This window comes from Halochromatium roseum, assembly GCF_016653315.1.
GTDB classification, from domain to species: domain Bacteria; phylum Pseudomonadota; class Gammaproteobacteria; order Chromatiales; family Chromatiaceae; genus Lamprobacter; species Lamprobacter roseus.
Map to the genome: position 1 here is coordinate 57,672 of NZ_NHSH01000065.1, position 56,871 is coordinate 114,542.

Sequence of the window (56,871 nt, forward strand, 5' to 3'; positions counted from 1 at the left end):
GATTCCCGGCCCGGCGGCTCGGTCGGTCGACGGAAAACCTAAAGGCTTCGGCTTGGACGAGCGGAAATAGACGGCGGCTGATGGTCCGCTCCAGATCCGTTCTCCGAGCAGCGGATTCTGCGGATAGAAGAAGCTCAGCAGCGCAACATCCAAGAGATCCGAATCATTGAACGGCGACAGGGTCAGCAGGGTATCCGGTGAAGCGGTCTCGTTACGACGAATATCGTAGGCCAAGGCTTGCAGGCGTCGACCGTCTACGTTCAGACTGTCCGTAACAACCTGTAGATGCCAATCGCGCGACCATACCTGGACATCCCAACCGTGATCGCGGACGGCACAGAGAGCCGCGATCTTGAATCCTTCCCCGAAATATCCGGCATGCTCACCCTCACCGTCTCGCTTGGTCGAGGCGCCGATAGGAACCAGCCAGTCATAGCTGAAGCCGACATCCGTCGCGCTCAAACTCAGCTGCGCCCCTTCGATGCGATGGCTGAAGCGGTTGGTCCATTCATCACGCGGCACACTGTCGAAAAAGTTCTGCAGCAAGTCGCGCAGCACCTTGTACTTCGACCAGCGCACGGGATAGTCGAAAATCAGATTCAGTGGTAGGCGAGTCGCTGGTCCCATCAGGGCGGTCTTGGTCACCGCTGCACCTCAGGTGCCCGTTCAAGTGTTGAATGAATGTCGATAGGCCAGGCCTTGCGCAACTGGTAACGGGTATTGCGACCACCGCCGGGCAGTGGCTCGATCACGCCCATCTTGACCAACGCGGACAGGTCACGATAAGCCGTAGCCCTGGAGCATTTGCAAATTGCCTCGTATTTTCGGGTGCTGATGCCGCCCTCGAATCCCTTGGTACCCTCAGCGAAGACCCGACTGACCATCCTGGATTGGCGCGTATTGAGTTGGCCGGCATAGCGCTCCCAGAATCTGGCCTTGCCCAACACAAAATCGATCTCTTCCCTGGCAACCTCCTGCGCCTGATTGACTGCGTCGATAAAGAACGCAATCCAGGGGTTCAAGTCGAGCGATCCTCTGGAAATCTGCTGAAGCGCCTCGTAATACTGCCGCCGATTACGCTCGATCGCGGTCGCCAAACAGGCGAGTGTCGGGTAGCCAAGTGACTGTGACAATGCGTGATCCGCAATTGCTCGCCCCACTCGGCCGTTGCCATCATCGAAGGGATGAATCAGCTCGAACCAGGCATGCGCAATCGCCGCGCGTACAGGACCGGAGATCACCTCGGCAGGCTTCGCCGTCAACGGATTGGTTCGGTTGTACCAATCCAGCAACAGCGCCATCTCCTGGTAGACAGTCGCCGCTGGCGGCGCTTCATAATCGATGCGCTCTCTGCCATAAACACCGCTGACAATCCGCATCGGCTCGGGCGCATTGCGATACAGACCGCGCATCACCAGGCTCAACGGCTGATGCACCACCACCATCGACTGCCAGCGCCCTAGCAGGGCATCATCCAGCGGTTCTGCCCAATGTTTGCGAACGTCCACCATCAGTGCCGCCGCCCCTGCCGCCTTCTCGTCCTGATGCCGGGGCGCCACCGAGTCCTGAGCGATCAGTTGCAGGAGCGAGGCCCGGACCGAGTCCCGATCCAGCGACTCGCCCTCGATCGCACTGGTCTTGATCGCCTCAGACAGCATCAGGCCAATCACCGCATCCGCTTGCAGGTCTGCGGGCAGCGCCTCAATGCGACCCATCAGACGCTCGGATTTCAGATGAAACGTCTCCACCTGCGGCCGAAATGCCTCCGTGTCGTAACGGAAACTCGGCCAATCTTGATGCTGCCAGGTCCACATGAAGCGAATATAGGCCAGATTCGCTTCAGAAAGAAGACGTCGCTGAAGCGATGACAAGGCGGCAAGACCGCAATCGGGTAAGATCGGAGCCCATCATGCCATACACCAACCGTTGGGTTCTGCTGCCAGTGCTCGGCCTGCTGGCGGCCTTGACCCCGTTCGCGATCGACATGTATCTGCCGAGCATCCCGTCCATCGCGCGGGATCTGGATGCCAGTATCGAGCTGGCGCAGCTCAGCGTCACTGTCTATCTGGCGGTGTTTGCCGCGGCACAGCTGCTGCTCGGGCCACTCTCGGATGTGCATGGTCGCCGCCGCACCATCGGTCTCGGGCTGATCCTATTCATGCTTGGAGATATCGCCTGCGCACTGGCACCGAGTATGTCCCTGATGCTGGTGGCGCGGGCCGTTCAGGCAGTGGGCGGGGCCGCGGTGGCGGTGACCATTCCGGCCTTGGTGCGTGATCTGTTCGAGCGCGATGACTATGCGCGCGTGATGGGAATGATCATGCTGGTGATGGGATTTGCGCCCTTGCTGGCGCCGAGTCTGGGCGGGCTGATCATCTGGTACGCAAGCTGGCACTGGGTCTTCGTGGCCTTGCTGCTGATTAGCCTGATCGCGACGCTGTTGTTCTTTCGCGTGGTGCCGGAGACACTGCTGATCGAGCACCGACATCGCCTGCACTTGGGCGACATCGTCGGCAACTATCGCTTGCTGCTGCGTCACCGCACCGCGCTTGGCTACCTGATGACCGGCTCGGCCAGCTTCAGCGGCATGATGATCTTCATCGTCGCCTCGCCTTTCGTCTACATCGAGCTGCACGGCGTCTCTGCGTCGGCCTTCGGTCCGCTCTTCGGCATCAATGTCTTGGCCGCCATGCTGTTGGCGTCGGTGAATACCACACTGGTGAGACGCCTGGGGTCGGAGTGGCTGCTCCGCGTCGGCCTCGCGTTGCAGGCGACAGCGGCGGTCGCGTTGTTGCTCCTCAGCTTGATGACGCCGCAGCCAGACCTCTGGCTGATTGCGACGGTCTCTTGCGTCTATCTCGGCATGAACGGTTTGATCTTCGGCAACGCCATGGCTGGCTTCATGGCCTTCTTCCCGGCCATGGCCGGCACGGCATCAGCGTTCGCCGGCGCGCTGCGCTTCGGCTTAGGCGCCCTAGCGGGCTCGATCGTGAGCCTGCTGCATGATGGCAGCGCGATGCCAATGCTCGCCGGGATGAGTCTCTGCGGTCTACTCGCACTCGGCATCTATCTCTTGGCCTGCTGGCAACAAACTGCTGGGGAGCATGCCGCGTTGGAGTAGAGTCTTCTTGCCACGTCACAACATCACGCGACCTCATGTCGAGGCCGTACCCGGAGTAGGCGGAGATCAGCGCCCGCTGCGGCACAGCGATCAGCGTCCACTCCAGCGCGGCGCTGACCCCGCTAGCCCCGGCCGAAACGCCCGAGCAGATCAGTCGCGCCGTTCATAACCTTCAGCAGCGGTCCGATGCGGCCTTCGAGCTCGACGCTATCGAGGAAGTTCTTCACGTAGAGACCCAGCTCGGTGCTACCACCAAGCCGCAAACGACGGTTGAAGAATAGGGTGTCCGGGTCTTCTCGACGGGTCGCAAGCAGCAGGAAGTCGTAGACCTTGCCATCGATGCTCAGATCGGTCGCCGCTCCAGGCGGCGCGGCCTTGATGCGCGTCCCAGCCAGGGTCAAACGGAATTCTAGCCGCGCATCGTCAACGCCGATGCGCATGACATGACTCTCCAGAAAATCGAGTTCCCCGTCGCGCAGTTCGGGCTCAAAGAGGCGGTTCAAGACCTGCACCAGCGCGGCCGTGCGCAGCGTATTCGGGACTAGCCCGACCGGCAACGTCAGCAGGCGCGGGATGGTCGGTGACTTGATCAAGCGACCTTCCTCAACGGGGCGGCGGAGAGGCCGGCGATCAGATCGCGATATTCAGTCCGCAAACGCTGCCATTCCATCACAAACCAAGGCGTCACCCGCTCCGGCTCCTCTGCAACCAGGCGGTCGGTCTCGGCACAAGGAATCCAACGCCAGTCGGCAATCTCGCTCGGATTGACATTAACCGCTATAGGCGCTTCGACCTTACCAACATAGACCGAGCACAGCTCATGCTCCGCGCCCAGCGCGCCAAATTCAGCCTGGTACTGGAACTTATAAAGGAAGCGCAGCTCGGCATCGATCGCCAACTCCTCGCGCAAACGCCGATGAGTCGCCTGCTCCAGATTTTCACCGCGCCGTGGATGGCTGCAGCAACTGTTGGACCAGAACAGAGGCCACAAGGGCTTCTCGCCACTGCGCTGTTGCAGCAGCACCTGATCGTCATCTGTGAACAGGAAGATCGAGAAAGCGCGGTGCAAGAGCCCGTCGCCTAAATGAGCCTTGATCTTCGTCGCGTGACCGATTTCATGATCATCATCATCGACGAGGATCAGCGGCTCATCATCAAACGAGACGGTTTCGTGTTTAAACAAATTCGCTCTCCATTCGCTCTTCAAGTCTGCAAGGCTCGAGCTTCGGCCACTCAATACCGGCAACGGTTCCCGCCACGAGCCCCACCGATATGGTCAATCACTCAATGCTGGCACAAAGCCAACAGAGTGACAAGGCAACCTGACAATGGTCGAGTCAACTTTTATTGACGCCAGGCAGCGCCGACCAGCATACCGACCACGACTAGTCCCGATCCGTCACAAACGGCTGGTCGCGACTGGCCAAGTCTGGCGGCGGCGGAAAGGCCGCGTTAACCGCGTCAGGCAGCTCGCCACGCCCAGCCTGATACAGGCCTCCAGACTCCAGCATCAGCAGCCCCATCACGGTCAGCAGCAGCGGCACCACACCGATGCGAGCCCAGATTGCACCGCGCATATCTTGAGACTCGAGCTTATGCCGTTCCATCTCTTGCAGGGCCGGAGGGAGATCCGCAATCCGGCGTTCCAGATCTGACCGATCATTGCCGCCAACAAACGCCAGACTCACCACTGCCGCGCTGACCAGGTAGGCGATCAGCAGGATGCGGTAGCGGCCCGCGGCCAAGCGCCAATGCGCGGCGACGAACCAGGCGGCTGAGTGCCTTGCCCGGCCCGCGCGTACCCATGTCAATAGCATCACTAACATTGAGAGCGTCAGCGGCACCGCAACAAAGGCCCACTTGTAACGGGCGATCACCGAGTAAGACTCCGCCATCGAGCCTGCCAGCAACGCCACACCGGCCAGCAGATTGAACAAGAGCAGGTTGATCATCGCCAGCTCATGCGCGGCCTTCGCCTTGCGGCGCTGCAGATCGTCGACGGCGTAGAACATGGGAATTCCTCGAGTCCTGCAGTTTGACTAGTGTGCAGCATGATTGTGCGCATCGCCGACCGCGCTGACAACCCACCAACACCCGTCGCTGAAATCAACACAGGCCCACCACCGGCAGCCAGTAAGCGAGTGCGGATGGTTATACTGCCGGCAAGAAACAACCGCCATGCAGACCCCGGTGCATTGGAGAACCCCCATGACTGAAGGCATCCTGATTGGTAAAGGCGCAGAGGCTGCGGTGCACATCTGGCCGCGGATGGCAAATCGCCACGGGCTGGTCGCCGGCGCAACCGGAACCGGCAAGACCGTCACCTTACAACGCCTCGCGGAGCAATTCAGCCGGCGCGGGGTACCGGTCTTCCTGGCCGATGTGAAAGGGGATTTGGCTGGGATCAGCCAGCCCGGCGGAGACAACGCCAAGGTCGCCGAGCGCGTCAGCGAACTCCAGCTCGACGAGGTCGAATTCGCTTACCGACCCTGTCCTGTCACGCTTTGGGACCTCTACGGTGAACAGGGCCATCCGGTGCGCACCACCATCAGCGAGATGGGGCCGCTCTTGCTGGCGCGGCTGCTGAGCCTGAACGATGTCCAAGAAGGCGTGCTCAACATCTGCTTCCGCGTCGCCGACGACAACGGACTGCTACTGTTGGACATGAAGGATCTGCGCGCGATGCTGAACTATGTCGCCGAGAATGCGGCCTCGCTGCGCACCAGCTTCGGCAACGTCTCGGCCGCCTCGGTCGGCGCCATCCAGCGCCGGTTGCTACAGCTTGAGGATCAGGGCGGCAACCTGCTGTTCGGTGAGCCAGCGCTCGACCTCGCCGACCTGATGCAGACCGACATCAACGGCCAGGGCATCATCAATGTACTGGCGGCCGACAAGCTGATCCACAACCGCACCCTCTACGCCACCTTCCTGCTATGGCTGCTCTCAGAGTTGTTCGAGCAACTGCCCGAGGTCGGTGATCCAGACCAACCGAAGCTGGTGTTCTTCTTCGACGAGGCACATCTGCTCTTCGACGACGCCCCCAAGGTGCTCACCGACAAGGTCGAGCAGGTGGTGCGGCTGATCCGTTCTAAAGGTGTCGGCGTCTACTTCGTGACCCAGAGCCCGATGGACGTGCCCGATGACGTGCTCGGGCAGCTCGGCAATCGGGTGCAACATGCGCTGCGCGCGTTCACCCCACGCGATCAGAAGGCGGTGCGCGCCGCCGCCCAAACCTTCCGTACCAACCCAGGGCTGGACACCGAGACCGCTATCACCGCGCTCGGCGTCGGCGAGGCGTTGGCCTCGACGCTTGATCTGGAGGGCATCCCGAGCATCGTCGAGCGGGTCAAGGTCGCCCCGCCCGGTAGCCAGCTCGGCCCCATCAGTGAGGCTCAACGCCGTGCGCTGATCGAGAACTCACTGGTCGCCGGCGTCTACGAGAAGAGCCTTGACCGCGAATCGGCCTACGAGACACTGAAGCTAATGGCAGAGCAGGCCGCCGTGGCTGCGGAGTCGGTCCCGGTCACACCTGCCCAGCAACGCGCCCGAACCCCGAGCCGCGGCAACCACCAGACCGCGGTCGAGGCCTTTGCTAGCAGCGCCATGCGCTCACTCGGCACCCAGATCGGACGCCAGATCGTGCGCGGCGTCATGGGCTCGCTGTTTGGGGGCACCCGGCGGCGCTGAGGGTGATCCAATGAGGACTGAAGGTCTCGAAAGACCATCCAAGCGCGGTCACATGCGCCGCGAGATTGGGCTCCTCAGCCTGACCTTCATCGGCGTCAGCGGGGTGCTTGGCTCTGGCTGGCTCTTCGCGCCACTACTGGCCAGCCAGCTCGCTGGTCCAGCCGCCCTTTTGGCCTGGCTGCTTGGCGGGTTGGCCATCGGCCTGTTGGCAATGACCTTCGCCGAGATCGCCGCGATGCTGCCGGTTGCCGGAGGCATCGCGCGGCTACCACAGTTTAGCCACGGCAATGTGGTCAGTATGACCATGGGCTGGAGCGCTTGGGTTGGCTACAACACCACCGCACCGATTGAGGTCGAAGCGATGCTCCGCTACCTTGCGCCACATCTTCCCTGGCTCTATCAGAGCCCAACGCCCGGGCATCTGAGCCTGCTCGGCATGGCCACGGCCACTGCCATGCTGCTCCTGTTTACTCTCATCAACGTCTTTGGCGTGCGCTTCTTTGCGCGCATCAACGCGTCGATCACCTGGCTGAAGCTGGCGATACCGGTGATCGTCGCGCTGGTGCTCATCCTGGATCGCTTTGAGGTATCCAATCTGCAAGCTGGCGGTGGCTTCTTCGCCATGGGCGCCGAGGGCATTCTCGCCTCCATTGCCAGCGGCGGCATCATCTTTGCGTTCATCGGTTTCAGGCACACCATCGACCTCGCTGGCGAGGCCAAGAACCCGCAGTTCACCGTGCCCACCGCGATCCTGCTGACCATCCTGATCTGCTTCATCATCTACGCCCTGATCCAGTTGGCCTTTCTTGGTGCGCTCAGCCCCGCCGACCTCGAACATGGCTGGAAGACGTTGCATATCAGCGGCGATTTCGGCCCATTGAGCGGCTTGGCCTCGGCAGTTGGCATCCTCTGGCTGGTTAGCCTGCTCAATGTCGGAGCGGTGGTCGCCCCCTTCGGCGGAGGGCTCGTCTCGGTCGGCTCGATGGGGCGCTTAGCGCTCGCGCTGGCCCAGAATGGCTTTTTCCCGCAGCTGTTCGAGACCCTGAACCGATACGGTGTGCCAGCCTATGCCATGCTGCTGAACTTCGTCGTCGCCTCCGCAGTATTCTTCCTGCTGCCGTTCCAGGAGATCCTGAGCCTCAACGGGGCGGCCATCATGCTCTCCTTCGCCGTTGGGCCGGTCGCGCTGATGGCGCTGCGGCGGCTTGATCCGGAGCGCAGGCGGCGTTTCCGCCTGCCCGGTGCGACGGCGTTGGCGCCCTTCGCCTTTATCGTCGCGACCCTGATCATCTACTGGAGCGGCTGGGACACCTACTGGCGGCTCGCCGCCTGTCTGTTGGTTGGACTCATACTGCTGCTCCTCAAGGTGAAGAACACGCAAGGCGAGCAACTCGATATCAGCGAGTCGCTCTGGTTAATCCCTTACCTGCTCGGGTTGGGCGTCCTCTCTTACCTGGGTGATTTTGGAGGAGGCCGCAAATGGCTCCCGTTCGGCTGGGACATGCTGCTGATCGCGGTCTTCTGCGTCGGCATCTTTTGGTACGCGGTCTGTTGCCGCCTGAGCCAAGACAAGTATGACCGCTACCTCCGTGAGGAGCGTATGGCCGAAGACAGCCAGAACTGACCTGCAATCCATGACCCTAGAAAGCACGCCCCGCGAAAACCACCGCACAGCCCCCATGTTCTCCTGGATGAACACCAGACTCCCATCAAGACAGGACGGCCCATCAAAGCTGGGCAGGGCGATGCTGTTCGGGGCCTGGCTGGTCGGCATCGTTTTGCTGGCGAGCCTATTCCAGAACTACCTCAACCACAAAGAGAACCCGAACCAAGATCTCGCGTTTGAGGTTGGACCGGCTGGTGTACACCAGGTGGTGCTACAGCAAAATCGTGCCGGGCATTACGTCGCCACCGGCACCATCAACGGTGAATCGGTGGTGTTTCTGCTCGATACCGGCGCAACCAGGGTCTCTCTGTCACAGCAGCTCGCACGCCGACTTGGCCTGCCGATGCGTCCCGGCGGTATGAGCAAGACCGCAAACGGGATGGTCCAGACCTGGACCACTCGGCTCGACAGCGTCAGCCTGGGTGGCTTGACCGCGCACAACCTCCGCGCCACGGTGCTGCCCAACTTCCCTGGCGATCAGGTCCTGCTCGGCATGGACTTCCTGAAACGCTTCGAGCTGATTCAACGCGGCGGCGAGCTGACGGTTCGGTTGCCGAGCTGAGGGCACGGAGCAATGCAACGCAGCTGTCGACGCAGCCGAACAGGCGCCCAGGTGTCGGGCCAACCGTATCGGCGCTGACCCGCCGCTCGCATAGACCTAGGACCTTTGAGGCGAGATTCGGGACAGGCCATTGCGGCAGAACGAGAAAGCGGGCGTTGTTGGCGATCAGATGCAGACGATCGAACTGGTAGCGCCGATCCCAACCGATCCACTGATCGCGCGCTGCACATTTCCAGACCACCGCACTGAACACCAGCAAGGCCAGCCACTGCTCCCGCCAGAGGGCGACGTACCAGAGTGTGTGACCGATCTTCACCGAGGCGCCCAGGTCATGGTGCGCCTCAAGCAGCGCTTTGAAGCGCGGCTCTTCATCAGCAGCGACCGGGCGCAGTGTGATGTCGTGCAAATTCACGGCACCGCCTCGTCAGCCAACAGGGGCAGGCAGTTTTGAACCAGACGAGCGGAAATGTCCAGACCCGAGGGTAAGTTATTCTACGACCCGTCAATTTAGGAGTGGAACGGTTTCGCCCTGGATCGTGCAGTGCCAACTCAGGTAGATGTAGCGCCCGCCATAATTGGCCATTTTCGCGGGCCGTCGGAATTTTCTGGGGTTTGGGCTTACACCCCCATCTTGCGACGATTGGGAGGGCATACTCGCCCAAGAACGCGATCGAGCTCGCCTCGGATGGCCCAGTTCATGCTCACCTTCCGTATCGTTAAGCCGCGGTCCTCCGACGGCGCCGACGAGCGCCGCTCAGAGTCTCCCGCCGAGCTGCCCGAGCGCTTCTGAGCTCGCCGTACGCCCCCCGCAAGCGATAAGAGGGTCCAGATCGAAGCCCAAATGCGAATCGGCAGGATCAGAGCGGCGACTCGTTGCGGCGCTTCGGCAACGCACCGAGGCTCCATTTTGGCCCTTCTTCAACGACCTGCCGACCAACGACTTCAATCAGCTCTTCGCCAACTTTTACCCGACAGGCATACCGGCCCTGAAAGACGACAACAACTTCGCGGCTGCGATCGGGAGTTCTGCGTTTGGTCGCGCTGTCCCGGCGGCAAGCATCCACCAACTGAAGTTCTTCCGCTAGCCACTCGGCGTCGCCTGCGCGGCCCGTCCGGATGTAACTTGCGATCAGAAACCACGTGATTCGTGCTTCTAGTCGAGGTTGAGCGAGGCCATGTCGATGACGATGCGATGCGCGAAGTCACCCTTGGCCAAGTGCGCGAAGGCATCGTTGATCTCGTCCATCTTGATCATCTGGCATTCCGGGTAGATCTGATGCTCGGCACAGAAGTCCAGCACCTCCTGGGTCTCGGCGATCCCGCCGATCAGTGACCCCGCCACGCGGCGCCGGCCGAACACCAGCGGCATGGTCATGGGCTCTTCCATCGGACCGATCTGGCCGACGATCACCAGCGAGCCATCGACGTCCAGCAGCGGCGTGTAGAGGTTCAGGTCATGCTTCACGGGCACGGTATCGATGATGAGATCGAAGGCGTTGGCGGCAGCCTGCATCGCCTGCTGATCCGTGGAGGCGAGAATGCCCCTGGCGCCGCTCGCCTTCGCCTCGGCCTCTTTTTTCGTCGAGCGGCTGATCACGGTGACTTCCGCGCCCATCGCCGTGGCGAGCTTGACCGCCATGTGGCCGAGTCCGCCGAGACCGATGACGCCGACGCGCGTCCCTTCGCCGACGTTCCAGGTGCGCAGCGGTGAGAAGGTGGTGATGCCGGCGCACAGGATCGGCGCCGACCTGGAGAGGTCGAGGCTGTCGGGGATGCGCAGCACGAACTCCTCGCGCACCACGATGTGCTTGGAGTAGCCGCCCTGGGTGGTCTCACCGCTGATGCGATCCGGCGCCCCGTATGTCGGTGTCATGCCGTTACGGCAGTACTGCTCTTCGTGGTTGTGGCATTGATCGCAGTCCTGACAGCTGTCGACCATGCAGCCGACTGCCACGCGATCGCCCTCTCTGTAATTCTTTACCTCGGGCCCAACGGCGCTGACCACACCAACGATCTCATGGCCTGGGACCACCGGATAGGGCTGCGGGCCCCAATCGCCGTTCACGGTATGCAGGTCGGAGTGACAGACACCGCAGTACTGGATGTCGATGGCGACATCGTTCGGGCGCAGTTCCCTACGCTCGAAATGATAGGGAACGAGCGTGGCGTCGGCCGAATGGGCCGCGTATCCGATGGTCTTCATGATCTTCACCCTGGTCTTGTCAGTGAATTGGGAGTGGATGAACCGCGTGCGTTTCGATGCGCCTGACTCACAGCAGCGGTTGGAGCGCCGCCGGCGTCTACTCGTCAGGTCTTGCGTTGAGGATAGGGTCCGGCACCTTAAGTTGAGATACCTGATCCTCGCAATCTCTTGCCTATTCCTGCCCGCACCGCGCTTTCAGGTTGCTTTGCCGGAAAAAATCTTGTCTAAAGAGGGCATGACTTATGACAGCGAGCTCGATATGCCAGAGCCTTCGATCCTGCTGAAGCATTTTCCGGCGATGGAGTCCGGGGTGAGGGAATCCAATCTCCAAGGGGTCAGATTCTTCAAGTCGACGCAACCGATTCCACGTCGCCCCATGGTCTATGACCCGGGCATTTGCGTTGTGGCCCAGGGCCACAAGACCGGCTATCTGGGAGGGCGAGATTTCCGCTACGACGCCAACAACTACCTGGTCACCTCGGTCACCATGCCATTCGAGTGCGAGACCTTCGGATGCCCCGAAGAGCCCCTGCTTGGTCTCTACATCGACATCGAGATGGGACAGCTCAACGAGCTGATCAGCGGGATGGGCCTGCAAGCCGAGATGGGCAGGGCCGCCGAGAGAGGCTTGCCGCGTGGGATCGGCCCGGCCGCGCTGGACGAGGAGATGGCGGATGCCGTCGCACGCTTGATCAAGGCGCTGGGCTCGGAGACCGAGGCCAGGCTCCTGGGACCGGGTCTGATGCGCGAGGTCCTGTTTCGGGCCTTGGGCGGCACTCAGGCACCGGTGCTCTATGCGCTGGCGATGTACAGCGGCAGCTTCTCCAAAGTCGCCCAAGTGCTCAGGATCATGCAGCGTCACTACGCCGACAAGCTCGATGTGGAGCACCTGGCTGATCGGGTCCACATGAGTCCCTCCGCCTTTCACCGCGCCTTCAAGGAGATCACCTCGGAGTCTCCAATGCAGTACCTGAAGAAGATCCGGCTGACGAAGGCGAGAGACCTCATGGTGCGCGAGAGCATGAAGGCCTATATGGCCGCCGACCGGGTCGGCTACGAGAGCGCCTCCCAATTCAGCCGGGAGTTCAAGCGCTATTTCGGGCAGAGCCCGGCCGAGATGACACGGGAGCTTCGCGCCGCCTGACATCCCGTCGGCCGCCTTGGTGCGAAAGCGGCCGAGCCGTGGCGCGCTCGACGGCGCGCACGGCTGTGCATCCTCAAAATCACCTGCCGACCGAAGGGCTGTTTCCCGCACCAGATCCCGCACCAGACAGGAATCGGTGGGCATCGCGGTGCATACCCATCCCTTTCCTCCGAGATTGCGAGGATTAGGCAAGATCCGAGCAGGATCGTTCTACCGCCTCCCCGATGTCAGCACCTAGAGTGTTATCCAACGCACTCCGATCGCACGGCCATGACCGGGGCGGATGGCACCGCCGTCTCAGGCGCGGTGCGACAACGCAATTCAGAGGAGCTTGGATATGCAAGGCAACACAGGCGGTCTCTCGTGGCTGCTCTCACTCGTCGGCAGCGTGGTCGGCCAGCCCGCGCTCGCGGCGGACGCGCCGACGGGCCAAACGCTCTACTCGGCCGAATCGCGTCAATCCTTCGAGGGACCAGAGGCCTATTTCACCGGCGACGTCCAGGTGGACATGCTCTGCCCCGACAACGAAACGGCCCATTTCTCCGGCGCCTACGTCACCTTCCAGCCCAGCGCACGAACCGCCTGGCACCAGCACCCGGCCGGACAGCACATGATCGTGACTTCGGGCGTCGCGCTCACCGGCACGCGGGACGGCCATGTGATCGCGTTCGAGGAGGGCGAAACGGTCTGGTGTCCGTCCGACATCGACCACTGGCACGGCGCGACGCCGCACGCCGCCATGACGCATCTGGTCATCACCGGCAGCAAGGACGGCGAGAACGTGACCTGGAAGGAGAAGGTCAGCGATGAAGAGTACCAGCGCGGGTATCAGCAAACGCAGCAGACCGATGTCAGCATCCAGGCCCTGTCGGCCGAGCAGCAGGCCATCGTGCCCATCGCCGCCGCGACCGCCAAGGGCGACCTGGAGGCCCTGAAGCGGGCCGTCGCCTCAGGACTGGACGCCGGCTTGACCATCAACGAGACCAAGGAGATTCCGATCCATCTCTACGCCTATGCCGGCTTCCCGCGCGCCCTGAACGGTCTGGCCACCCTCATGGGCGTCGTCGAGGCGCGCAAGGCCGAAGGCATCGAGGACCCGGTCGGCCCGGAGGTGAGCGGATTGCCCGAGGACAAGAATCCGATCGCCGTCGGCAAGTCGGTTCAGACCGAGCTGTCCGGTAAGCCGGTGACCGGGCCCCTGTTCGATTTCGCGCCCGCGATCAACGACTTCCTGCAGAGCCATCTCTTCGGCGACCTCTTCGCCCGCGACGTCCTCGACTACAAAAGCCGCGAGATCGCCACGGTCTCCGCCCTGGCGAGCCTCGATGGCGTCCAGTCCCAGCTCCAGGCGCATATCGGCATTGCCACCAACGCCGGACTCACCGAGCAGCAGATCCGGGATCTGGCCGTGGTGCTGACCCAGACCGTGGGCAAGAAGGAGGGACGCCGGGCCGAGCAGGCCATCGAGGCCGTCCTGCCGGAGCAAGCGCAGACGGCGAAATCCGGCTCCTGACCATGAGCAGGCGGCACGGCTCGACACTCCCGCGCGTGGCGAGCCTGCTCGCCGCGCTCTTGTCCGGTCCGGCCCCGGCCGAGACCCCGCACACCTCATCTCCGGAAGGGACCGCCATGACCAGGATCCAGCTGATCGTCGGTGGCGAGACGCTATCCGCCACGCTCGACGACACCCCGGCGGGGCGCGACTTCGCCGCTCTGCTGCCGTTGGAGCTATCGCTCACCGACTACCACGCGACCGAGAAGATCGCCGACCTGCCGCGCACGCTCGACACCCGAGGCGCACCGGCCAAGTACGCCCCGAGTGCGGGCGACATCACCTACTACGCCCCCTGGGGCAATCTCGCGATCTTCTACAAGCCGTTTCAGTCTTCCAGGGGACTGGTGCGCCTCGGTGCCTTCGACGGACCGATCGACGCCCTGCTGAGGGACGGCGCCATCGCGGTCCGCATCGAAGCGGCCGAATAGCCGAGCGAGCCGCCCAGCCACACTGGAGCCAAGACAACGACTAGGAGAATGCCGCGTGCCCCATGTCATCGTGAAGCTCTGGCCCGGCAAGACCGATGAGCAGAAGTCTCGGCTGACCGAGGCCATCGTCCGGAATGTGACCACCCTGCTCCACTCAAGCGACGAGTCCGTCTCTGTCGCCATCCAGGAAGTGGCCTCGGACGACTGGACCGAGCAGGTGGTCGAGCCCGACGTGCTCGGCCAATGGGACAGACTCACCAAGAAGCCTGGCTACGTCCAGCAACCCTGACACTCAACCGAGAAGAGGAAGATCGTGCAGTCAACGAGATCCACAGATGACCCAAGCCAGGAGGCCGACGCCGCCCCTGGACAGGGCGCCCGCGCTCAGATGAAAGAGGCCACGCTCGCCGTCGCGTCCGCGGCGAGGGCAGCTAATGGGGCCAGGTTCGATATAAGTTTGACTCCCCGTTGAGCAAAGCGCAAGCCGAGCCTAATGCCCCTGAACGCCGGGCACCAATGCCCGCTCTCCCAACCCCGCTCCCGACTCCTCGGGGCGGGGTTTTTCGTGCCTGCCTGACATGGCTGACGCGCAATACCTTGATATAAAAGGAAAATATGCCCTTGCTCGAATTGTTTTCTAGCCCCAACCCCTACCGCCCCACAGCCATCGCCCGATGATCCGACCCCATCCACCGCCTACCCGTAACCGCCGGCGTCATCGCCTCCGCAAGCCCTCCCGCCGCCGGCCCCGCGACAAGAACGTGATCAATCGCACCACCGGGAAAGTCGCGCAGAACATAGCTCGAATCCAGCGCCCCTGAAAGCAATCGCGCGCTGGAATCCATCGCCAGCAACCGCGCGAGACTATCGTCATAACCATCCAGCCCACCAGAACCACACAGCCCCTCGCAACGCCCATCGCTCGGCGCACAATCCACATCGGGATCAGAGCCAACCCGCAGCACCCGACCCGGCGCCTGGATGTTCTTCGATGAAAGCCCGTCAATTCGGACTCATTCAAACGAAAGCGCCCCACCCTCATTTGATCCCTGCCTGAACACAGGCTTTGCCTTCCAGCCCTTGAGGGTTTGACCCGAAGGGGCTTTTCCGTGCCTGATGACCGGCGGCTTGAATTCCGACCACCGCTCCATGGCTTGATCGAGACGCCCTCGCGAAACCGGGGCGTTTTACATTGGGTGCGGATCGGGACGGTTGGTGCGTGGGCTCGTCTTCCTGTTGCTGGTTGTATCGCGACGCGCTACGCTACACGCATGATCAAAAACTTTCGGCATCGGGGCATCGAGCAATTCTTTCTGACGGGATCGAAAGCGGGCATTCAACCCCACCACGCAGCGAAGTTAGCGCGTTTGCTGACACAGCTTGATCGCTCAAAGGTACCCGAGGACATGAATGTTCCCGGTTGGCGGCTCCATCCCTTGGTCGGCGACTTAAATGGACATTGGTCTGTCTGGGTCAATGGCCACTGGCGTCTGACCTTCGCCTTCGAGAGCGAGAATGCCGTACTGGTCGATTATCAGGACTACCATTAACAGAGGTCGCTCATGGGTGATATGTACAATCCGCCGCATCCTGGCGAAACGCTGCGTGACGATGTGTTACCAGCATTGGGTCTGACGGTGACCGATGCCGCGCGGCAGCTTGGGGTGACTCGCACGACGTTGTCGCGGGTACTCAATGGGCGCGCCGGGATTTCTCCCGACATGGCGCGGCGGATCGAGGCGTGGCTTGGCGTGGAAAGAGGCGGACGCGCGGATATCTGGCTTGGTATGCAGATGGATTACGACCTCTGGCAAGCACGGCGGCGACCACCGCCAAGCGTCGAAAAAGCGAGCTTAAAGTCCGGGGACATACTTAATTCCCCACACTGACCCCGCCTAACCACAGGCGTTAATTGCGAGCTAATGGGGCTGGGTCCGATATAAGCTTGAGGCCTCGCTGAGCAAAGCGTAAGCCGAGCCTAACGCCCCTGAACGCAAGGACACGGGTTAGAATCCCGCCTGGGTACTCGTGAGCCGCGAGCCCGGTATCGAGCCTTGCGGCGCGAAAGGTAACAGACGCATCGATGCGTAGGCACGAAAACAGGCGAGAGGCGCATGACCTATGACCTCCGTTGGCTTCGACTGCACGGACTGATCGAGCGTATCCCGCGCACCCAGCGCAATGAGATCGCCGACCTCGGCAAACGCGTGGCACTTTTCTACACCAAGGTTAACGCCCGGGTCCTCCGACCAGGTAACCCGGTCGATGAACCGCATATCTCTTGGTAACACTCATGGCGTGGCGAGAATCTGGACGATGAGCCCGGGGAGATTCAGGGCAACACAACTCAGCTTAGCCTCATGCTCTTTACACCCTCCACTGTCGAACGGCTCATGCACATGGCCAATCCCGAAAACCGCCTTCAACACCCTGCTGCGTCGGGCCGCGCCGCCAAAATACTCGGCGTCGGCATCGCCACCTTAGACATCATCAATCAGGTCGAACGCTACCCGGCCGAAGATGACGAGGTGCGAGCACTGAGTCAGCGCATCGCGCGCGGCGGCAACTGCGCCAATACGCTCGCCGTGCTCAGCGAACTCGGCCACGCCTGCCGCTGGGCAGGCACCCTCGCCGATGATAGCGGCGCGGCGCTGATCCAACAGGACATGACCGCTCGCGGCATCGATCTGGACGCCGCTCAGATCGTGCCCGGCGGCGCAACGCCAACCTCTTACATCAGGCTCAGCCGCGCCACCGGCAGCCGCACCATCATCCACTACCGGGATCTACCCGAACTGACCGCCGCCGAGTTCGCGGGGATCGATCTCAGCAACGTCGACTGGGTACATTTTGAGGGCCGGAACCCCAAGGAGACCGTGCAGATGATCGCCCGTGTCGCCGCCGAGCGCCCCGAACTGCCGATCTCGGTCGAGATCGAAAAGCCCCGCCCCGGCATCGAGGCCCTGTTCCAGCTCCCCGCGCCCGAAATCAGCCTCATCGTCGTTGCCCGAGCCTGCGCCGAGCAACAAGGCGCGCACGACCCAGAATCCTTTCTGCGACAGTTTGCAGCCCAATCGAACGCGAACTTACTGATCTTGCCCTGGGGCGCTCAGGGCGCCTACGCGCTCGTCAGCGGGCGCGATCTGCTCTTCGCCCCAGCCCAGCCACCAGCCAAGATCATCGACACCATCGCCGCTGGCGACGTCTTCAATGCAGCCGCCATCGCTGCCCTGCTCGATCAGCAACCGATCGACCAGGTATTACAGACGGCCAACGCCCTCGCCGGCCACAGCTGCGGCCAGCTTGGCATCGATGGCATCGTCGAAAGTGCCAGAGCGGCCCAATTGATCCCCAAGTGACCATGACGGCTGAACGCCCACCTAAGCCTTGCACTCACGCCGGTGGCGACGGGGTCGGGTGACGCCGCGGTGGGGTGTGCGCCGCAGGGAGCGGCGCTCAAGCCTACTTGGATGTATTCACGGCGTCCCCAGCGCGGCGTTACCCGACCTCGGCGCCTGGCACCGCACCCGAACGAACATCGCACCATCCGCTCCGACTTCAAGGACTCGGATTCGGCTGACGAATATGGACCGCCTCGATCTCCCCTAACACCTCCTGACTCAGCTTCAGCTCAGCGCTGGACAAATTGCTCTCCAACTGCTCAAGGGTCGTCGCGCCGATGATGTTCGAGGTCACGAACGGGCGACTGGTGACGAAGGCCAGCGCCATCTGCGCCGGGTCCAGCCCATGCCGCTGGGCAATCGCACAATACTCTGCGGTCGCCCGCTCGGCCTCCGCATTCGAGTACCGATCGAAGCGCGAGAACAGCGTCAGCCGCGCACCCGCCGGTCGCGCACCATTGAGATACTTGCCGCTCAGCATCCCGAACGCTAATGGCGAATAGGCCAGCAGACCACAGTGCTCGCGCATCGCGACCTCGGCCAGGCCGACCTCGAAGCTGCGATTCAACAGGCTGTAGGGATTCTGGATACTGACCATGCGCGGCAGGCCATGGGTCTCGGCCAAGGCCAGCATCCGCAGCGTGCCCCAGGGCGTCTCATTGGAGAGTCCGACATGCCGCACCTTGCCCGCCTTGACCAGATCATCCAGTACCTGCAGCGTCTCGAGCAGCGGCACGCTATCGTCCGTCTCCGCATGACTGTAGCCGAGCTGGCCGAAGTAATTGGTCTCCCGATCCGGCCAATGCAGTTGGTAAAGATCGATATAATCCGTCCGCAGACGCTTCAGGCTGGCGTCGAGCGCCGCCTCGATGTTGGCGCGATCCAGTCGCCGCCCCGGCATGCGCAGATAGTCGATCCAGTCGCCCGGCCCGGCGACCTTGCTGGCGATGATCAGGCGCTCGCGGCCACCGCGTTCGGCCAGCCAATTGCCGATGAAGCGCTCGGTCGCGCCCTGGGTATCGGCCTTCGGCGGCACCGGATAGATCTCAGCGGTATCGATGAAGTTGATGCCGGCGTCGACGGCGCGGTCGAGCTGTGCGAAGGCCTCGGCCTCGGTGTTCTGCTCACCAAAGGTCATGGTGCCCAGGCAAAGCTCGCTGACCCGCAGGTCGGTCATCCCCAGGGGACGCTGATTCATACTCACTCCTGTTCGTTGGATCGTGACGCAGGTCGGTTGAGGTCGAAGCCGCTGAACTCAACCTAACTACAAGATATCATCTCTAATATGGGCTCGAATCGAGATGGCCTCAAACGAGATTCAGTTGACGCAAGCAGCCTCCGCCGCATCGCAGCGCCTCAGCAGGCGGACTTCCCCACTCGTTGCGCGATACTTGTGTCCGCAAGCGAGCGCGCATGCTGATCACCTCCGTGCTGACCCTTTATGACGCTCGACCCCAGCCTCTTCACGCCGTTCGCGATCTGGACTGCCGTCATCCTCTACGGCATCTGTCTGCTCCTCGCGCTCTGGCTCGCACCCTGGCGCAAGCTCCTGGAGGCGCGCCTGACTCACGTCTTCTTCGGCGCCACCGTGGCACTGCTGTTGCTCTGGCAGATGGAGACGCAGGTCCAGCCTGGGCTGTCGTATCACCTGCTCGGCCTCACGGCGGTCACCCTGATGTTTGGCTGGGGGTTTGCCGTCATCGCCGCCTCGCTGGCACTGCTCGGCATCACCCTCAATGGTGGCGGCGCTTGGGACGGTTTGGCGCTGAATGCGCTGGTCTCCGGCGTGCTGCCGATCAGCCTGACCCTCGCGTTGCTGATCCTGATTCGCCGCTTTCTGCCAAAGCAATTCTTCGTCTATGTGCTGGTCAACGGCTTCCTGACCGCCGGACTGGTCGGCGTTGCCATGGGCTACATGGCGGCCTGGCTGCTCGCCGGCTCCGGCGCCTACACCATGGCCGAGCTGAGCCAAACGGTCGTGCCATTCTTCCCTCTGATGTTCCTCCCAGAAGCGATGCTCAACGGCTGGATCATGGTGATCCTGGTTGCCTTCAGGCCGCATTGGGTGTACTCGTTTTCCGATCTCGAGTACATCAAGGGCAAGTAGGTACGCCGTAGCAAGCGCCTCGCGCCTGTGGGTAGCGATGCACGATGAATGTCAGGAGCAGTGTCGATGCGATGGGTAGGTAAGGTCATTGGCGGATTCATTGGGCTCGCCGCCGGCGGGCCTTTCGGCGCCATGCTGGGGGCCGCGCTCGGCCATGGCGTCGACCAAGGCCTGAAGAAACTGCAGCGCAACGCGCAGCTGCCGCCGGGTGATCGGCAGCGCATCCAAAGCGCCTTCTTCACCGCCACCTTCTCGACCATGGGCCATTTATCCAAGGCCGATGGGCGAGTCTCCGAGGCCGAGATCGCACTCGCCGAGAGCATCATGACGCAGCTTCGGCTCTCACCTGAGATGCGCAGCGCCGCCATCGAGTTGTTCCGACTCGGCAAGTCCGCCGATTTCGATCTGCCCGCCGTGATCGCGACCTTCCGCCGCGAATGCCGCGGTCAACGCTCGCTGATCCAGATGTTCCTCGAGATCCAGATCCAAGCGGCCTATGTCGACGGCGAGCCCACCTTTGCTCAGCGCCAGGTGCTGAGCCAGATTCGGGTCGGTCTGAACGTGCCCGAGATCCTCTTCAAGCAGCTCGAGACCCTGGTGCGGCTGCAGCGCAATTTCGCCGGTAGCACTGGCCCCCAGGGTGCCGGCAGCACGGGTCGCACGGGCGGCACCGGCAGCAGACGCCGCGCAGCAACAAACCGGGCCCCAAATCTCAGGGAGGCCTACGCCGTACTCGGCGTCACCCCCAAAGACTCCGACGCCACCATCAAGCGCGCTTATCGCCAACTCTTGAGCCAACACCACCCAGACAAACTAGTCTCGAAGGGGCTGCCCGAGGAGATGATGAAGATGGCCACCCAGAAGACCCATGAGATCCGCCGCGCCTACGAGATGATCCAACGCGCGCGCGCCGCTTGAGCGCCTGAGCAGACGTCCACACCCGAGCCAAGCGTCTCAAGCATCCGACAAAAGGCCAAGCCAGCAATCGCCCGTGCATTCAGCCTCTTGCCCAGCCCAACATCCAGTACCAGCCGATCCAGGCTCTCGCCGATGCAGCCCCCAACACCCCAATGACCAGACCCGACCAACCCGACACCGAAGCCGTCGAGCACTACCTGCTCGACCTACAAGATCGCATCTGCCAAGCACTCGAAGCCGAGGATGGCGCTGGCGTTTTCCGCGAGGATGCCTGGACGCGACCCGGTGGAGGTGGCGGCCGCAGTCGCATCCTTGAGGACGGCACCCTGTTCGAAAAGGGCGGGATCAACTTCTCGCACGTCCATGGAAACACACTCCCGCCAACCGCCAGCGCCAGCCGTCCCGAGCTCGCCGGCCGCCGCTTCCAGGCCATGGGGGTCTCGCTGGTCATGCACCCGAGCAACCCCTATGTGCCGACCTCGCACATGAACGTGCGCTTCTTCATCGCCGAGAAGCCCGGCAGCGAACCGGTCTGGTGGTTCGGCGGCGGCTTCGACCTGACGCCTTACTACGGCTTCGATGAGGACGTGCGCGATTGGCATCGCAGCGCTCGCGCCGCCTGCGCGGATTTTGGCACGGCTGAAGAAGACGCCAGCGCGCTGCACGCGCGCTTGAAAGAGGCCTGCGACCATTATTTCTACCTCAAGCATCGGGACGAGCCGCGCGGTGTCGGCGGCCTGTTCTTCGACGACCTCAACCACTGGGGCTTCGAGCGCAGCTTCGCCTTCATGCGCAGCGTCGCCGAGCAGTACCTACCAGGCTACCAGCCCATTGTCGCGCGTCGAAAAGGCACGCCCTACGGCGAGCGCGAGCGCGAATTCCAATGCTATCGACGCGGACGCTACGTCGAATTCAATCTCGTCTACGACCGCGGCACCCTGTTCGGCCTGCAATCCGGTGGCCGCACCGAATCCATCCTGATGTCCCTACCACCGCAGGTCAGTTGGCGCTACGACTGGAAGCCAGAGCCAGGAAGCGAAGAGGCCAGACTCTACGAGCACTATCTGGTACCGAAGGACTGGCTGGCCATGCCGGACTGAGCGCATCAGCGGCAGCCGATCTCTCCGGCACGGTGACCTCTAACCAGCGATGCTCCCATTCGGGTGGCGGGTCGATACAGAGTTGTTTCGGCGCATCGTCGATCTGGCTTTGCAGGATGGTCATGGTCGTTACCTGTCATTCTTTCTCGGGTGCGGCTTGCCTTTGGTATCGGCCACGCAGAAAGACGATAAAATCAAGCGCCTCACTTTGCGCTTGCAAAGGCAGATGCCGTGATTCTTCTGTAATGCGTTCAATAAGATTCATAGGATTGACCTCATCAAGCCGCCCGCACCTGCTCACCGCCCTTCAACCGACACTCTTGGATCAACCGGCGCAAAAACCGCTCAGGCTCAGCGCCAAAGTCCTCACCGAGCAACGCGCGCTGCCGACAGACAGTCGCCACATCACCCGCGGTGAGCAACTCCAGTTGATCCAGATGCCGGCCGATCAATGCCGGGATCGGCGCCTCGGCATCGCCATAGACCTCTCGGGCAAACAAGACTCGCCGCTGTGCCGGGGACAGTGCCCGGAAGTGTAGCTTGAAGTCAAACCGGCGCAGCGCCGCCTGATCCAGGCCCTGCATCCGGTTGGTAGCGGCGATGAAAATGCCCGGATAACGCTCCAGCTGTTGCAACAGCTCGTTGACCTGGGTGCGCTCCCAACTGTGCCGAGCCTGACCGCGATCGGTCAGGAAGCTGTCGACCTCATCGAGCAAGAGGACGCTGCGCTCCGGGTCGGTACTCTGGAACAGCCGCGCCAGGTTCTGCTCGGTCTGCCCGACATAGGGCGAGACCAGCTCCGAGGCCTGACGCGCGATCAACTCGCGGTCCAACGCCTCGGCCAGCACCTCAGCGAACTGGGTCTTGCCGGTGCCCGGTGCGCCATAGAAGCAGAGGCTGCCGCGACCACTGCGCTGCAAGGCCTTGAGCAGTTGCGCTGGCTGCCACTCGCCGGCGAGATTCAGCAACGCCGGATCAAACACCGTTGCCGGCCGGCGCTGCCGGGGTGCCGGTGCGCCATGGAGCAGGGTGCGCTGGGCGCTGATGCTGTGGCTGGCCACGGCATCCGGGTCGCTGTCGTCGCGGATCTGCACCAACTGCCCGGCCGCACCGAATTGCGCCGGCCTGAGCTGGTCATCTTGGGCCAGTTGATCCAACAGCGAGGCCGACACCCCCAGCGCCCCCAAGTGGCGCTCAGCCATCTGCCGCCGCACCGAGCGTGGCGGGGTGTGGAAGGGCACCGGCAACAGGAAGCGGCGCAGGAAGGCCGGGTCCATGGCGTCGATGTCATTGGTAATCCAGATCGCCGGCACCGGATTCTCTTCCAACAGCCGATTGGTCCAGCCCTTCTCGCGACTGCTGTGCCGGGGTCGCAGAAAGGCGAACAGATCGGAGCCGGCATCGAAGACATCCTCGACCTCATCGAAGATCAGCACCGCGCCCGTGCGCTGCGCCAAGAGGCGTTGCGCCAACAGGTAAGCCGAGAGCCGTCCTGAGCGTGACAGGCCATCGCCGTCCTCGTCGCTGCTCTTGACCTGATAGGCCGTCAGCCCGTGCGCGGCAGCCAAGGCCCGGGCCAGCTCGGTCTTACCGGTGCCGGGTGCGCCATAGAACAGGGCGTTGATGCCCTTGAGGCCGGTGTTCGCGGCAGTGGTCAGCACGCTGCCGACATGCGGCAGGTGCTGATGGAGATGCGGAAAGTCCTCGAGCGTCCAAGCCGCCGCCGGCGCTGGCTCGATCAATAACGCCAGCAGTGCGGCCTCCGTGTCTGGTGCCGTGTCGTGAATCTGGATGAGCAGCTCGCTGGGGCGCAGATAGTCCTCGAGATCCGAATCGGTGCGGTAATCGATCAGCCCCAGCCGGCGCAACGGCGCCTGCGCCGATAGGCGCTCACCGAGCTTGGCCACCGACAGCCCAAACATCTTGGCGAGCCGCTCGCGATTGACGCTCGCAGTCGCCTGCTTGCCGCAGCGCAAGAGATCGCGGAAGGCCTCGGAGGCTTGATGCAGATAGAGGTAGTCAAGTAGCTGCGCATCGACCGCGTTCAGTGACAGAGCGTCCACCAGTAATCGCGTCGTGGCGCTGACCGGGACCTGATCATCAGCGCGGGCGAGCCGTTTGGCGATGGTGCGGGGGCCACGCATCAGCGTCCGCATTAGACGTTTGAGATCATCCCTATCAAGGCCGAAGTCATCAACACCGGTCCAGTGCGTGAACAGCTCTAGGGTCTCGTCTTGGATCACCGCATCATGCGCCATCGCCCATTGGCCGAGCTGCTCGAGGTCGAGCAACGGCAGCAGCAGTCCTAACAGATCAAAATCATTGCCGTCGCTGCGCGAACTGAGGCGCGACTCGGTGGCACTGAGCGCGTCTAACACCCCGAGCACAAGGCGGGCGAGGCGCAGATCGATTGCAGGCACCGAGGCCAGATCCTCGCGCCAGAGCTTGAAAGAGGCACGGCGCTGACACTTGGTCTTGGCGTCGGTGCTTGGGGTGCTAGAAGCTGTGCGGGTAGTTGGCATGCGCGGTCTCCTGTGTCGTCGATGAGGCCTATTGAACCATGCCCACGCGACAGGGACTGTCCAACCTGATGGGCTATAATCCGCCCATGCCAGCCGCTCACCACAGCCGTATCCAACGCCTGCATCGCTTGGAGGCCTTGCTGCCGAAGCCAGGGGCGAGGCAGGCGCAATGCTTGGATGGCGCGCGCCTGTTGGAGATCCTCGGCCAGGCCTATGGCGAGGGCTCGCTGTCCTCACGGCGGCGAGCCCTGCAGCGCGACCTCGAGACGCTCATCCAGGAAGGACGCATTGAGGCCGTCAACCCGGGTGGGAAACCGTTGCGCTACCGGCGCTGTGGTGACTCGCTCGAGGACGATGCGCTGATCTGGGAGTACACCTTGCGCCAGGTTCGCGACCTGATCGCCGAGGCGATCCCGCAGCGTCAGCTCAATCGGCTCTGGGAGCGACTCATCCATGAGTTCGATGAACCGCTGCTCAGTGAGCGGCAGTTGCGCGTGGTCCCCGACACCCTGCGTCTGCGTCCGGTTGAGCTCTATCCAGCCGTCTTGCAGGCGGTGATCAGCGCCTTGGCCCAGCAGTGTGCCCTAAAGGTCAGCTACCGCAACGCCAACGGTGAACGCAGCCGGCCCTTGTTGCATCCGCAGGCATTGGTGCAGCGTGGACCCATCCCCTACCTGATCGCACTCAAGAACAATGAGGACGGGTTGCGACTGTATGCCCTGCATCGGCTCATCCGCGCAGAGCTTGATCCCGCCATGCCTGCGCGCGAGGCTGCGGGATTCGATCTGGATCAGGCAATCGCCGAGGGGTTAGTCGACTTCGGTCAGGGCACCTTGATCGATCTGACCATCCGCGTGCGCGGCTATCTAACCTCGCTGCTGCTGGCCTGTCCCTTGACCGATGAGCAGACAACGAAGGAGGAGCCGGAAGACTCCGATTTTGATCTGCAGGTGAGTGCGCGGTTGCCGCAGACCGGGCAGTTGCTGCGCTGGCTGTTGGGTGCCGGCGATAACCTTGAGGTTATTGCACCGTTGGAGTTGCGGCAGGTGTTGGCCGGACAAGTATGGAAAATGGGGCAGATCTATCAGGACCGCTGAGAAATGCAAGCCTAGGACTTGACAGATAGTTAAAGCAATTCAACTTCTAGCAGTTTACAGCTAAACTGAAAACAGCCATCTATTTTAACGCTGTCAACGACTGACAGTATTTCAACAATGGGCGGCTCTGCTTTAAGCTCCGCATAAAAGTCACGATAAGATCGCTTAGGCTTCTTTTCACCGACGTAATCAGCATACGCGAGGATCAGATAAGCTGCTGATAGACCCCCAGTATCTTCAGTCCATCTAGAATTTCTGGCTGCCTGAAGTTTCTTTATAACCTGGCTGTACTCTTGAAAGTTTTTAGAGCTTGCTCCACCCTTAAACCTTAGGAAATCACCAGAACTATTGCGTAATGTCAATGCCAGAAAAAATTTTAGTTCGCAAAGTACTGCTCCACAATCCCCAGGAATCATAAGATCAACACGATTCCATTCGGTTCGACAGTCTATTGTTTGGTCAATAGAGAGCAACTCTCTTACAAGATAAAACCGAAAGACGCTTTCATTCCAATAATCAAGTGGAACTTTTGGTACATCGTGCTGCAACCTTTCACATGCATGCGAGAGCGCCGCTTCAATAACACGTCGTACACTATTTCTATCCCTGCGAGCCAAAGCACCACCACTTTATCTATCTAACGAAAATATTTTCGAAATCATTGGAGCAACAGTCTAAGTCTAAACCGCCATAGGTGTTAGACATCGGAAGACCGCTGATCATTATTTGATTAAGGCCGCCCTGCTATGGCCCTGATGACCGGCCGGCCGACCGAACGACTAACCAACCTGCTGATTGCGCATATTGCTAGAAATGCAAGCCGTAATGACAGCAGATTGCGTAGGCAACAGAAATAATAGCGTCGTGTCAAGCAATTAATGACAAGACGCGTATTGCGCCTTGTCATCGGTAACCCCGCATCCTAACTCATTAACGCAGGTTAGAGATCAAAAGCCATCTTCAGAGCTTAATGACCACTAATCGACGCCAGGACCCTATTCTTGATAGATTGTAACAAAAATACTCTCAGACTTGTCGCAGTCGACATTACCCCACTCAGTGGAAATATCAACCTCTTCCCATTCATCATCATCTTCATCAAGGCATTCACCCCAACAACGGTCTGCAACTTGATGACATAGAGCAGTAGCAGCATCGACTAAAGACTCATCTTCTTCTTCGGCTTCCCCTTCCTCAAAAGAAGAAACCGCCTTACATAGCTGGTCTAGAGTTACTTCTTGGCCAACCTCTTCAGATGCAAAAGCCGCTAAATCTTTTCCATCAATAATAATTTTGTTGCGTGGGTCGGAGCGGAACTCCGTCACAATTTTTTCAAGAATGTCGTCTTGGTTCATCACCGTTTCTTCCTCTTGTTGATTGCCATCACCGTCACCGTCACCATTGGAATCAGGTTCATCCTTTAAACCATAACTCCTTCGTACCGAGCCCAACGTTACGTCGTTATCAGCCAGAGAACCATCGGCAGCCAAGATGTCGATCTTGACGCCATAGTTATCCTCAAAGAATGCCTCAACATTTTTTACTAATGTTTGACCGAGAATGGTTACTTCCAGAGAAGTTGAGCGCTTTGTTCGTATGCTCCCAAGCGTAGACTCATCTGCGGCTGGCTCTCCAGATTGATCATATATCTGGATATTGACACCGACGACTTCGCGAAATCTCGCCTTGATGGTTCCAACTTTCGACTGTCCAACAATTCTCAATTTTGCCATGAAATAAGCTCTTTCGTATTGTGGGGCTTTTAAAGACGATGGGCAGCACCTGAAATGTTACTCCCAACTTGTTCATTACTCAACAAGCTGCTGCTAATCTGCTAACCCATGCAAGAGCTCGATCTTTATGCTGAGACGGCTACTGGCGAGTGTTACAGGAGTCACTTATCATAAACGAAGCTTGTCCAAGCGTGAACCCTTGCACAAGATGCTTAGGATGCCACGCTACGGCCCTGGCATTTTGGTGCGTTTACCTTCCCTTGAACAGAAAAAGGATTTTTGTAAATCCTCCGAACCAGCTTACCCCTTCACTCAAAACCTCTAGACCAAGCGCAGCAAGAACCGTCCAAGTCCAGCACCAAAGTCCTTGCCGAGCAACTCGCGCTTCCTGCAGAAATTCGCCACATCACCCGCAGTGAGAAGTTCCAGCTGCCAACCGCTCAGTGCGGGAATCTACGCTTCAGCATCGTCATAGGCCTCACGCGCAAACAACACCCTTCGTTGTGCCAGGGACAGTGCCCAGAAGTGCAGTTTGAAGATAAACCTTCACATTGCAGCCTGTTGCAGACCCTGCATCCGATTGATCGCGGAGGTGGGATATCCCGATTGCGCTCAACCTACTGCACCCGCCCATCGACCTCGGTGCACTCCCAACTATGCCGGACCCGGCCGCCGATCGGTTAGCAATCTGTCGACCTCGTCGAGCAAGAGCCTGCTGAACTCCAAACCAGAGCCCCAGAATGGCCGCGCTCGATTCCGCGCGGTGTACCCGACAAATGACAAGGTTGGTGAGGACGACTACTTGACCAGTTCAGATGTCCGTTTAACATTTAATAATTTTTGCAGAGAGACGTAGCGTTGATTTTGTGTGAATGCCACTGTGCGCCCAGTTTTGGCGACAAGATCGTTAATGATTGCTCCACCTAGCCGCACTGTTTCATCAGAGTCAGGACCTGAAAGGATCAATACTTTGTAGGTCAATCCATCTTGTCGTGTGTTATTAGTATCCTGACACACATCATCGACGATCTTACCTAATGGACCCTTATGAAGCCCTTTGCCCCATTCGACATGTTCATAGGCATTAAGTATCCTCGGGATAAGAGGCCAGATTTTTCCCTCACTGTAGAACGCAAGATATGAAACTGTCTGGAAAAAACGGCCAGGCTGGCAGATATAGGCTGAATGACGCTGATATTCGGGCCAAGCATGACGGGCAGGAACAACTACTACATCTGCTTCATTGCCAACAAGCTTTTCGCTTGAAAGCATCGTTTGTAATTCGCGCAGTAGAAACGCTTCACGCTCTGAAATGACCTCCTGGGTATCGGCCAAAAGTTCATCAATCGCCTGATAGAGTAGACCAAAAGACGTCCAAGCGAGTCGTTCATCATTAATTTCACCAATAATAACAGGAGGTTGGTCGTCAGGCGTTAGAATCAGCAGCGTTTGGATCGTTTCACCAGGACGATCTAGTCGTTGCAGGTGGCGCCGTACCTGCTGTTCATCGACCATATTACGAGCCGTTTTCGTTTCAATCAGTATCCGAAAACTACTCGATATTTCAGCATCGGGTACGCCCTGCCCGCCCTTGGATGGTTGATTCGTGAACTTAATGAGTTCCAGTTCAGATTGTTCGAGCAGAGACCCGATCAATCGTTGCATGTGATCAATTGATAGAGAACGTAGAACGGCCAGAATTGACGCTGTTACGCGATTCTCACCAGTCGAATATGTGGAAAATAGATTGATTGGCATAGTTTTCACTTTGTTGGCAAAATTTTTGAGGAATAAGTAATTTTTTATATCGGACTCAAGTGATCATCATTATACCTCGTATTCGACAAGCTCACCTAGGGCTTTGCTAATAAACCGCGCCAAGATGTCGGCATAGTCTTCGGCGTTAGCGGGTTCATGACCATCCGGCGGCAACTCGGCAAACTGGCTCTTACCTGAGGAGCGCAAAATATTTTCTGGATCAATCACATCAATGCGCTCACGAAATGCCAAGAGCGCCCGTGTGCGCCCGAAGCCATTCAGTGAACTCCGCGCGGGAGACTTCCCCAGTGGCAAGCGTGAGCATCATACTCTCTTGCTCATCCAACTCGCAGATGATCTCCTGACCATTCAGCACCAGAAAGGTCTCCATGGCGGCGTGGCCCAAGCGTTTGTTGCCATCCAAGAAGGGATGACTCATGACCAGCGCATGACCCAAAGCCCCAGCCTTAGCGATCAGGTCCGGATAAAGATCCTCACCCGCAAAACTGGCATGCGGCTGGCTGACGGCAGACTCGAGAGCACCGGTGTCGCGGAGTCCGTCGGCACCGCCCGATGTCGCGATCAGGCGCTGCTGCAGGGTGAGCACCTCGGCAAGCGAGAGAAAGCGCATCAAGCGAGTCGGCGATAGAGTTCGCGATTCTTCGCCAGCACGTAATCCATCGCCTCATCAATCTCGGTGCCGGGCTGGTTCAATAGTTGATCGATGAACTCGGCCAGCAGTTGCTCTGGCTCGCGACCAACACTGCGCGCCCGCTCTCGGAGCGCCTGTGCTTTGCTGTCGTCTAGCTCCAGCGTCATTGTGGTCATCTTGAGCCCCTCTTCTGGTCGGCAATCAGTCGTCTCGGTTTCTGCTTGGGGGTGAGTTGTACAGGGTCACCGCTCACCAAGGGCCTTGTTGATGAACCGCGCCAAGATGTCGGCATAGTCCTCAGTGTTGGCGAGTTCATGCCCTCCGCGTGGCAACTTGACGTACTTGCTCTTGCCTGAGAATCGCCAAGTGTCTTGTGGATCGACCACCTCATCGTCTTTGGCGCACAGGATCAGGCCGGGAACCTCGCTGTTGAGCCATTGATCTTCAAAGACGAGATAGTCGTTGGCGTTCTCGAGCGACCACTCGAAGCTAGCCTCTACATCGAAGCGTTGCAGTGTGCCGGTGTTCTGCGACAGGGTTTGTGAGGGATGCAGCGCCGGATTCAGTGCAATCCAGGGGCGCTCCCGTCGACAACCGAAATGCCGTGCCCAGAACCCGCCGAGGCTGGTACCGACGAGCAGATCCGGCAGTGGCGCCTGCTTTGTCAGCTGATGGAAAGCGTTGAGATAATCCGCCGGCCGATAACGGCCCTCGGTGCTGAGGCATTGCACCTGATGTCCAAGCCCGCGCAGCAGCGCGACCTTTGGGCTATTCGGTTTCGGGCCGCTGGCAAAGCCATGCAGATACAGGATGTTGGCCATGATGATCTCCGGTTACGCGATGGGTGGGCTGAGCAGGACGGCGGATGTTCAGGCCGTCTCCGCATCCCAGGGCTCGAAGCGGCGCCCATCGACATGAAAGGCAACGAAATCCCCGCGATGGGGTTCGCGATTCCAGAACAGCCCGATCACCAAGCTCAGCGGCTCACGGAAGTAGGTGCTGCCGCTCTCCTCCTCGCCGTCATAGAGCGGCGGTTCGAGCACCTCGAGCACCACGGCTGGGGTGCCATAGGCCGGTGCGAGCCGATTGCGCAGCCCGGGCTTCCAGCACACCAGTTCGCCGGGCTGGAACACATGGCTGATCTTGAGGCTGGCATAGCGCTCTAGGAGCACGCCGCCGAGATCACCATCAAGCTCGTGTAGCAGTTCATCGAGTGATTCCTCTTGCAGCAGACTGTGCGGGGCCTCTTCGTTAAGGCCGATGCGGTTGAGCAGTTCGCGGGAGGAGAGCGGGCGATCGGGGCGCGACATGGGTGCTACCTGGGTCAGTCGATGAAGACGCGATTAGACCTCAAGCATGCGACATTAGCTGTCCGATCGTGCGCCCCCTCCCAATGTCGCGATCTGTTGTTGCGGCAGGACAGGCGGCGTGGCGGGTGTCGCCTCGGTGTCGCTAGCGCCCTTCCCGCGTCGGCCGATAGGCCCAAGCGAGCATCAATGCACCAGCGAGCAACATCGGCAGGGTCAGCAGTTGGCCCATGGTGAACCAATCGAAGGCGAGATAGCCGATGTGGGCATCGGGTAGACGGACGAATTCGACGCTGAAGCGGAACAGCCCATAGAGCAGCAGGAACAGACCAGAGACCGCCATCACCGGCCGCGGCCGGCTGGAGAACCACCAGAGCAGGATGAACAAGACCAGGCCCTCGAGACCGGCCTGGTAGAGCTGCGAGGCATGCATGGGCAGACTCCACTGGGCATCCAGCGGCAGGCCGACGCAGACCTCGGGGAAGCGCTCGCAAGGCAGGCGCATGCCCCAGGGTAGATTGGTCGTATGGCCCCAAAGCTCGCCATTGATGAAGTTGCCGATGCGCCCCGTCAGCAGCCCGATCGGCACCAGCGGCGCGATGAAATCGCCAACCGCGAAAAAACGCATCCCCTGCTTGCGCGCAAACAGCCAGATCGCCACCATGACCCCGATGAGGCCGCCATGAAACGACATGCCGCCCTCCCAGACCTTGAGCAGGTTGAGCGGATTGGCCAAGATCTGATCGAAGCCGTAGAACAGCATGTAGCCGAGGCGGCCACCGGCGATGACGCCAATGACGCAGTAGAAGATCACATCGTCGACCATCTCAGCGCTCCAGACCGAGCCCGGCCGCGACGCTCGCCAGCGCCCGAGCAGCCAAGCAGAAGCAAAGCCGATCAGGTACATGAGCCCGTACCAATGGACCTTGATCGGTCCAAGGGCGAAGGCGACGGGGTCGATGTTTGGATAGGTCAACATGGGCGCGGATAATATCACGGGCTTGCGGCAAGACGGTGACGCACAACAGCCTGACCGGAGCTGCCAAGGAGGGCTGACCTGGTCAAACGCTGATGGCTAGCAACCACCCTCAGATGATGCATCGCGCGAGAGATGCGCTCACCGAGGCTTGACCTCGCTCACGCGTTGCCACAGCGTTTCGCTCATCCTGATCGCTAGGACCATTCTGAACAGAGCCACCTTCTAATGTTGGAATCCGACCTTCAAACCATCGCCGCCCACTTCTCTGCCTCAGCGCCCGCAGCCGACTATTGGACCCTGCGCCTGGTCGATGAGACCGGCGAAGGCCTGTCGGTGCGCGATGATGTCGCCGAGCCGAGCCGGTTGTGGCGCTCGCGCGGCGCGATGATCACGGTGGTCGCCGGCGCTGGCCTGGGCTATGCCGCCACCTCTGACCTGAGCCCAGCCGGGCTGGCGCAGGCGACCCAGCGCGCACGGGCTCTCGCCGCGCTGCATGCGCGCCTTGGGCTGTTCGCCGCGGATCTCTATCCGCGCACTGCGCTGAAGGCCCAGTACGCCGCCCAGGTCCGCGAGCCTTGGGCATCGCGCTCGCTGGAGGACAAGCTTGGGCTGCTGTTTGACGCCTGCCAGCAACTCGATCGCGATCCGCGCCTCGTCGAGCGCGCCGCCTGGCTCGGCCATCGCCGCGTGGAACAGCTCCTGATCAGCGCCGATGATGCCGAGATCAGCCAGCGTTGGGAGACGGTGCACAGCGGCCTCTCCGCCACCGCCCATGTCGACGGCCAGACCCAGACGCGGCGCGGCGGCGGCGCTGGCATGCCGCGCCAAGGCGGGCTCGAACGGCTGGCCGAGGCCGGATTCAGCAGCGCCGCCGAGCAGGTGGCCGAGGAGGCGATCGCGCTGGTCCTCGCGCCCGAGTGCCCCAGCGGCAAACGGGATCTGCTGTTGATGCCGAGCCAGATGGTGCTGCAGATCCATGAATCGATCGGCCATCCGCTGGAGCTTGACCGCATCCTCGGCGACGAGCGCAACTATGCCGGCTTGAGTTTCGTCACGCCGGAGATGTTTGGCCAGTATCGCTATGGCTCGCCATTGCTCAACGTGACCTTCGACCCCAGCCTGAGCAACGAGCTGGCCAGTTGCGTGGCCGATGACGAGGGCACGGCGGCCGAGCGCCAGTACCTGATCCGCGACGGCATCCTCGAGCGCCCGCTCGGCGGCGCCCTCTCGCAGGCACGCTCCGGGCTACCGGGCACCGCCAATGCCCGCGCCTGCGGTTGGGAGCGGCCACCGATCGATCGCATGACCAACATCAACCTCGAGCCAGGCGCCGACACGGAGCGTCTGGAGACCATGATCAGCCGCGTCGAGCGCGGCATCCTGATGGAGACCAACCGCTCTTGGTCGATCGACGACAGCCGCAACAAGTTCCAGTTCGGCTGCGAGCTGGGCCGGCTGATCGAGGACGGCGAGCTCAAGGGTCTGGTGCGCAACCCCGGTTATCGCGGCGTCTCCGCCCACTTCTGGCGCAGCCTCGATGCGGTCGGCGGCCCCGAGACCGTCGAGGTCGGCGGCGTGCGCAACTGCGGCAAGGGCGAGCCGAACCAATCGGTCTATGTCGGCCATGCCTCACCGCCCTGCCTGTTCCGTGATGTTGAGGTGTTTGGAGGTGGGCTATGACGCTGGCGACGACCTTGGCGACCAACGCGGCGACAGCGCCTGAGGCGAACCCGGCAAAGACGGCGCACATGCCCCTGCAAGCAGAGCCCTTCTTCGCCCTCGCCGAACGGGTCTTCAGCCAGCTCCAGGGCGACGAGCAGCTGTTCCTCGGTCTCGATGGCGAAGGCTCGGACTTCGTGCGGCTCAATCGCAATCGGGTGCGACAGGCCGGCGCGGTGCAGACCCAGCAGCTCGGGCTGACGCTGGTCGATGGCGAGCGTCAGATCGAGGGCAGCTGCGACCTCAGTGGCGATGCGGAGGCGGATCGGTCACTCGCCCTCGCGCTGCTGCAACAACTGCGCGAGCGCATCCCGCATCTGCCCGCCGATCCCTACCTGAATCTGGATCAGACACCGAGCCACTCCCATCGCGCGCTCGAGGCCGAGCTGCCAGCCGCCGCCGAGGCGATCAGCACACTGACCGCGCAGGCCGAGGGCCTGGACCTGGTCGGCATCTATGCCGCCGGCGAGATCGCCAGCGGACTCGCCAGCTCGATCGGGCATCGCCACTGGCATCAGAGCCGCAGCTTCAATCTCGATTGGAGTGTCTATCTGGACGGCGACAAGGCGGTCAAGGACAGCTACAGCGGCCTCGACTGGCAGCCCAGCGCGGTGCGCGCGCGGCTTGAGCGCCAGCGCGAGCGGCTCGCGGTGATGGCGCAACCAAGCAGGCAGATCAAGCCGGGTCAGTATCGGGCCTTCTTGGCCCCGGCAGCGATGGAAGAACTGCTCAACCTGCTCGCCTGGGGCGGTTTCGGCCTGCGCGATCATCGCACCCAGCAGACGCCACTGCTTCGCCTCGCCAAGGGCGAGCTGCGCCTGAGCCCGCTGTTCAGCCTCAGCGAGGATCACCGGCGCGGCCTCGCGCCCGGCTTCACCGCCGAGGGCTTCCTCAAGCCAGAGCAGGTGCCACTGATCGAGCAGGGGCGCTTTGGCCAGTGTCTCGCCGATGCCCGCTCGGCCAAGGAGTATGGCGAAGCGGTCAACGCCGCCGCCGAATCCCCAGAATCAGTCGTGCTCGCCGCCGGCACCTTGCCCAGCGATCAGGCTCTGAGCGCGCTCGACACCGGGCTCTATCTCGGCAACCTCTGGTACAGCAACTGGTCCGATCGCAACGCCTGCCGGGTCACCGGCATGACCCGCTTCGGCAGCTTCTGGGTCGAACAGGGCGAGCTGATCGCCCCGCTCGCGGTGATGCGCTTTGACGACAGCCTCTACCGCCTATTCGGCGATCAGCTCGAGGCGCTCACCGGCGAACGCGAGCTGCGGCTCTCCGCCGAGACCTATGATGGCCGCTCCACCGCCAGCGCCCTGCTGCCTGGCGCCTTGGTCAGTAACCTGAATCTGACGCTGTGAGGGGGCGTTTCAGCTAGACTTCCCACATGCGCCACCCCATCGACCCCAAGATCGACTGTGTCTTCAAGGCCCTGCTTGGTGCCGAGTCCAACCGCGCGCTACTGATCCACTTCCTCAACGCCATGCTCGGAGCAGAGCTGCCGGCACCGATCAGCAGTGTCGAGATCCTCAACCCCTACAACGAGCGCGAATTCCTCGACGACAAGCTCAGCATCGTCGACGTCAAGGCCCGCGATGACCACGACGACCTGTACCAGATCGAGATCCAACTGCTCAGCTACCGCGACCTGCCCGCGCGCATCAGCTATGGCTGGGCCGACCTCTACAGCTCACAGCTCAGCAGCGGTCAGCCTTACAGCAGGCTCAAGCCCACCTACGCCATCTGGCTCCTCGCCGAAGACCTGTTCCCGGAGCGCGACGGCTACCTGCACGACTTCCGCCTCCGCGATACCGAAGGCCAAAGCCTGGTCGAGCACGGCGGCATCTGGCTCTTGGAGCTGAACAAATTCGATACCGACTTGGTCAACACCGAGCAAGAGCGTTGGCTCAAATTCTTCAAAGAAGGCGAAGACCTCGACAGCGAAGCGCTCCCCCTTTGGATGCAGACCCCGGAGATGAAGCAAGCCATGAGCACCTTAGAAGCCTTTTCTGAGAAAGACCGCGCTTACCACGCCTATCAAGCGCGGCAGAACTACCTGCGCCAGCAGATGAGCATCCAGCAAGAGCTCGACGATCGTCGCGCTGAGGTCGAGCAAGCAAAGCGCGAAGCAGAGCAAGCCCAGCAGGCAACGGAGCAAGCCCAGCAGGCAACGGAGCACGCCAAGCGAGAAGCGGAGCAAGCAAATCGAGCAATGGAGCAAGCAAATCGAGCAATGGAGCAAGCAAACCGAGCAATGGAGCAAGCAAATCGAGCAATGGAGCAAGAGCGCAAGAGTGCTGAGCAGGCGCGTATGGCTCTTGAGCAAGAGCGCGCGGACAAAGCACAAGAGCGCGCGGCCAAGGAAGCCGCTCTGGCCGAACTCGAGCGTCTCAAGGCACAACTGCGTGGCGCAGCGGATTAACCCGCATCAAAACCCTACATACCTCCCATGCCTGCTCAAAGCGATCCTTGGCGCAAGCGCTCAAGATCCTCGACGCTATTGATGTTAACGAAACAGTTCGGCCGGTCGGTAAATGCTGCAATCGCGGTTCGGTGCTGCGCATACCAGCGCTCAACCTTGCGCTCGCCGCTGGCCAAAAAGGCCTCTAGGCTCGGCGCTAGGGCCTGAGGGATCAGCGCATAGACCGGCTGCAGACGTGTTCCGTCCGAGGCAACCGCTAGCTCCGCCGTTTGCTCGATCAACGCCATGCAGAGACGCGGGACCAGGTCTGGGGCGAGATACGGGCCATCGCAGGGAACGGTGATGATCCAGGGCGTCTGCACCGCTGCGAGCGCGGCGGCGACACCGGCCAGCGGTCCCTGGAAGTCAGCCATGGCATCGGCAATCACTGGGTAGCCATAGCTGGCGTAGCGTTCATGGCTGCGGTTGGCATTGATCATCAGCGTCTGCACTTGCGGGCGCAGACCTTCGATGATCCAGGCCAGCAGCGGCTGACCCGCGAACTCCACCAGCCCCTTGTCTTCACCACCCATCCGGCGCGCTTTACCGCCAGCCAAGACGACACCGGTGATGTTGTGCGGGTTGGGCGCTTCGGTTGGCAAGGGGGCTGCTTCTGATGACTGAGGAGCTATTGCTTTTCTCGTCCCTACGCTAGCAGATACACCCCAGTCGTTCTACCCAGGGCGCAACGGGCCGGCGAGCCATGGCGAAACCATGCAGGCTGATCAACCGCGGCTTGAGAGTGGAATGTGTATCGAGCTACTCGGCAATCGCCTGGTGATGCGTAGATCCGACTGTCATGCCCATTCAGGGTGAAGATCATCGCCATCGTTGATCGCCGAGCGCGTCAAATGGACCCGAAATAAGCGCTGCGATTCCAAGCGATCACCAACTCAGCAGAGGATCGCGGTGATACCGCTTGTAAGCTGAATGGTCGTTATTATCGCCCAGGCGGCACCTAGTCGGCACCTAGTCGGCACCTAGTCGTTGCTCAGTCGTCGCTCATGCAATTTGCAGCAGTTTTTCAATGGATGAGCTACGCTTGCTAAAAGAGGCTCAATCATCGAATGCGGGGGAAAGGCCTTTCGGGTCATTCCCTAACTGTGTGGCGAGGATGATGCTGCGATGAACGAATCGGGGCGACTGACGCGGGTGCCATTCGGCCAACGCGAGGCGGATGGACAACTGATCGATGTGCATGATGCCGCGCGCGGTGCGCATTGTGGCTGCCGTTGCCCATCCTGTGCAATGCCGCTCATTGCCCGTCAGGGCGACGAAAAGGTTTGGCATTTCGCCCATCACACACAGGGCGATGAAGCCATTGCGGAGCAGGCCTGTACCTATTCATTCTTTGTGTCAGTGCGGCTGATGGCCCGGCAACTGCTCGCAGCCGGTCAAACGCTTGCGCTTCCGGCGGCCGTCGGACAAGTCTCTTTCGAAGTCCCTGAGCTGGGTATTCGACGCGAGCGTTCCTATCCCATCACCGCCGGCGCCCTGGTGGTCTTGAACGACGTCGAGATCGATGCGTGCTACCAAGGCGTGACGGTGGACCTGAGCGGTCGCGTGCGCGATGCCGAGCTGCTGGTCGTGTTCAGCCATCCGGAACGCGCTGTGGCAGACGCCGTACAGGCCCTGAGCGGCGACCGCCTTGGCGTACTTGCGCTGGACCTGCGTCCGTTGGCGGCCGACTTCGCGACGGCACGTGCCCGTCAATTGAGTTATCGCGATCTGCTGAGCCGTTTCCTGGCGCAGGAGACGGCCTCACGCTACTGGCTGTTCCATCCGCGTGAGGCGCGGATGCGCACGCGGGCGATGGCGGAGTTGGAGGCGGAGATTGCCGCGGAACGCTGGGCGCGGGCGCGGCCGGTGGATTGCCACTGCCTGTTCTGCGGCACGCGCTGGAGGGAGCCGGCGGGCGTGGCGCATACCTGCCGGCGCTGTCAAACGCATCTGGGAATCCGGGTCAGCGCAGTCAGCGCGAGCAGTACAGGCGGCGCACCACCACCGCTGGTGTTGCGTTGAGTGTTGCGTTGAGTGACGCCTTGACTCGGGGCGAGCGTTCGAGAGCACTCGCACAGGACTCCACTCCGTCAAGAGTGCTAACGCGAGGAGAGACTGCTTGGGGAGTGCAGTGCTGCAATCGGACCGCTGACGGCGGTGCTGATTGACACCGGAGGATCAGTCCGCACTCCCTGGCAGCACAATCTTGATACCGCGCAGATCAGCACCGGCGCGACCAGCAAACAACCTCAGATCTTCGTTGATCATGGCCCAGCAGCGCGGCCCAATACGCTCGGGCATGCCGCTGAGTTCGGCATCAAAGCACAGCTTGCGGCCATCGAAAGCAATGCGAATGCCGAGCATCACCGGGTCCGGGTCAGCGCTTCCGCCGCATACGGACTCCGCCGTGGCCGCATAGCGCGCCTGGGTCGGAACCAAGCTGTTGCTTGGGTCCTGCGTCGGCGGCTGATCACTGCGCTCACCAACCATGCCCAGCCCGCTTCTTGCCTGCGGATGGATGGCGACGCTGATCTCGACCAGCTCGGTGGCAAGCCGCGGGAGATTGGTCTCGATCCGGGTCAGGGTGCAATCCGGATTGCGACAACGCTCGCGCAGCGCGAACGAGAACTCACGGTCGACGAAGATGCCGATCGCTTGCTCAACCTCCTCAAGCTGGCGCTGGCACCGACGCAGCCGCCGCGGATGGGGTTTGTCGTCGCGCAACTGCTGGCGAATCACCTTGCGCAGTCGATCGAAGCCTTTCGGCAAGGTCCCGCTATGAAAGCCTCGGCACATGAGCCCGCGCATGCTCTCACCATGGGCACCCACGCTAGCGGGCTCGATCGGTGCTCCTAGAGCCGGCTCGGCATCGAGATCGAGTGCTCGCAGGCGCTCACGATGATTGGCCTCATAGAGCTTCCAGTTCTCCTTCAGCTCCCAGACCAAGAAGCCAAACAATCCAGGCAGCAGCACGATGGTGAGCGTCACAAACGGATAGGCCACGACCTTCGGCAAGACCGATTGGGTGATCTCGACAAACGCCGTGGTAATCGCCGGCAGGAAAGGCAACAGGAGCTTGTGTCCGATGGTCACGATTGGGAAGTGTTTGACCGGGTTGACCTGCGGCTCCACCAGCACGGTGACATAGAACTGGATCAGGGATTCTGAAAAGCGCCAGAGCGGGGCCAAGAGTGCCTTCAACGCCAGGCTGCTCCAACGCTCGCTCAAATGATGGGTCAAGCCCTCATCGACGCGATGTAACAGTTGCGAAAAGCGGCGCGTGATCTCCTTGAAGAAGAACAACAGCTGCTGGATCAGGCCGATGAACAGGGCCTGATTGAGCCGCTGCAGATAGACCCCGACGCGCGTACTCAGGTTGTCAAGGAAACGACGACCGGCTGGCGTATTGCGCGCCAAGGTACCGAGCGCAAAGGCGAGTCCGAACAGCCAGAAGCCGGGCTCGATCGGCACCTCGTCGACCAGCACCGCCAGCGCGATGATCGGCGCTAATGGCAGCGCACCGATCAACAACGGCTGAATCAGGTTACGGCCGAGGCCGCGCATCATCGGCGTACTCAAGAGCCCGGCGATGGGCCACCAATGCAATAGATCACGCGGACCATCCCAGACCAGAAAACGCAGGATGCGCCAACCACCCAGGGTGACCGATTGAGCAATGTGGCGGCCAATCCCAGTGTAGGCGAACAGATTGATCAGGCTTCCGCTGAGCACGACCGAGGTGATCTCGGTGAAATGAAAGCTCTTGTCCACAAATGGGATGAGTGCAATCAGCAGGTCCAGACTCTTGAGCACCAGAAAGGAGCCACCATACGGCAGCAACAGGTAACGCAAGATGTCTCGCCCCATCGGCGTGCCGAACAGCGGCGCGCCAAGCTGCTGCAAGCCCTTGATATAGAGCTCGCCGGGGCGGTAGACGCCAGGCAGGGCGCGCTCTGCGGTCCGGTCGAAGCGCCGCAGCCGATCACCGCGGAAGAATTCGCTCCAGGTCGGGTCGGGTAGGCGCAGAATATTACGCGCGACGATATCGCGTGCATCGGTGAACTTGAGATGCCGGCGATGTTTGATCACATCGAGCAGCTCTAACCTCATCTTTTGCGCGGCAACGATCTCGCGGTGATTGCGTGGAACGAAATCGGCCTCTTGCATCGCTTGCTCGATGCGCGGCATCAGCTCGGTATCGAGCCGATCCGTGATCAATCGGTTGAGCCCACGTAACAGCGTCGAGAAGCGCTCCAGCTCAGCCATCGGCCAAGGCAGCTCTTCGAGCCGAGCGCGGCTGGTCTCGAGCGCGCGCAAGGCCTTGAGCAGGGGCTGAAACGGCAACTGCTCTCGGATCGGCACACGACCGAGCTGCATCAGCCAGCGCCCGAGCCGGAGCCGATAGTAGTCGGTTGGGCCTTGGAGCATGAGCTGCTCGAGGCAGCCGAGCAGGCCCTGCGCGGCCGGTGAGCCGAAGCGCGCCCGATCATCGCCGGCAAGCCGATGCACCAGCGCGTAAAGCTCTGCGCGAACGCTGTTCGACACCGCCCAGCGCTCGGCCAAGCCATCGGCCAAGAGTGACTCCACCAAGGCCTCGCGCTTGGTGATAGCCTGCTCAAGCGCCGCCGGCAGTTCGCCAACCTCGGGGACTAAACGCAACGCCAATCGCCTCGACGCCGCCAACCGGCGCAGTGCCAGGGCAAGATAGCCACTGCGCTGAGCACGAACCGCGGCGGCCACGGCCTGCTCGAACAAGACGATGCCGCAGTGCAGGACCGCATGATCCGAGCGGCGGACATCCGTGACCAGAGGCTTGTTCCGAAACAACCGCCACGGCAGGACCGGAGGCATCCAACGCAGCGCACCGAGCAACCGCGTGCGCCAGATCCCCAGCTGATCGCCAAAACGCTCGACCCAATCTGGCTGCAGATCCAGCCGTGTCCCTCGCGCGAAGGCATCCAGCAGCCGTTGCTCGAGCGCTGGGTCAACCCCACCGGCGCACCCCGAGGCTTCCACTGAGGCATCCACTGAGGCCTCCACCGAGTCGCAACGGCATGCAGGCGGCTCAGCCGCCACATCAGCGGGATCGATAGCATCCAGCGGCGAGTCTTGCGTCGGTGCAATCGCGGCTTGGGTCGACTCCGCTGCGACCGCCAGGTCTGGATCGCTCCGCCCATAAGGCAGCGCCAGCGGCAGCAAAGGCGCCTCAGAGCGCAGACTGCCACCGCTTCCAGGGCGGCTTTTGAGCAGCAGACTAGGCAACCGCTCATCGACCAGCGGTCGCGGCAGATCCAGCCCGGCCGCCGACATCCAGTGATCGACCTGTGGCCAGACCCGAATCGCAGGGAAATAGAAGCCGCGGGCGCCCGGGGCGAAGTAGCGCAGGCGAACGACGAAGGCGACAAAGCTGCGGCAGACGAGATCGTCGTCCCACACCGGCAAGATGAGCCCATCGTGATTCAGCACCTCGCGCACCTCAGCGAAGGCATCGTCACCGATCAGTTCGCGGAGTGCGCTCGCATCGAGTTGCGACTCATGCGTTGCATACTCGCGCGCTGCCTGCCAGGCCCGCGCGACCTCGGCCTCGAACGCGCGCGCCCAGTAGTCATAGCGAAGCCGAGTGAAGCTGCGCTGCTCGAGACGCTGATTCGGCGGACTCGGCAGCAGGATCACATGCTCCGGCAGCTGCAGACCCTCGATGACCGACAGCGCCTCGGCGTTCTCGGTCTCGAGCCCCAACAGAAAGTCGGCGCGCGGCATCAGGTAATACGGCAGATCGGGCACCGAAATACCCGCCAGACGCTCGCCGAGCTGACCTTCGATCAAGCGTTCGATCGCGCGCGCGTGGAATAGAAACAGGCCCTCGGCCGGTTTCATGATCTGTTGGCGGAAGGCTTTGGCGGTAACGACGGTCATGCTGAAAGGGGATGACGGCAGCACTAAGCATTCATCTCGCGCTGACCTCAGGACAATACCTGCTCAAAGCATCCGCGCGCGGCCGCAGCTCTCTAAAGAGCTCGACACTTGGCAGCGACAGGTGCGCAACGGACGGGCAGCAGCCAATTCCTGACAACTCTAACCGATCATCCACTCCCATGACGGCTTTTTGGCCTCTAAAGCCCAGTGAACCGAGACCTGGAGCGGCAAGCATGTTAGTTTTTCACAACAGATCGTCCACCCTTGAGAGACCAATCATTCCTATGCTTGACGCCAACGCTGCCGTTATCGCGACCTTCGCCGCCTATCTCGTGCTCATGCTTGCGATCGGCTTCTGGGCCTATCGTCGCACCTCAGACTCATCCGGCTATTTTCTCGGCGGCCGCAGCTTGGGCCCCTGGCCGGCGGCGCTCTCAGCCGGCGCTTCAGACATGAGCGGATGGCTCTTGCTCGGCCTGCCCGGCTTTGCCTTCGCCTCGGGCATCGAATCACTCTGGCTTGCGGGTGGCCTCCTACTCGGAACCTGGCTGAACTGGCTGTTGCTCGCGCGCCGACTACGCGTCTACAGCTTCGAGGCCAACAATGCCTTGACGATACCGGAGTTCTTCGCTAATCGCTTTGGCGACCGGCGACACCTATTGCAAGCCGTCGCGGCCTTCTTCGTGCTGTTGTTTTTCCTGTTCTATACCAGCTCGGGCCTGGTCGCGGCCGGCAAGCTGTTTGAGACCGTCTTCGGGCTCGACTATCAGATCGCGGTCATCGTCGGCACGCTCTTCGTCGTCTCTTATACCCTGTTTGGTGGCTTTCTCGCTGTGTCTTGGACCGACTTCGTGCAGGGTCTGTTGATGGCCGCCGCGTTGTTAATCGTGCCGGTGATCGCGATTCAGAGCGACGGCGGCGTGAGCGCCATGATGGCGACACTGGAAGCAAAGAATCCGGAACTGCTGACGCTCTGGGCCGACAACGCCGGCCAACCCTTGACCTTGTTGGCCATCGTGTCGCTAGCCGCTTGGGGACTCGGCTATTTCGGCCAGCCGCATATCCTGGCGCGGTTTCAGGGTATCCGCGGCGCCAACGAGGTCCCCACGGCCAGGCGCATCGCAGTCAGCTGGACGGCCCTGAGCCTCATCGGTGCGATGCTGGTCGGGCTCGCTGGCGCGGCCTATGTCGACAACAATCTCATTGGCCAGTTGGCCGATCCCGAGACCATCTTCATGGTCCTTGTGAACACATTGTTCCATCCGGTCATTGCCGGCATCCTGCTCGCCGCCATCCTCGCCGCGATCATGAGCACCGCCGACTCGCAGTTGCTGGTCTCCTCATCAGCGCTGGCTGAGGACCTCTATCGTCAACTGCTGCGCAAGCAGGCAAGCCAACGCGAGGTGGTTTTGACCGGACGTGCTGCGGTGGTCTTGCTAGCGCTGGTGGCCTTGCTGCTGGCGACCAACCCAGAGAGCACGGTGCTTGGACTGGTTGCCTATGCCTGGGCTGGCTTCGGCGCCGCCTTCGGGCCCGTGCTACTGATTAGCCTGTATTGGCCACGCATGAACTGGAACGGCGCCATCGCTGGCGTACTCACTGGCGGCCTCGTGGTGGTGATTTGGAAGCAGCTTGAGGGCGGGCTCTTTGAGCTCTATGAGATTGTGCCTGGCGTGGTCTTGGCCAGTCTGGCCATCGTCATCACCAGTCTTGCGACCGCGCCGCCAAGCGCGACGATTCGCGACGGATTTGAGCGCTATCGTCAGGCGCTGCGCCAGCCCTGAGAGCATCGAATGGCGATGGCAAGCATGGGCAAGCAGCTGGAGAGGAGCCGAACTCAGCCCAAAGCGCAACAGAGGGGGCACCGCCCAGCGCAGCGGCGATGCCCCCGGGGAGACCGAGTCGGCATCGCGCTGCAATCAGCGGGCTCTAGAAGCTATAGGTCGCAATCAAGCGCCAATGGCTCATGGTCGCATCGGCCTTGGTGCCGCGCGGATTGACGAAACCATCATATTCGCTGGTCCGAGTGATATAGAAGGTGCGGATCGTCAGCCCCTTGACCTGCTTCGGCTTGTAGGTCAGCACGAGATCCAGCTCGTCGGCATTCGAGGTTGGCACCGCCGCCGGGGTGACATTGGGCACGGCGCCGATGGTCTCGGATTTGCCATAGTCGAAGTAGGCGGCCATGAAGCGTAGGCCGGGCATGATCTCGTAGCTGGCGCGCAGGCCCCAAGCGTTGACGTCCTGGCGATAGGCATTGCGCGAGAAGATCGAGCTGGTGTAAGCCGGATCGCCACCGAAGGCGTTGAAGAATGCGGTATCACCATCGGACTGGTTCCACATCACATGCGCGGTCCACTTCTTCTTCGGGCCGATCAGCCCCGCCTTGAGACCAAACAGGTTGTAGTCGAGGTTGCCATCGCCGAAGTTGGCCTGGATCGAGGGACCGCCTTGGATACCCTTGGTGCCGTCACCGACATCATCCTGACGCAGATACTGAGCGCCCAGATCGAACTTCATATTATTCAACGGGATCTTGGCGTCGACATCGAAGTAGACGCTGTTGGAGATATCTTGGGTGTAGTAATTCCACAGTGACAGCTTGGTATGCGGTAGCCCGGCATAGCTGATGCTGGCCACCGTGAGTCCACTGATATTCTCCGCCCGCGGACCCAGGGCAATCTGCCCGAGATTGAAGAACTCGGCCTGGCCGAGACCAGACTGATTCGGCGCCTGCGCAACGCCTGCAGTACCGGTGGCCTCGCCGATGAAGCCCCAGTCGGTCATCGCCCGAGTGCCGAAAGACATCTGCGTGATCTGCCCGAGCGAGATGTCCAGCCCCTCGATCGGCTTGGCGCCGGCGCGCAACGCAGTATACGAGTTCGGCACCAGGTTGTAGGTGTTGGTGGTCAGGGGCGTATCGATCTGACCACGGCCACCAAAGGCATAGAGATGCTTGTTGCCAAAGGTGAGATTGACGTTCGTGAGCTGGCCTTTCTGAGCCCCCGTGTCATTCAGGAACATGCCGCGTGCGGTTCGCTCCTCGCCGACCTTGGGGTCAAAATCGGTGCTGCCGAAGATGTCGCCGTTCAGATAGGCCGCCGTGTTGAAATTAAAGCCGTTCCAGCTTGGGCTTTTGTAGCTCAGCATCGCTGAATAGGCATTGCCACTGCTAGGGTCCCAGCCGTTGTCCTTGGCGGTGAGGATACTCATTGCGCGGATGCGCCCCTTGAGTTCGCCGTAGTCATTACCTTGGAACTTGAGTTCATAGGCTCCAGCCCCCGCACTACCTAGGCCAACGGATAGCCCCATGGCCGCGATTCCAATCTGTCTTAGCATCGCCATCCTCCCCTCTTCGTTATGAGTGGTCGTCGTTGTGTGTGCAGTCAGCAACAAACTTACTACAAATCTGCAACATTTGTATCAAAAAACGTCAGCTAACCCGCTGTTTTAACCAAAAACGAGTCACATTTTGACACGGGTCACAAACACAACAACGTTTCGCTACGCACGCCTAGGGGATCGCGGTTTCGCTACGCACACCTAGGGGATCGCGCTTTAGGCCATCAGCCTTCAAGCGTTTGCTCTCTAAGACAGAGATCGATTGCGAGGACAGCGTCCGCACAACTGTTATAATGTTTCGAAAATGCACGCTCATATCATTTGCTGTCGAGGAACCTGCCGTGCGCAGCCTAGCTTTGGGGTTCAGCCTTTTGATTGCCGCCGCCGGGCCAGCCTGGTCCGTCGAAGAGCCAGCGCGGCTCAGGGTGTTCGCCAGCGTCCTTCCGATACAGACCTTCGTCAAAGCGGTCGGCGGCGAGCGAGTCACGACTGAAGTCATGGTGCTACCAGGACACAGTCCAGCGACCTACGACCCGAGCCCGAAGCAGGTTGCCGCGCTTGCTGAGGCAGACCTCTATGTCCGCGTCGGCGTGCCGTTCGAGGCGGCCTGGATGAAACGCATCCAGATTGCAAATCCTGACATGCCCATCTTGGATCTGCGTGACGGCCTCCAACTGCGCAGCCAAGAGGCACATGAGCATGAGCATGAGCATGAGCATGAGCATGAGCATGAGCATGAGCATGGGAATGAGAACAAACATGAGCACGAGCAGTATGCTGTTAGCCCTGAGCAGCTCGCGCCGGAGGGAATGCTCGATGCATCCAGCGAATCGGCAGCGACGGCTAAGGAGATGGACCCGCACATCTGGACCAGCCCCCTGCTGGCGCGCAAGATGGCGATGGCGATCCGCGACCGCCTGACCGCGCTCGACCCAGCGGGAGCCGAGCTTTACGCCGAGAACCAACAACGCTTCGACGCTGAGCTGCTGAACCTGCACCAGAGCATCCAACGCCGCCTAGCCGGACTCGGCAACCGCACATTCCTGGTCTATCACCCGGCCTGGGGGTACTTTGCCGACACCTATGGGCTGCAACAAATCCCGATCGAACGTGCCGGCAAGGAGCCCGGACCACGGCGGCTCTCGGCCCTGATTGCGCAGGCCCAGGACAGCGGCACTCGCGCTATCTTCGTGCAACCGGAGTTCGACCAACGCACGGCCCAGCAGATCGCCCGCAGCATCAACGGACGCGTTGAGGCGGTGACGCCGCTGGCGGCCGATTACCTGGATAACCTACAGCACTTTGCGGCAATCCTCGCCGACGCGAATAGCATCTCTAAGGCCAAGGTTCCTGAAGCCGAGAATCCCGATCCGTCGGTCGACGCCCCATGAGCACAGTCACGACAGCCGTCATCGAGGTTGAACAGGTCGGCTTCGCCTATGGCGATATCCCGATTTTGGAGGATGTCAGCTTGCGCGTCGAGGCCGGCGAGTTCCTCGGTTTGGTCGGCCCGAACGCCGGCGGCAAGAGTACCCTGCTGAAGCTGGTGCTCGGGCTGCTGCGCCCGCAGCAGGGCCGCATCAGTGTGCTCGGTCGCTCGCCCAAGCAGGCCCGGCGCTACCTGGGCTATGTGCCGCAATATCCGGCTTTCCCGCGCGACTTCCCGATCCAGGTACTCGATGTCGTCCTCATGGGGCGGCTCGGTCTTGGCCGGGGGCTCAGCAGCCGGTTCGGCGCCTGGCGCCAACGCGACCGGGAGATCGCACGACAAATGCTCATCGAGGTTGAGGCCGGTGAACTGGCGACGCAGCCCATCGGCGCCTTGTCCGGTGGCCAACTGCAGCGGGTGCTGCTCGCACGGGCGCTGGTGGGCGAGCCCGAGATCCTCATTCTTGATGAGCCAACCGCCAACATCGACCATCGCCTAGAGGGTGAGATCTTCGAGCTGCTCGCCCAACTGAACAAACAACTGACAATCGTTGTCGTCTCACACGACATCGGCTTCATCTCCAGCTATGTCAGCCGCGTGGCCTGCCTGAATCGAACCCTCATCTGCCATCGCACCGAGGCGATCAATGGCAATCTGATCAATGAACTCTATGGCGAACGGGTGCGATTGATCAATCATGACCACGAAGGCGCCGAGACTAACCTGGGTACGGCCGGCGCAAACATGAACGCGCCGCAGACCTCCTTGCCTTCTCATCAGGAGCATCCTGCGCATGGCTGAGTTTTTCACCGCGCTGCTCGAACACGGCTTCCTACAACAGGCCCTGATCGCCGGCCTGCTCGCAAGCATCGGCTGTGGTCTGATCGGTCCTTTTGTGGTCGTCAAACGCATCACCTTCCTCGCCGGTGGCATTGCCCATTCGGTGCTCGCCGGCATGGGCGCGGCAGTCTTCTACGGCTTCGATCCGCTAAGCGGCGCCCTCGCGGCGGCGGTGTTCGCTGCGCTGCTGATCGGCTGGGTTCGCCTGCGTTGGCGCACCGGTGAAGACACCGCGATCGGCGCCCTTTGGGCGATCGGTATGGCGGTTGGCATCCTCTTCGTCTCGCAGACACCCGGCTATGCCACGGATCTGATGAGCTTCCTCTTCGGCAACATCCTCTTGGTGCCGGCGCGAGAGCTCTGGTTCATGGCCGCGCTGGATTTGGTCTTGTTGGTCAGCGTTGCACTGTTCTATCGGCAGTTCGTTGCCGTCGCCTTCGACGAAGAGTTCGCCCGTTTGCGCGCCGTACCCGTCGATCTGTTCTATCTGCTGCTGCTGGTGTTGGTGGCGGTGACGGTGGTCTTGATGATCCAGGTGGTTGGGCTGATCCTGGTCATCGCACTGCTCACACTTCCAGCGGCCACCGCCGGGCAATGGACAGGCACACTGGCTGGCATGATGATGGGCGCCACCCTGATCGGCGCCTTGCTGACGAGCGGAGGCTTGGCGCTGTCTTATGCCCCAGATATCCCAACTGGCCCAACCATCATCTTGCTCGCTGGCGCGCTCTACCTGTTGTCAGCAATCAGTGCCGGTCTGCGCGCCAAACGCCGTGCTGAGAAGGCCGTGCGGTCAATCACCAGAGGCTGAGATGGACGAAGAGACCCTGCAAACCGCCCTCGATACCGCCGAGGCCCTCTGTGCGCAGCGAGGGGTTCGCTTTACCGCCCAGCGGCGCCGCGTATTGGAGCTGGTCTGCCGAGCGGAGCGCCCGGTCGGTGCCTACGAGATCCTCCCCCAGCTGCATACAGGCGCGACCGCAGCGCCGCCAACGGTGTACCGCGCGCTCGATTTCTTGCTCGAGCAGGGCCTTGTGCACAAGCTCGAAACCCTGCACGCCTTCATTGGCTGTACGCATCCGGAGCATCCGCATGCCAGCCAATTCTTGATCTGTGCCGACTGCGGGCGCGTCAAAGAACTCGAGAACGAAGCAATTGCCGGGAGTCTGCGCTCGGCGGCGCAGGAGACCGGATTCCATCCCAAGCGCCCAGTGATCGAGGTCCTCGGCACCTGTGCGCAGTGCACCCACAAGGCTGAGAGCGTCTGAGCTAAGAAGGTCTGAGGAGTATCCAATGCCGAGATCGATCGAGAGACCCTTAACAGTCTTGCGCTTTGTCGTCTTGCGCTTTGCCGTCTTGCGCTTTGCCGTCTTGCGCTTTGCCGTCTTGGTCTCCGCGCTCGCACTTGGCCTTCTAGGCTCGAGCAGCAGTCTCGCCCATGACCAAGGCGAGCACTACCGGCAACAAGGCGCGCATATCCACGGCGTCGGTCAGCTCAATGTCGCGGTCGACGGCAGTGCCCTACTGATCGAGCTGATCAGCCCGGCGATGGACTTGGTCGGCTTCGAACATGCACCGAGAAACCAGGCTCAGCGCACCGCTGTCGCCGAAGCGAGATCCCGGCTCGAGCAAGGGGATCAGCTCTTCGCGCCGAGTGCGGCGGCGGACTGCAGCCTGCGGTCGGCTAAGATCGAGCTCGATCTGGGCACCAGTGTGAGCGAGGATCATGCACCAGCCCAGGACCGGGGGCAGGATCATGCATCGGCCCAACATGATCTCGAGCAGGAGCATAAACATGAGCACGAGCATGAGCATGAGCACGAACACGAGCACGAGCACGAACACGGGCATGCCGGTAATCATGACCATGAGTCGCATGCCGATGTCTACGCGAGCTATGTCTTCGACTGCCGCCAGCCGCTCAAGCTCAAAGCACTCTCAATCGGCTACTTTCCTGCCTTTCCGCGCGCAGAGAGGCTTCAGGTCCAGCTGATCTCAGAGACTCGGCAAACAGCCATCGAGCTGACTCGAGCCGATCAGCGCCTGGACTTCTGAGACGATGGAACCGAAACCCTCAGCAAGCCGCCATGGACTCACTTGCTGGCCGCGCAAGCGCAGCCGATTCAAGCCACTCAAGCTCTTCAGGCCAGTGCGCGCAGCCTCCAACATGAACCCCCCATCATGACTCCGGTGATCAGATTGCATGAGCTGCGCTTTCGCTGGTGCGCGCAGGGACCGGATATCCTGGCGATCGATGCGCTCGAGGTCAGCGCTGGCGAACGCCTGTTCGTCGAAGGTCCGAGCGGCAGCGGCAAGAGCACCCTGCTCGGCCTCCTTGCCGGTGTCAACCTGCCGCAGCAGGGGCGCATCGAGGTGCTCCGCCAGCCATTGGATCAGCTTAGCCCAGCGGTGCGCGACCGCTTCCGCGCCGACCATATCGGCTACATCTTCCAGCTGTTCAATCTGATCCCCTATCTCGGCATCATTGATAATGTGACCTTGCCGGCGCGGTTCTCGCACCGCCGCCGCCAGCGAGCCCTGGCTCGCTCGCCGAGCCTGACCGCTGAAGCGCAGCGCCTACTCGCCCATCTCGACCTCGACCAACCGGGCCTGCTACGACAGCCGGTCAGCGAGCTCAGCATCGGCCAGCAGCAGCGGGTGGCTGCGGCACGCGCGCTGCTCGGCTCGCCAGAGCTGTTGATCGCCGACGAGCCAACCTCATCACTCGACACCGATCGCCGCCGCGCCTTCATCGAGCTGCTGTTCGCTGAATGCGCAGAGATGGGATCGACGCTGGTCTTCGTCAGCCATGACCCCAGTCTCGAAGGGCTGTTTGATCGAACCCTGCGGCTGCCCGAACTGAATCGGGCAGTCCATCACCAGTCAGCGCCGATGCAGCGCTCGGCGTCAGAGCCTGTCGTTGCGCCTGAGCTGACAGCACCATCGGCCGCCGCAACGGCGACGAGAGCAACGGCGGCAACAGTCGCAGCGCCAGGGATGCCAGCGGAACAGTCCGAACAGCAACCGCCAAGACCCTGATCAGGGCAACGCACCAGATCCGCCTATGGCCATCCTCCGACTCGCGCTGCAAAGCCTGCTCAACCGCCGCTTCACCGCCCTGCTGACGCTGCTCTCGATCGCGCTCAGCGTCGCCCTGTTGCTCGGCGTCGAGCGCATCCGCACCGAGGCTCGCGCCAGCTTCGCCAATACCCTCTCCGGCACCGACCTCATCGTGGGCGCGCGCAGCGGACCCGTGCAACTGATGCTGTACGCGGTATTTCGGATCGGTAACGCCACCAACAATATCTCCTGGCAGAGCTATCAAGAGATCGCCGCAATGCCGCGCGTGGCCTGGACAGTGCCGATTTCACTCGGCGATTCGCATCGCGGCTTTCCGGTGTTGGGAACCAGCAGCGCCTATTTCGATCACTATCGCTACGGGCGCAATAAGCCGCTGGTGCTGGTCAAAGGCGAGCGCTTCGCTGATCTCTACGACGCCGTGCTCGGCGCCGAGGTCGCGACCCAGCTCGGCTACCGGCTCGGGGACGAGATCGTCATCGCCCACGGCGCCGGCGATGTGAGCTTTGCCCGGCATGAGGACAAGCCGTTTCGGGTCGTCGGCATCCTCGAGCGCACCGGCACACCGGTCGATCGTAGCGTCCATGTCAGCCTGGAGGCGATCGAGGCCATCCATCTCGGCTGGGAGGGCGGCGCGCCGATGCGGGGACTGGAGATCGACGCCGAACGCGCGCGTCGCATGGACCTCACGCCAAAGGCGATTACCGCCGTGCTGGTCGGACTCGATTCACGCATCGCCACCTTTGCCCTGCAGCGCCGCATCAACGACTATCCGCAGGAGCCCTTACTTGCGGTGTTACCCGGCGTCGCACTCTCTGAGCTCTGGTCGGTGATCGGGCTAGCCGAGCATGCGCTGCTGGTGGTTTCAGCCTTCGTCGTTTTGGTCGGTCTGATTGGTATGCTGACGGCCCTGCTGATTGGGCTCGAGGGCCGCCGACGCGAGCTGGCGATCCTTCGCTCGCTCGGGGCGCGACCGACGCAAGTTCTCGGGCTCATCATCGGCGAGGCCTTGCTGCTGACACTGCTCGGAATCCTGACCGGCGTCGTCCTATTGATCACGCTGTTCGCGCTCGGCCAGCCGCTGATCGAGGCTCGACTTGGGTTGCAGCTCGGTCTCGGCCTACCCAAGCTGCGGGAGTGGCTGCTACTAGCCGCAGTCGTTGCGACCGGCCTGCTGGTTGGGCTGATCCCTGGTTGGCGCGCTTACCGAATCTCACTCAGCAACGGACTCGCAGTGCGACTCTGAGCTGTTTGCCCGACGCCCATTCGCTTTACCCGAGGAAGGCCCTGCTATGATTCGCTCACTGTTTTCAAACCAACAGCTATCCTGGCATCCTGTCATGCACCCTGTCATGCACCCTGCCCAGCGCCCGGACCAACGCCTCGCCCAGCAAGGCCCAGCTGGCCTCCAAGCCCGATCCCAGAGCCAGCATCCAACAGCCCAGGCCTCGGCGATCACCCTCGCCACCGACACGGCAAGGGACGAGATCGCCCAACAGATGCCAACGTCAGGCGCCTGGCGCCGTTTGTCGCACTCAGCACGACTGACCAGTTGCCTGTTGCTCATCCTGCTTCCTCTGCTTCTGAGCAGCTGTGGCGACGATGACCGCAGCGAGGGTCTCAGCCAGGAGGAGTTGGCACTTGAAGCTCCCGATGGCAGCGCCGTCGAGATCTCCTGGGACGACCTCATCCCCGTTGATTGGCAGCCAGAGGCGCTGCTGGAGGAGTACGACATCGAGAACCTCGGTGACGAAGACCCGCGTGCTCAGGAACTGATGGACAAGCTCAAGGCCCTCTGGGCTGAGGCACCGGTGGTCGAGGCGCTGAATGATCGCCTGGTGCGCCTGCCCGGCTTCGTCGTGCCTTTGGAAAACGATGAAGACAGCATCAGCGAATTCCTGCTGGTGCCCTATTTCGGCGCCTGTATCCATGTTCCGCCGCCGCCCGCGAACCAGACCATCCTGGTGACCACAGCGGCGGATCAGCCTTATGTCGGCGCGCTCTTCGACACCGTCTGGGTCGAAGGCCGTATGCAGGTCGAGCCCTTTAGTGACGAGCTTGGCGATGCCGGCTATCGCATCGAAGCGACCGAGGTCAGCCTCTACGAGGAGCTTTGATCGGATGAAGCAGAGCAGGCGCTTCGCTCAGGCCCAGGCTTGGGCCGAGGCCGAAGCACCCACCATCTGGCTGCTTGGCAAGACCCAAGCCGGTAAGACCAGCATCGTCGCCGAAATCGTCGGCCGGGCGCATGAGCAGATCGGCAACGGCTTCGTGCCGATGACCAAGGAGCTGCGCCTGTACGCCTTCCCCGAGGACCGCCCGGTGCTGCGCTTTCTCGATACCCGCGGCCTGAGTGATGTCGCGGATGATGATCCGGCGGCCGATCTTCAACACGCAAGTACCCAAGCGCAAGTGATCATGGTGGTGGCGCGGGTCGACGACTTGGCGCTGGAAGACGTGCTCGCGGTCCTTGAGCCGCTGTGTGCCGAGCATCCCGACTGGCCGGTGCTGATCGCGCAAACCTGCCTGCATCATGGCTATCGCCGCCACGACCACCACCTGCTGCCTTACCCCTTCAGCGGCGACGACAGCGATTGGGCGCTGCCCGGTCTGCCCGATGAACTCCGTCAATCCATGCTGGCGCAACGGCAACTGTTCGCTGGTCTACCCGGCCATCATCCACCGCTGTTCGTGCCACTGGATTTCACGCGACCGGAACAGGCGTTACCTCCCAGCGACTATGGTGCCCAGCGCCTGTGGAAGGTGCTGGAGCAGGTCTTACCAGAGACGGTGATGCGCCTGCGCGCGACCGTCAGCCTCTCACAAGCCGAGCAGGTACGCACCAAGGTGATGCTGCCTTGGACGATGGCGGCGGTGGCAGCCAACTCGGTGCCGGTGCCGATCATCGGCGGCTTGGGCTCGGCTAGTCTGCAAGCCACCATGGTCAATCAGATCGCCCGCCGCTACGGGCAGCCGGCAACGCGCGATCAATGGAGCGAGCTGGTCGCCGCGCTGGGCACCGGCTTTGTACTCGGTTTCGGCGGCCGTTGGCTTACCCAGCAGGTTCTAAAGCTCGGGCTGGGCTGGGGCACTGCGGTCGTCGCTGCCTGGACCTTCGCCATCACCTGGGCGATCGGCGAGGCGGCTCTGTATTACTTCGGCGAACGTGCGGCAGGGCGCGAACCGGATCATGAGGTGTTACGCGAGCGTTACCAGCAGGCCTTGCGGGATGCGCGTCAGCGTTACGAAGCGCGCAAAGACCAGGAGCGAAGGCGTTGAAGAACCCGTTGAACCGGTTAAAACAGGCGGCCCAGCGTCTTCGTCCCTATTGGCGCGAACTCTTGGTGATCGTTCTGGTGCCGGCGCCCTTCGTGCTGATGCTGCCGCTGGGGCTGGCGTTTCTCTGGCAGCAGGGCTGGTTCTGGTATTGGCCGATCAGCCTCGTGACGCTGAGCTTGATCCCGCTGGTCTTGGTGCGGCATGGCTGGGGAGCACACGCACCTCAAAGACAGGCGCATGAGATCAAGGTCGCGCCCGCCGATCCGCATGCCGCGCCGGGCGAGCAACAGGCGCGCATGGCACTCGAGCGGATTGTTGCCGAAGCCACGGCAGAGGATCTGCAAACAGCGGAGACGATTCGCGATCTGCTGTTGCGCACCGTCAACGCCGTTGCCATCGCCTATACACCGGAAGGCGCGCAAGCACTGCAACAGGCCAGAGAACACGCCGAAAAGCAGGCCCGTAAACAAGCGAGCGAGCCGACAGACGACGCCGACTCGGCGGGCGAGCCAACGAGCGATAAGGCGAGTGACGCGGCGAGTGACGCGGCGAGCGACGCGGCGAGCGACACGAAGAGTGACACGAAGAGTGACACGACGGACCACCGAGCGGACGACAGGACGGGTGACCCGGGGGGCGAACAACTCGCCCTGGGGCTCTCGAAAGCCGCGCTGCGGTTCACGCTCGCTGAAGTGTTGCTGATGAATGAGGAGCTTGCGCGCACGTTACGCGAGACCTTGATCCGAAATTTCCCGGTGATGCGCCATCTCAAGGTCGATTTGATCCTGGAGGTCTATCAAACCGGCAACAGTACCCTGCCGCCGTTGATGGGACTAGCGCGGGCGTTACGTTGGGTCAATCCGCTCTCGGCCATCCTCTACGAGATGCGGGGGCTGGCCGTCTCCAAGGCCGTGAACGTACTCGGCACGGCGGCCAAGGCGCGGGTGGCAGCGATTCTCGCGCGCGAGGTCGGCGAGGTGTTCATCCGTCTCTATGCCGGCCATTACCGACGCCGCGCCGATGAGCTGCTCACGACCACGCCGCAAGCAAAGTCGCCACAAGCACCCGCGCCCTTGACCATTGTGCTGGCCGGCCAACGCAATGTTGGCAAATCCAGCCTGCTGAACGCACTGCTGGGTATCGCCCAGGTGCCGATTGGTTTGACGCGGCCTTCGCAGACCTTTGCCCACTATCATCTCGAACAGCCCGGCGTCGGCGATCTGGTGCTAGTAGACAGCCCGGGCTTAGAGCATCTGCCGCGCGAGTCCTGGCTGAAACAGGTCAGCGAGAGCGATCTGATCCTCTGGGTGACATCGGCCAACCGTGCCGATCGTGCCGCCGATCAGCGCGGACTGGCGGCCTTACGCGCACTGACCAGCACTGATCCGCGCCTGAGCGCCATCCCGCTGGTGCTGGTCGCGACCCAGGCCGATCGGCTCGACCCACCGCTGGAGTGGTCTCCACCCTATGATCCAACGACGGGGGTGCGACCGAAGGAGACCAACATGCGTGCGGCGCTAGAAGCTGCCACGCAAGCCCTGACGATCCCCAGTGCGCGAAGCGTGATCGTTGCCGTCCCACCAGACGAACCGCCGTGGAATCTGGATGGCTTATGGACGACTATCGCCGCAGCCTTGCCCGCCGCTCGACAAAAACAGCTCGAGCGTGGTCTGAGCGAGGAAGGCTGGTTCAAGTGGGTTGTTGATGGTGTTCGCACCGTGCCGGCGGCTCTGCGCCAGATAGGCGCATTGATCAAGCGTTGATAGGACTTGCCTTGCATCGTCGATACAGTTGCTTAAGCCGTAGGGACATTTCATGCGTTCCGACCCGATCGCTATACCCGATCGCTATACCCGATCGCTATACTCGATCGCGGTGCTGGATCGGGGCTCTGCATCTTCGTTTCGTTGTCTAGGCCGCGTTGAAGGCCATGGGTTCGCGCTGGCATAGCATCGCTAATAGCCGCATCGCCTCACGATTGGTCCAGGAGCCCGCCAGCTCGAGGGCCTTTTCCAGCGGCAGCCAGAGCACCTCGCTGTGTTCTGCTGGGTTGATGCGGATGTGCCGGCGATACGGCAGCCGTAGCGCGTACCAGTGCTCGCGATTGAAGCAGATGCCTTGTGCATAGCGCTGGCGCCAGGGTTGGATGATCGGGAACAGGCGCGATTGGCGCAGATTGATCAGACCGGAGGCGCCGAGCAGCCCGGTCTCCTCCTTCAGCTCGCGCAGCGCGGCATTGCGCGGCGACTCACCCGGCATCAGGCTGCCGGTTACCGACTGCCAAAACCCGCTCGGCTTGACGCGATTGAGCAGCATGAACTCGCCGGCGGTGTTAAACACTACCACCAGGACTGAGATCGGACGTTTCAAGGTCTCTTTTGCGCTCATGGCCGGTTGCTCTCACACCGTTGGAAGGCTGCCAATTTGGGCGATTGCCACACAGATCCTCCCGCCTTCTCTCCCTATGCACCGGGGTCGATCTGTGGCGCAGATCCATGCAGTCTCGCTGAATCGATTGGAGATCCTAGGGGTCTCCCCTTGGCCGCGGCTCATCGGCCTTCAACAAGACCGATCGAGCGCTTTCACCGGCAACGCGATCTGGTTGACTGCGCAAGCAGCGTACCCAGATCGAGCCTCAAGCCCGCAGCTTGATCCGCAGCGCAAGCTCCTTCAGCTGCGCCTCGTCCACCGCCGAAGGTGCATCGGTGAGCAGACAGGAGGCGGTCTGCGTCTTCGGGAAGGCCATCACATCGCGGATCGAGTGGCTGGCGGTCATCAGCATCACCAGCCGATCGAGCCCGAAGGCGATCCCACCATGCGGCGGGCAGCCGTACTTGAGCGCGTTGAGCAGGAAGCCAAAGCGGTCGTTGGCG

The 56,871-nt window shown here is 61.6% G+C and carries 55 protein-coding genes and 1 pseudogene (2 of these 56 running past the window's edge); 32 read left to right on the forward strand and 24 right to left on the reverse strand.

The genetic code is table 11. The features are described from left to right. Nucleotides 1-645, reverse strand: the 5' portion of a protein-coding gene (locus CCR96_RS16350; RefSeq protein WP_201221214.1) for a hypothetical protein. The gene continues 912 nt to the left of window position 1, outside the view; only the first 645 of its 1,557 coding nucleotides appear in the window; the start codon lies at nt 643-645; the stop codon falls past the left edge of the window. Continuing rightward, entirely contained in the window at nt 642-1,814 is a 1,173-nt protein-coding gene (locus CCR96_RS16355; RefSeq protein ID WP_242519169.1) for a Fic family protein, read from the reverse strand. Before CCR96_RS16355 ends, CCR96_RS16350 begins: the two co-directional genes overlap by 4 nt. A gap of 95 nt (nt 1,815-1,909) precedes the next feature. Between CCR96_RS16355 and CCR96_RS16360 the strand changes: the two genes are divergently transcribed. After that, nucleotides 1,910-3,121: a Bcr/CflA family multidrug efflux MFS transporter gene (locus CCR96_RS16360; RefSeq protein WP_201221218.1), complete on the forward strand. Its 1,212-nt coding sequence runs from the start codon at nt 1,910-1,912 to the stop codon at nt 3,119-3,121. Nucleotides 3,122-3,243: 122 nt separating this feature from the next. On the opposite strand, the gene ubiT is transcribed toward CCR96_RS16360, so the two are convergent. From ubiT to CCR96_RS16375, 3 genes are all read right to left on the reverse strand, one after another. After that, the gene (ubiT, locus tag CCR96_RS16365; protein WP_201221220.1) at nt 3,244-3,714 is read right to left on the reverse strand and encodes a ubiquinone anaerobic biosynthesis accessory factor UbiT; all 471 of its coding nucleotides are present in this window, start codon (nt 3,712-3,714) and stop codon (nt 3,244-3,246) included. Then, nucleotides 3,711-4,304, reverse strand: a complete 594-nt coding sequence (gene idi / locus CCR96_RS16370) for an isopentenyl-diphosphate Delta-isomerase (RefSeq protein ID WP_201221222.1) — start codon at nt 4,302-4,304, stop codon at nt 3,711-3,713. The genes ubiT and idi overlap by 4 nt, the downstream gene beginning before the upstream one ends. A 202-nt stretch (nt 4,305-4,506) precedes the next feature. After that, complete coding sequence (locus CCR96_RS16375) at nt 4,507-5,133, reverse strand: hypothetical protein (RefSeq protein WP_201221224.1); 627 nt, start codon at nt 5,131-5,133, stop codon at nt 4,507-4,509. 196 nt (nt 5,134-5,329) lie between these two features. Here CCR96_RS16375 and CCR96_RS16380 point away from each other — a divergent pair, with 196 nt between their 5' ends. The 3 genes from CCR96_RS16380 (at nt 5,330) to CCR96_RS16390 (ending at nt 9,036) form a co-directional block, all read left to right on the forward strand. After that, nucleotides 5,330-6,808 (forward strand): helicase HerA-like domain-containing protein, encoded by a 1,479-nt coding sequence (locus CCR96_RS16380; protein WP_201221226.1) that lies wholly within the window; start codon nt 5,330-5,332, stop codon nt 6,806-6,808. 52 nt (nt 6,809-6,860) lie between these two features. Then, nucleotides 6,861-8,432 carry an APC family permease gene (locus CCR96_RS16385; protein WP_201221228.1) on the forward strand — a complete coding sequence of 524 codons (1,572 nt, stop codon included), beginning with the start codon at nt 6,861-6,863 and terminating at the stop codon, nt 8,430-8,432. A 67-nt stretch (nt 8,433-8,499) separates the two neighbouring features. Continuing rightward, complete coding sequence (locus tag CCR96_RS16390) at nt 8,500-9,036, forward strand: retropepsin-like aspartic protease family protein (RefSeq protein WP_201221230.1); 537 nt, start codon at nt 8,500-8,502, stop codon at nt 9,034-9,036. Nucleotides 9,037-9,163: 127 nt separating this feature from the next. On the opposite strand, the pseudogene CCR96_RS25625 reads toward CCR96_RS16390, so the two are convergent. Further along, nucleotides 9,164-9,448 (reverse strand): annotated as a pseudogene (locus tag CCR96_RS25625) (Druantia anti-phage system protein DruA); the annotation flags it as partial. A gap of 403 nt (nt 9,449-9,851) precedes the next feature. On the opposite strand from CCR96_RS25625, the gene CCR96_RS25630 reads away from it, so the two are divergent. Beyond that, a complete protein-coding gene (locus tag CCR96_RS25630; protein ID WP_420827282.1) occupies nt 9,852-10,121 on the forward strand; it encodes a hypothetical protein in 270 nt (89 codons plus the stop codon). 68 nt (nt 10,122-10,189) lie between these two features. Here the strand turns inward: CCR96_RS25630 and CCR96_RS16405 are convergent, their stop codons facing one another. Further along, nucleotides 10,190-11,239, reverse strand: coding sequence for an NAD(P)-dependent alcohol dehydrogenase (locus tag CCR96_RS16405; RefSeq protein WP_201221234.1), 1,050 nt, complete (start codon nt 11,237-11,239; stop codon nt 10,190-10,192). A 235-nt stretch (nt 11,240-11,474) separates the two neighbouring features. Between CCR96_RS16405 and CCR96_RS16410 the strand changes: the two genes are divergently transcribed. From CCR96_RS16410 to CCR96_RS16445, 8 genes are all read left to right on the forward strand, one after another. Next, on the forward strand, nt 11,475-12,383 hold the full coding sequence (locus CCR96_RS16410) for an AraC family transcriptional regulator (RefSeq protein ID WP_201221236.1): 909 nt from the start codon (nt 11,475-11,477) through the stop codon (nt 12,381-12,383). A gap of 337 nt (nt 12,384-12,720) precedes the next feature. Beyond that, nucleotides 12,721-13,896 (forward strand): (R)-mandelonitrile lyase, encoded by a 1,176-nt coding sequence (locus CCR96_RS16415; RefSeq protein WP_201221238.1) that lies wholly within the window; start codon nt 12,721-12,723, stop codon nt 13,894-13,896. Between the two features lie 35 nt (nt 13,897-13,931). After that, the gene (locus CCR96_RS16420; RefSeq protein ID WP_338035895.1) at nt 13,932-14,366 is read left to right on the forward strand and encodes a cyclophilin-like fold protein; all 435 of its coding nucleotides are present in this window, start codon (nt 13,932-13,934) and stop codon (nt 14,364-14,366) included. A 55-nt stretch (nt 14,367-14,421) separates the two neighbouring features. Then, the gene (locus CCR96_RS16425; protein WP_201221240.1) at nt 14,422-14,655 is read left to right on the forward strand and encodes a tautomerase family protein; all 234 of its coding nucleotides are present in this window, start codon (nt 14,422-14,424) and stop codon (nt 14,653-14,655) included. A 982-nt stretch (nt 14,656-15,637) separates the two neighbouring features. Further along, the gene (locus tag CCR96_RS16430; protein WP_201221242.1) at nt 15,638-15,916 is read left to right on the forward strand and encodes a type II toxin-antitoxin system RelE/ParE family toxin; all 279 of its coding nucleotides are present in this window, start codon (nt 15,638-15,640) and stop codon (nt 15,914-15,916) included. Nucleotides 15,917-15,928: 12 nt separating this feature from the next. Further along, a complete protein-coding gene (locus tag CCR96_RS16435) occupies nt 15,929-16,255 on the forward strand; it encodes a HigA family addiction module antitoxin (RefSeq protein ID WP_201221244.1) in 327 nt (108 codons plus the stop codon). Between the two features lie 225 nt (nt 16,256-16,480). Further along, nucleotides 16,481-16,654 (forward strand): hypothetical protein, encoded by a 174-nt coding sequence (locus CCR96_RS16440; protein ID WP_201221246.1) that lies wholly within the window; start codon nt 16,481-16,483, stop codon nt 16,652-16,654. A 72-nt stretch (nt 16,655-16,726) separates the two neighbouring features. Continuing rightward, nucleotides 16,727-17,725 (forward strand): PfkB family carbohydrate kinase, encoded by a 999-nt coding sequence (locus CCR96_RS16445; RefSeq protein ID WP_242519143.1) that lies wholly within the window; start codon nt 16,727-16,729, stop codon nt 17,723-17,725. Between the two features lie 199 nt (nt 17,726-17,924). On the opposite strand, the gene CCR96_RS16450 is transcribed toward CCR96_RS16445, so the two are convergent. Beyond that, nucleotides 17,925-18,965 carry an NADP(H)-dependent aldo-keto reductase gene (locus CCR96_RS16450; protein WP_201221248.1) on the reverse strand — a complete coding sequence of 347 codons (1,041 nt, stop codon included), beginning with the start codon at nt 18,963-18,965 and terminating at the stop codon, nt 17,925-17,927. A 243-nt stretch (nt 18,966-19,208) separates the two neighbouring features. Here CCR96_RS16450 and CCR96_RS16455 point away from each other — a divergent pair, with 243 nt between their 5' ends. The 3 genes from CCR96_RS16455 (at nt 19,209) to hemF (ending at nt 21,892) form a co-directional block, all read left to right on the forward strand. Further along, the gene (locus CCR96_RS16455) at nt 19,209-19,874 is read left to right on the forward strand and encodes an energy-coupling factor ABC transporter permease (protein WP_201221250.1); all 666 of its coding nucleotides are present in this window, start codon (nt 19,209-19,211) and stop codon (nt 19,872-19,874) included. A gap of 66 nt (nt 19,875-19,940) precedes the next feature. Then, nucleotides 19,941-20,792: a co-chaperone DjlA gene (djlA, locus tag CCR96_RS16460; protein ID WP_201221253.1), complete on the forward strand. Its 852-nt coding sequence runs from the start codon at nt 19,941-19,943 to the stop codon at nt 20,790-20,792. Between the two features lie 152 nt (nt 20,793-20,944). Then, nucleotides 20,945-21,892, forward strand: coding sequence for an oxygen-dependent coproporphyrinogen oxidase (gene hemF, locus CCR96_RS16465; protein WP_201221255.1), 948 nt, complete (start codon nt 20,945-20,947; stop codon nt 21,890-21,892). A 136-nt stretch (nt 21,893-22,028) separates the two neighbouring features. Here the strand turns inward: hemF and CCR96_RS25130 are convergent, their stop codons facing one another. Both CCR96_RS25130 and CCR96_RS16470 read right to left on the reverse strand, forming a co-directional pair. Then, nucleotides 22,029-22,157 (reverse strand): hypothetical protein, encoded by a 129-nt coding sequence (locus CCR96_RS25130; protein WP_274601141.1) that lies wholly within the window; start codon nt 22,155-22,157, stop codon nt 22,029-22,031. Between the two features lie 13 nt (nt 22,158-22,170). Continuing rightward, nucleotides 22,171-24,414 (reverse strand): AAA family ATPase, encoded by a 2,244-nt coding sequence (locus tag CCR96_RS16470; RefSeq protein WP_201221258.1) that lies wholly within the window; start codon nt 24,412-24,414, stop codon nt 22,171-22,173. 38 nt (nt 24,415-24,452) lie between these two features. Here CCR96_RS16470 and CCR96_RS16475 point away from each other — a divergent pair, with 38 nt between their 5' ends. Then, complete coding sequence (locus CCR96_RS16475; protein WP_242519144.1) at nt 24,453-25,511, forward strand: helix-turn-helix transcriptional regulator; 1,059 nt, start codon at nt 24,453-24,455, stop codon at nt 25,509-25,511. A gap of 29 nt (nt 25,512-25,540) precedes the next feature. Here CCR96_RS16475 and CCR96_RS16480 read toward each other — a convergent pair whose 3' ends face one another. The 9 genes from CCR96_RS16480 to lgt all read right to left on the reverse strand — a co-directional run bounded on the left by CCR96_RS16480 (nt 25,541) and on the right by lgt (nt 31,940). Continuing rightward, nucleotides 25,541-26,059: a hypothetical protein gene (locus CCR96_RS16480; RefSeq protein WP_201221260.1), complete on the reverse strand. Its 519-nt coding sequence runs from the start codon at nt 26,057-26,059 to the stop codon at nt 25,541-25,543. Between the two features lie 447 nt (nt 26,060-26,506). Further along, entirely contained in the window at nt 26,507-27,244 is a 738-nt protein-coding gene (locus CCR96_RS16485; RefSeq protein ID WP_201221262.1) for a hypothetical protein, read from the reverse strand. Between the two features lie 798 nt (nt 27,245-28,042). Continuing rightward, nucleotides 28,043-29,002 carry a hypothetical protein gene (locus tag CCR96_RS16490; RefSeq protein ID WP_201221264.1) on the reverse strand — a complete coding sequence of 320 codons (960 nt, stop codon included), beginning with the start codon at nt 29,000-29,002 and terminating at the stop codon, nt 28,043-28,045. Nucleotides 29,003-29,071: 69 nt separating this feature from the next. Continuing rightward, nucleotides 29,072-29,230: a hypothetical protein gene (locus CCR96_RS16495; RefSeq protein WP_201221266.1), complete on the reverse strand. Its 159-nt coding sequence runs from the start codon at nt 29,228-29,230 to the stop codon at nt 29,072-29,074. 10 nt (nt 29,231-29,240) lie between these two features. Next, complete coding sequence (locus CCR96_RS16500) at nt 29,241-29,633, reverse strand: type II toxin-antitoxin system death-on-curing family toxin (RefSeq protein ID WP_201221268.1); 393 nt, start codon at nt 29,631-29,633, stop codon at nt 29,241-29,243. Next, entirely contained in the window at nt 29,633-29,830 is a 198-nt protein-coding gene (locus CCR96_RS16505; RefSeq protein ID WP_201221270.1) for a hypothetical protein, read from the reverse strand. The genes CCR96_RS16500 and CCR96_RS16505 overlap by 1 nt, the downstream gene beginning before the upstream one ends. Before the next feature lie 66 nt (nt 29,831-29,896). Further along, entirely contained in the window at nt 29,897-30,475 is a 579-nt protein-coding gene (locus tag CCR96_RS16510; protein ID WP_201221272.1) for a YqiA/YcfP family alpha/beta fold hydrolase, read from the reverse strand. Between the two features lie 48 nt (nt 30,476-30,523). Further along, the gene (locus CCR96_RS16515; RefSeq protein WP_201221274.1) at nt 30,524-30,964 is read right to left on the reverse strand and encodes a hypothetical protein; all 441 of its coding nucleotides are present in this window, start codon (nt 30,962-30,964) and stop codon (nt 30,524-30,526) included. A 142-nt stretch (nt 30,965-31,106) separates the two neighbouring features. Continuing rightward, a complete protein-coding gene (lgt, locus tag CCR96_RS16520) occupies nt 31,107-31,940 on the reverse strand; it encodes a prolipoprotein diacylglyceryl transferase (protein ID WP_201221276.1) in 834 nt (277 codons plus the stop codon). Between the two features lie 225 nt (nt 31,941-32,165). Between lgt and CCR96_RS16525 the strand changes: the two genes are divergently transcribed. From CCR96_RS16525 to CCR96_RS16535, 3 genes are read left to right on the forward strand one after another with little or no spacing between them, the layout of a single operon-like run. Continuing rightward, complete coding sequence (locus tag CCR96_RS16525; RefSeq protein WP_201221278.1) at nt 32,166-33,620, forward strand: TldD/PmbA family protein; 1,455 nt, start codon at nt 32,166-32,168, stop codon at nt 33,618-33,620. Then, a complete protein-coding gene (locus CCR96_RS16530) occupies nt 33,617-35,014 on the forward strand; it encodes a TldD/PmbA family protein (protein WP_338035896.1) in 1,398 nt (465 codons plus the stop codon). Before CCR96_RS16525 ends, CCR96_RS16530 begins: the two co-directional genes overlap by 4 nt. A 26-nt stretch (nt 35,015-35,040) precedes the next feature. Continuing rightward, on the forward strand, nt 35,041-36,075 hold the full coding sequence (locus CCR96_RS16535) for an Rpn family recombination-promoting nuclease/putative transposase (protein WP_201221280.1): 1,035 nt from the start codon (nt 35,041-35,043) through the stop codon (nt 36,073-36,075). 35 nt (nt 36,076-36,110) lie between these two features. Here CCR96_RS16535 and mobA read toward each other — a convergent pair whose 3' ends face one another. Further along, nucleotides 36,111-36,716 (reverse strand): molybdenum cofactor guanylyltransferase MobA, encoded by a 606-nt coding sequence (mobA, locus tag CCR96_RS16540; RefSeq protein ID WP_201221282.1) that lies wholly within the window; start codon nt 36,714-36,716, stop codon nt 36,111-36,113. A gap of 523 nt (nt 36,717-37,239) precedes the next feature. Here mobA and CCR96_RS16545 point away from each other — a divergent pair. After that, a complete protein-coding gene (locus tag CCR96_RS16545) occupies nt 37,240-38,136 on the forward strand; it encodes a competence protein CoiA family protein (protein WP_201221284.1) in 897 nt (298 codons plus the stop codon). A 156-nt stretch (nt 38,137-38,292) separates the two neighbouring features. On the opposite strand, the gene CCR96_RS16550 is transcribed toward CCR96_RS16545, so the two are convergent. Then, complete coding sequence (locus tag CCR96_RS16550) at nt 38,293-42,030, reverse strand: sulfite exporter TauE/SafE family protein (protein ID WP_201221286.1); 3,738 nt, start codon at nt 42,028-42,030, stop codon at nt 38,293-38,295. A gap of 284 nt (nt 42,031-42,314) precedes the next feature. On the opposite strand from CCR96_RS16550, the gene putP reads away from it, so the two are divergent. Continuing rightward, the gene (gene putP / locus CCR96_RS16555) at nt 42,315-43,814 is read left to right on the forward strand and encodes a sodium/proline symporter PutP (RefSeq protein ID WP_201221288.1); all 1,500 of its coding nucleotides are present in this window, start codon (nt 42,315-42,317) and stop codon (nt 43,812-43,814) included. Nucleotides 43,815-43,959: 145 nt separating this feature from the next. Here putP and CCR96_RS16560 read toward each other — a convergent pair whose 3' ends face one another. Beyond that, a complete protein-coding gene (locus tag CCR96_RS16560; RefSeq protein WP_201221290.1) occupies nt 43,960-45,369 on the reverse strand; it encodes an OprD family outer membrane porin in 1,410 nt (469 codons plus the stop codon). A gap of 344 nt (nt 45,370-45,713) precedes the next feature. Here CCR96_RS16560 and CCR96_RS16565 point away from each other — a divergent pair, with 344 nt between their 5' ends. From CCR96_RS16565 to CCR96_RS16610, 10 genes are all read left to right on the forward strand, one after another. Beyond that, on the forward strand, nt 45,714-46,763 hold the full coding sequence (locus tag CCR96_RS16565; protein ID WP_338035897.1) for a metal ABC transporter solute-binding protein, Zn/Mn family: 1,050 nt from the start codon (nt 45,714-45,716) through the stop codon (nt 46,761-46,763). Further along, nucleotides 46,760-47,602, forward strand: coding sequence for a metal ABC transporter ATP-binding protein (locus CCR96_RS16570; protein ID WP_201221294.1), 843 nt, complete (start codon nt 46,760-46,762; stop codon nt 47,600-47,602). The genes CCR96_RS16565 and CCR96_RS16570 overlap by 4 nt, the downstream gene beginning before the upstream one ends. Then, the gene (locus CCR96_RS16575; RefSeq protein WP_201221296.1) at nt 47,595-48,452 is read left to right on the forward strand and encodes a metal ABC transporter permease; all 858 of its coding nucleotides are present in this window, start codon (nt 47,595-47,597) and stop codon (nt 48,450-48,452) included. The genes CCR96_RS16570 and CCR96_RS16575 overlap by 8 nt, the downstream gene beginning before the upstream one ends. A gap of 1 nt (nt 48,453) precedes the next feature. Continuing rightward, entirely contained in the window at nt 48,454-48,909 is a 456-nt protein-coding gene (locus CCR96_RS16580) for a transcriptional repressor (RefSeq protein ID WP_201221298.1), read from the forward strand. Nucleotides 48,910-48,934: 25 nt separating this feature from the next. Further along, entirely contained in the window at nt 48,935-49,696 is a 762-nt protein-coding gene (gene zrgA, locus CCR96_RS16585) for a zinc uptake protein ZrgA (protein ID WP_201221300.1), read from the forward strand. Between the two features lie 126 nt (nt 49,697-49,822). After that, nucleotides 49,823-50,680 (forward strand): ATP-binding cassette domain-containing protein, encoded by an 858-nt coding sequence (locus CCR96_RS16590; RefSeq protein WP_201221302.1) that lies wholly within the window; start codon nt 49,823-49,825, stop codon nt 50,678-50,680. A gap of 25 nt (nt 50,681-50,705) precedes the next feature. After that, nucleotides 50,706-51,965, forward strand: a complete 1,260-nt coding sequence (locus CCR96_RS16595) for an ABC transporter permease (protein ID WP_201221304.1) — start codon at nt 50,706-50,708, stop codon at nt 51,963-51,965. A gap of 106 nt (nt 51,966-52,071) precedes the next feature. Next, nucleotides 52,072-52,836 carry a DUF3299 domain-containing protein gene (locus tag CCR96_RS16600; protein ID WP_242519145.1) on the forward strand — a complete coding sequence of 255 codons (765 nt, stop codon included), beginning with the start codon at nt 52,072-52,074 and terminating at the stop codon, nt 52,834-52,836. A gap of 4 nt (nt 52,837-52,840) precedes the next feature. Next, nucleotides 52,841-53,998, forward strand: a complete 1,158-nt coding sequence (locus tag CCR96_RS16605) for a YcjF family protein (RefSeq protein ID WP_201221306.1) — start codon at nt 52,841-52,843, stop codon at nt 53,996-53,998. After that, complete coding sequence (locus CCR96_RS16610) at nt 53,995-55,761, forward strand: GTPase family protein (RefSeq protein ID WP_201221308.1); 1,767 nt, start codon at nt 53,995-53,997, stop codon at nt 55,759-55,761. Before CCR96_RS16605 ends, CCR96_RS16610 begins: the two co-directional genes overlap by 4 nt. Nucleotides 55,762-55,909: 148 nt before the next feature. On the opposite strand, the gene nudB is transcribed toward CCR96_RS16610, so the two are convergent. Together nudB and aspS are read right to left on the reverse strand one after the other, a co-directional pair. Then, nucleotides 55,910-56,386 carry a dihydroneopterin triphosphate diphosphatase gene (gene nudB, locus CCR96_RS16615; protein ID WP_201221310.1) on the reverse strand — a complete coding sequence of 159 codons (477 nt, stop codon included), beginning with the start codon at nt 56,384-56,386 and terminating at the stop codon, nt 55,910-55,912. 247 nt (nt 56,387-56,633) lie between these two features. Then, nucleotides 56,634-56,871, reverse strand: partial view of an aspartate--tRNA ligase gene (gene aspS, locus CCR96_RS16620; protein WP_201221312.1) — the end only. It continues 1,541 nt past the right edge of the window; only the last 238 of its 1,779 coding nucleotides appear in the window; its start codon lies off the right edge, out of view; the stop codon is at nt 56,634-56,636.

Coding starts and splice junctions, on each gene's coding strand:
- zrgA (WP_201221300.1), top strand. CDS start 48,935: ATGCCGAGATCGATCGAGAGACCCTTAACAGTCTTGCGCTTTGTCGTC.
- CCR96_RS25130 (WP_274601141.1), bottom strand. CDS start 22,157: ATGAATCTTATTGAACGCATTACAGAAGAATCACGGCATCTGCCTTTG.
- CCR96_RS16475 (WP_242519144.1), top strand. CDS start 24,453: ATGCCCACGCGACAGGGACTGTCCAACCTGATGGGCTATAATCCGCCC.
- CCR96_RS16415 (WP_201221238.1), top strand. CDS start 12,721: ATGCAAGGCAACACAGGCGGTCTCTCGTGGCTGCTCTCACTCGTCGGC.
- CCR96_RS16605 (WP_201221306.1), top strand. CDS start 52,841: ATGAAGCAGAGCAGGCGCTTCGCTCAGGCCCAGGCTTGGGCCGAGGCC.
- CCR96_RS16595 (WP_201221304.1), top strand. CDS start 50,706: ATGGCCATCCTCCGACTCGCGCTGCAAAGCCTGCTCAACCGCCGCTTC.
- CCR96_RS16445 (WP_242519143.1), top strand. CDS start 16,727: ATGCTCTTTACACCCTCCACTGTCGAACGGCTCATGCACATGGCCAAT.
- putP (WP_201221288.1), top strand. CDS start 42,315: ATGCTTGACGCCAACGCTGCCGTTATCGCGACCTTCGCCGCCTATCTC.
- CCR96_RS16450 (WP_201221248.1), bottom strand. CDS start 18,965: ATGAATCAGCGTCCCCTGGGGATGACCGACCTGCGGGTCAGCGAGCTT.
- CCR96_RS16430 (WP_201221242.1), top strand. CDS start 15,638: ATGATCAAAAACTTTCGGCATCGGGGCATCGAGCAATTCTTTCTGACG.
- CCR96_RS16530 (WP_338035896.1), top strand. CDS start 33,617: ATGACGCTGGCGACGACCTTGGCGACCAACGCGGCGACAGCGCCTGAG.
- CCR96_RS16575 (WP_201221296.1), top strand. CDS start 47,595: ATGGCTGAGTTTTTCACCGCGCTGCTCGAACACGGCTTCCTACAACAG.
- CCR96_RS16440 (WP_201221246.1), top strand. CDS start 16,481: ATGACCTATGACCTCCGTTGGCTTCGACTGCACGGACTGATCGAGCGT.
- CCR96_RS16485 (WP_201221262.1), bottom strand. CDS start 27,244: ATGGCAAAATTGAGAATTGTTGGACAGTCGAAAGTTGGAACCATCAAG.
- CCR96_RS16500 (WP_201221268.1), bottom strand. CDS start 29,633: ATGCGCTTTCTCTCGCTTGCCGAGGTGCTCACCCTGCAGCAGCGCCTG.
- CCR96_RS16455 (WP_201221250.1), top strand. CDS start 19,209: ATGACGCTCGACCCCAGCCTCTTCACGCCGTTCGCGATCTGGACTGCC.
- CCR96_RS16410 (WP_201221236.1), top strand. CDS start 11,475: ATGACTTATGACAGCGAGCTCGATATGCCAGAGCCTTCGATCCTGCTG.
- CCR96_RS16545 (WP_201221284.1), top strand. CDS start 37,240: ATGAACGAATCGGGGCGACTGACGCGGGTGCCATTCGGCCAACGCGAG.
- CCR96_RS16405 (WP_201221234.1), bottom strand. CDS start 11,239: ATGAAGACCATCGGATACGCGGCCCATTCGGCCGACGCCACGCTCGTT.
- CCR96_RS16380 (WP_201221226.1), top strand. CDS start 5,330: ATGACTGAAGGCATCCTGATTGGTAAAGGCGCAGAGGCTGCGGTGCAC.
- CCR96_RS16570 (WP_201221294.1), top strand. CDS start 46,760: ATGAGCACAGTCACGACAGCCGTCATCGAGGTTGAACAGGTCGGCTTC.
- CCR96_RS16375 (WP_201221224.1), bottom strand. CDS start 5,133: ATGTTCTACGCCGTCGACGATCTGCAGCGCCGCAAGGCGAAGGCCGCG.
- CCR96_RS16385 (WP_201221228.1), top strand. CDS start 6,861: ATGCGCCGCGAGATTGGGCTCCTCAGCCTGACCTTCATCGGCGTCAGC.
- CCR96_RS16470 (WP_201221258.1), bottom strand. CDS start 24,414: ATGCCAACTACCCGCACAGCTTCTAGCACCCCAAGCACCGACGCCAAG.
- CCR96_RS16560 (WP_201221290.1), bottom strand. CDS start 45,369: ATGCTAAGACAGATTGGAATCGCGGCCATGGGGCTATCCGTTGGCCTA.
- CCR96_RS16600 (WP_242519145.1), top strand. CDS start 52,072: ATGCACCCTGCCCAGCGCCCGGACCAACGCCTCGCCCAGCAAGGCCCA.
- djlA (WP_201221253.1), top strand. CDS start 19,941: ATGCGATGGGTAGGTAAGGTCATTGGCGGATTCATTGGGCTCGCCGCC.
- CCR96_RS16550 (WP_201221286.1), bottom strand. CDS start 42,030: ATGACCGTCGTTACCGCCAAAGCCTTCCGCCAACAGATCATGAAACCG.
- CCR96_RS16590 (WP_201221302.1), top strand. CDS start 49,823: ATGACTCCGGTGATCAGATTGCATGAGCTGCGCTTTCGCTGGTGCGCG.
- CCR96_RS16355 (WP_242519169.1), bottom strand. CDS start 1,814: ATGTGGACCTGGCAGCATCAAGATTGGCCGAGTTTCCGTTACGACACG.
- CCR96_RS16490 (WP_201221264.1), bottom strand. CDS start 29,002: ATGCCAATCAATCTATTTTCCACATATTCGACTGGTGAGAATCGCGTA.
- CCR96_RS16360 (WP_201221218.1), top strand. CDS start 1,910: ATGCCATACACCAACCGTTGGGTTCTGCTGCCAGTGCTCGGCCTGCTG.
- CCR96_RS16510 (WP_201221272.1), bottom strand. CDS start 30,475: ATGGCCAACATCCTGTATCTGCATGGCTTTGCCAGCGGCCCGAAACCG.
- CCR96_RS16505 (WP_201221270.1), bottom strand. CDS start 29,830: ATGACCACAATGACGCTGGAGCTAGACGACAGCAAAGCACAGGCGCTC.
- nudB (WP_201221310.1), bottom strand. CDS start 56,386: ATGAGCGCAAAAGAGACCTTGAAACGTCCGATCTCAGTCCTGGTGGTA.
- CCR96_RS16535 (WP_201221280.1), top strand. CDS start 35,041: ATGCGCCACCCCATCGACCCCAAGATCGACTGTGTCTTCAAGGCCCTG.
- hemF (WP_201221255.1), top strand. CDS start 20,945: ATGACCAGACCCGACCAACCCGACACCGAAGCCGTCGAGCACTACCTG.
- CCR96_RS16515 (WP_201221274.1), bottom strand. CDS start 30,964: ATGTCGCGCCCCGATCGCCCGCTCTCCTCCCGCGAACTGCTCAACCGC.
- CCR96_RS16580 (WP_201221298.1), top strand. CDS start 48,454: ATGGACGAAGAGACCCTGCAAACCGCCCTCGATACCGCCGAGGCCCTC.
- lgt (WP_201221276.1), bottom strand. CDS start 31,940: ATGTTGACCTATCCAAACATCGACCCCGTCGCCTTCGCCCTTGGACCG.
- CCR96_RS16435 (WP_201221244.1), top strand. CDS start 15,929: ATGGGTGATATGTACAATCCGCCGCATCCTGGCGAAACGCTGCGTGAC.
- CCR96_RS16525 (WP_201221278.1), top strand. CDS start 32,166: ATGTTGGAATCCGACCTTCAAACCATCGCCGCCCACTTCTCTGCCTCA.
- CCR96_RS16390 (WP_201221230.1), top strand. CDS start 8,500: ATGAACACCAGACTCCCATCAAGACAGGACGGCCCATCAAAGCTGGGC.